Genomic DNA, 42,828 nt, shown 5'->3' with positions numbered 1-42,828 from the left:
TGAGTCTCTCCGGGGTGCCCGTCACCAGCCGGTAGACCTGCTCCCTGGACAACTTCGCACCCCGTTCGGCCAGCGGGGCGATCAGGTCAGTCGTTTGGAACATGCCACGATCGGCCATCTCCCTGCGTAGATGCCACACATACCCGGTCTTGTTCGCCATGCTGGGCATCATCCCCGATCTGTCTCATAGACACGAGCCAGCGCCTGCTTGAGCATCCGGTTACGCGCGTCGGTGCCGACCGTGGTGTATGTCGCGGTCGTCGACGCCCACGAATGTCCCACCTGCTGTTGCACGAACAGCGGGTCGACCCCGTCCTCGATCAGGTGTGAGACGTACGAATGACGCAGCGAATGAACGGAAAGATCATCCGGAAGGTCGGCCAGACGTCGGAACTGGGCGAAGCGGTCATCGATCTGCCGTGTGGAGATCCTCCCGTCACGCTCGGTCAGCCACACCGCCGGATGCCGCTCACACCCGTACCGAGGCCGGACCTGTTCCAGGTACTGCTCCAACGCCTCGCCCGCCCACGGCATCAGCGTGGCCACCGCGCGCCGCCGCGGCGGGCTGCCCTTCATCGCCTTGCCGTAGCGCACATGCACCACACCGAACCGGCCCAGCTCCGGCGCCGCCGGGTTGACCGTGAAATCGGCCACGTCCAGCATCGCCGTCTCCCTGCGACGCAGTCCCCACCCGTAGACGACCTTGAACAACGTCGCGTCCCGAAACGTCGCCAGCCACCCCTTGCGCCGCGCACCTGCCGCCTGCTCCACCCGGTCGTCGGCGGCATCGAAGAACGCCTGCAGCTCAGCACGGGTCAGCGGGCGACGCTCCGCACGGCCCTCGTGATCGGCCACGTGCGACACGGTGTTGTCCTCGTGACACACCTGCACCGGACGGGCCCCGACCTGCTGCTCGCACTCGGCGATCCAGCCATACCGCGGATCACACACATATCCCAGGAACATGCCCAGCGCGCCCTGATACGACCGCACCGTCGAGTGCGCCCACCCACCCGAGGCGATCCACGTCTCCGCCTGCACAGGCGTCCACTGCCACGGCCACGCACCAGTGAACTCGGCGAACCGGCGCACGAGCCGTTCCCGGCCATCGATCAGCGGCCCGCTCAGCCGACGGCTGGACTGCTGCAGCCGCCACCCCGCCAGCATCGAATCGAACAACGCCGGCTCGACCCGCAGCGGCGTCGCACCGTCCACCAGCACCAACGCAGCCGACCCCGCCGTGCGCATCACCGTCATCCACAACCCTCCCAGGCGGCACCGAATGCAACAAATCGACACTCAATGCAACAGAAATGAATGACACATAGTTACATCCAAAGCAACAGCGTGTATGAACACCCAGCTCACGACGCGTGTCGCCACACCATCAAGCCATCCCCACCGATGACCCTCTGGCCTCGCACGCCAGGTCGGCCACATTCACACAAACTGCCGAATGATGCATCAGATGCAATTCCGCTCATTTGCCAGAGGCAGGCCGCAGTGTGCCGAAGATCATGGATACGGCGTCCCCGGTTGACCTTCAACCACAACGAGCGGCGAAAATTCGAGCCGTCGAGCTGGTGCCCGCCCTCGGTGGTGAAGAGCCACGGCATCCCGTTGCTGGCCCGCTCACGGACGATTGGCAACACGCGGTCCGCCACCGGCACTCGCCTTGCACGACGCGACTTGGTGGCCTTCACGTCGACGCCGTCAGGCTGAGCACGGCGTACCAGCAAGGCCGGGTGCGGCTCTTCCACGAAATCGGTCGGCTGGAGCGCTTTCAGCTCCGACCAACGGACCCCCGTCCAACCGAGGACGAGCATGACGTCAGCCAGCCACGGGTCAACGCTCACCGCATCCACATAGACCGCCTCCAACTCGTCTTCATTGAACGGATGCATCCCGTGTGCGGCAGCGGAGGACTTCGGCACCGTCGTGCCAAGGACCGGATTCTGCATGATCATCCTTTCGGTCACACACCACGAGAAGAACGCCGACAGCGATGCCCGGAATCGCTGAACGGACACGTGGGCGTAGCCGTTGTCCAACAACACGACGTACGCTCGCCCGACCTCCCGCGCCGTCACACGGCTAACAGGCAGTGCCAGGAGCCCCGTGGGTATTAGCCGGGGGAGAGCAGCATCAGCGCGGTACGTCTTAGCCGCTACAGTCGCCCAACGAACCTCCAGCCAGGCCGGTAGGAGATCACGCACACGGGAACGGCCAGCTCTCGGATCTACCCCAGATGCGAGCGCAGCGCGCTCCCGCTCCAGCCACCCCCGAGCCGCCTTCCTCGTATCAAATCCACCTGGTTGCGACTGCCGGGCGCTACTGAGACTACGCAGCAGGTAGGGTGACCTCGAATCTGGCGCCGCCTAATGGGCTGCCGGATGCCACCACGGATCCGTTGTGACGTCGGACGACGCGGTCGACGACCGACAGCCCTAGGCCTACGCCGCCACTTTTTCGGCTGCGCGACTGCTCGAGCCTGGTGAACCGCTGGAACACCCGTTCACGATCAATGAGCGGGATACCGGGTCCGTCGTCGTCGACGGTGATGACCACGGTTCCGTCGTGAGCGGTGGCGGTGACGGCGAGTAGTGAGGTCGCGTGCCGTGCGGCGTTGTCGACCAGGTTGCGGAGCACGCTGGCGAGTTCGGAGTCTTGGCCGGTCACGAGCAGCCCGTCAGCGATGTGAACCTCGATGCCGACAGCGTGGATGTGTGCGGTGGCGTCGCGCGCGAGACTGCTGATATCGACTGACGTAGCTGCTGGTGCCGCGCCTTCGTCGAGGCGGGCAAGGAGGAGTAGGTCGTCGACGATGCGCTCGATGCGGCCGGTCTCCCTGAGAACGGTCGCAGCGCTGTCCTGCCAATCCTTGGCGGCTGGGTGGGCGAGTGCCACCTCCAGCTCGAAGCGGATTGAAGCGACTGGGCTTCGAAGCTCGTGCGAGGCGTCGGAGATGAACTCCTGCTGGCGGACGGACGCTGCGTCGAGTCTGGCCAGCATCCCGTTCATGGTCTCGGCGAGCCGTGCCACCTCGTCGCCGCTGCTGGGGACCGGGACTCGTCGGTCGAGGGTCTGCGACGAGAGTTCCTCGACCTCGGTGCGGATGCGCTCGATCGGATGCAGCGTTCGGCCGGTCGCCGTCCAGGTCACCACTCCGACCAGCAGCACCATCAATGGTGCGCCGAGCGTCGACACCCGGATGATCGCCTCGACACTGCGGACGACCTCGGCTAGTGGGCTGGCGGCCACCACATAGAGGAGTTCGCCATCGATCTCGATCGAGCGCTGCGCGACGGTGAGGTTCGTGCCTTCGGCCAGGACTTCGATCGTGGAGTCACCCAACCCGCCCGTGACTGCTACGCCGCCGCCATCTTCCCCGACGCCGGGCATGGTGAAGAAGCCGCTGCCGAAGATGGGGTGCCCTTCTTGGTCCAAGATCGCAACATAGGTCGGCACCTCTCCACGTTCTCCAGCGGCTTCGTCGGCGCGGATCGCGTCGTCCAGCGCCTGTCGCGGCGGCATCCCCTCCTCGAGCTGGCCCACGATGTGGTCAACCTGGGCCTGGCCGCGCGCCTGCAGCTGGTCGGTGAGCGACCGCTGGACGGTGGCAGCCAGCAAAGCGACCGCCACCACTAGCACCACGGCCACAACACCCATGGCGATCAAGGTTGTCTTTGCCCTCACCGAGCGCAACACTCGGAGGCGGTCAAGCAAAACGGTGCCGCTAGGCCGGGTCGGCATCGGACACCTCGTCCACGACGCGATATCCGACTCCTCGGACGGTCTGGATCGAGTTCCGGCCGAACGGCCGGTCGATCTTGCGCCGCAAGTATCCGATGTAGACCTCGACGACGTTGGGGTCATGATCCTGGTCGGCGCCCCATACCCCGTCCAGCAGCTCGTACTTGTCGACCGGATCGCCATCGCGCACCAGCAAGTACTCCAGTAGCGATGCTTCGCGAGCGGACAGGCTGATCGGCGTGTTGTCGCGGCGGCAGCGCCGCGATGCCGGATCGAAGTAGAGGTCGCCGGCGACGAGTATGGCCGGCCGGACTGTCCCTCCGCGCCGTTGCAGGGCGCGCAGCCGCGCGACGAGTACGACGTAGGAACAGGGCTTGCGCAAGTAGTCGTCGGCGCCGAGATCTAGGGCGTCGGCCTCGTCGTATTCACCGTCCTTGGCGGTGAGCATAAGGATCGGTGTGCTCACGCCGTCGGCGCGCAACTTCCGGCACACAACGTAGCCGTTCATGCCCGGCAGCAAGATATCCAGCACGATCGCGCCATAGGGCCGCTCTCGCCCGCGCCAGTAACCCTCGAGTCCGTCACCGACCACCTCGACCTCGAACCCTTCAGCCCGCAGCCCACGGTCGATGGCGGCCGCGAGTGGTGCCTCGTCCTCCACCACGAGTACTCGCATTCAACCAGTGTGCCCCCAACGGTCCAGATCGGGCCTGTGAGCACTCACAGCAGCTCACAGATCTATCTCAGTGCTCTGGGGGGACATTGAGAGCCGTCTTCACCGGACACGAAATAAGACCCGACGAGGGAGGACCATTCATGCGACTCAGATACCGGATTGTCGGCCTGCTGGCCGGGCTCGTCTTGCTGGGTTCAGCATGCTCTCCGGACGCAACCGAGGAGGACGACGACGGCGGCGGGCAGGAGGCGGCGATGCTCGCACACGCGCAATGTATGCGCGACCACGGCTTCGACTGGCCCGACCCCGTCTTCGTCGACGGCGAGTGGGAGACACATTACGAAGGCATCGACCTGGAATCACCCGAATATCACGCGGCCGAGGCGGAGTGCGAGCGAGTGCGGCAAGAGGCACTGCCCGACGGCGGGACACTCGACGATCCGGGGGAGCGGGCACAGATAGAGGCAGAGCTGGAGGTCATGCTCGAGTTCGCCGCTTGTATGCGTGGCGAGGGCATCGATTTTCCGGACCCGCAGCTCGACGAGGACGGTGTCATCAGCGGTCCCGCCGGCCCATCCGACGGCGACTGGGACTCTTTCGAAGCAGCACGAGAATTCTGTGAGGCCGAGCTCAATGAACCGATGCCCTGAACCCCGTATACCTCGTCGAGGGTGGCGGTTGGTGGCAGCGCTGTGTACCGCCGGGGTGCTCGTCTCAGGATGCACCGCCGCGGCAACGCCCAGGCCACAGGAGACCCCGCCGACGGAAAACGTCGTCACCGCGCCGGTGACCCGGCAGGACCTCGCCACCGACGACCAACTGGCCGGGTGGCTCGGGTACGGCGAACCGATCCCACTCTCGGCCAGCCGGGAAGGCATGGTGACGAAGTTGCCAAGGGAGGGCGCGGTGATCCGTCGGGGCGACGTCGTCGCGGAGATCGACGGCAAGGCCACCCGGCTGCTGTATGGCCAGACACCGGCGTGGCGGCGGCTGTCGGCGGGTGTCCCCAAGGGCCCTGACATCAAGCAGCTGAACGATAATCTCGCGGCGCTCGGTTATGCCAAACGCGACGATTTGCCCGACGATCTGTTCGACTGGCGGACCCGTATGGCCGTGTACGCCTGGCAGCACGAGCTGAATCTGCCTCGGACCGGGGTGGTGGAGTTCGGTGACGTGCTGTTCGCTCCGGCCGCGGTTCGGGTCGAGAAGGTGGAGTCGCCCCTGGGCGCGACGGTCGCGCCCGGCCAGGTGTTAGCAGACGTAACTGGCACTGATCAGCTCGTGGCCATCGACCTCGATGCCGCCCTACGTGACACCGTGCACGAAGGCCTGGCGGTGGTGGTGGTGCTGCCGGACCGCACTCGTACCGAGGCCACCGTGGCGTCGGTCGGGCGGACCATCTCCGGTGATCCAGCCTCCGAACAGGAACCGATCGTCAAGGTCGAGGTGGAACTCGCCAGCGAGCTTGATGAACTCGACGCCTCCCCGGTGACCGTGGTGGTCGAACGCGTCCTCGCCGCGGACGCGTTGACCGTTCCCGTCGGGGCATTGGTGGCACGGCCCGGCGGCGGCTACGCGGTGGAGAGAGCCCGGGCCGGCGGGACCGAGCTGGTGACGGTGGAGCCTGGCCAGTTCGCCGACGGGCTGGTCGAGATCACTGGCGGCATAGCCGAGGGGGACGAAGTTGTGGTGCCGTCATGAGGCGCGGGGCCCACACACGTGCCGAGCAGTCGGCAGTTCTTGAGTTCGTGGACGTGGTGAAGGAGTACAAGGGGGTTCCGCCGGTCCGCGCCCTCGACGGGGTGAGTTTGCGGGTGGACTCCGGTGAGCTGTTCGCCGTCATGGGCCAATCTGGGTCGGGAAAGTCCACGTTGCTCAACCTGGCCGGCGCACTTGACCGCCCGACATCTGGTGTGGTCCGAATCGACGGTCATGACGTGTCTCGGCTCAGCGATACCCGGCTGTCGTCCCTGCGCGGCCGCCGTATCGGATTCGTCTTCCAGCAGTTCGTCCTGATCGAAGGACTCACCGCCATGGCCAACGTGGCTACCGCGCTGGTTTATCAGGGCCTCTCGACCAAGAAACGCCGGGCACGTGCCATCGCCGCTCTCGAGCGCGTAGGCCTGGGCGGCAGGATTCACCATCGCCCCGGCCAACTGTCCGGCGGCGAGCAACAGCGGGTGGCAATCGCCCGCGCACTCGTGGGCGAACCAGCGGTTATTTTGGCTGACGAGCCGACCGGAAATCTGGACTCGGGAACCGGCATGCAGACGGTGGATCTCCTCCGTGAGCTCCACCGAGATGGTGCGACGATCGGCGTCGTCACCCACGATTCGACCCTCGCCGACGAACTCCCACGCGTCGTGACCATCCGCGATGGGCATATCGAGTCCGACACGTCTTCAGGAGGGCCGAGATGACCGCGGCCACAACCAGCAGGCTCCGTATCCGAGATGCCTTGGCCGTTGCATTCACCAGCCTGCGGACTCGACGTCTACGCACCGTGCTCACCGCCAGTGGTGTTGCCGTTGGGATCGCGGCGATGGTCGCTGTGCTGGGCGTATCGACCTCGAGCCGGGCAGACCTCGTCGCGACGCTGGATGAGCTCGGCACCAACATGCTCACCGTCCAACCGGGCCAGTCGTTTACCGGCGTCCGAACCGCACTCCCGGACAGCGCGCCCGGCGCTATCCGCCGCGTAGATGACGTCGGACAAGCGGCCGCCACCGCATCGTTCGACGCTACCGTGCGACGCACCGAGCGGGTGCCGGCCGCACAGACCGGCGGCATCCGGGTGGCGGCTACCGAACCGTCGCTGCTCGATACGCTCCAAACCGGACTCGCGGCCGGCCGTTTCTTCGACGCCGCACCTCACGAGTACCCTACGGTCGTTCTGGGGGCGATAGCCGCTGAGCGACTCGGCATCAACAGCATCGACGATCAACCACTCGTGTGGCTCGGAGACACCTGGTTCGTGGTTGTGGGCATCCTCGAACCCGTCGTCCTGGCGCCGGAGATCGATAGCACCGCGCTTGTCGGCTTTCCAGCCGCAGCTCAGGTGCTACACGCCGACCCAGCCGACATCACGCCGACCAGCGTGTACGTTCGCACCCAACCCGACCGGCTCGACGACGTCCGTCAGCTCCTGCCACGAACCGCCAATCCACAGACCCCGGAGGCGGTCCGCGTCAGTCGTCCGTCCGATGCGCTCGCCGCCCGGGCCGCCGTCGACACCACCTTCACCGCACTCCTGCTGGGGCTCGGTGGGGTCGCTCTCCTCGTCGGCGGAATTGGGATCGCGAACGTCATGGTCATCTCGGTGCTGGAGCGGCGTAAGGAGATCGGCCTGCGCCGGTCGCTCGGTGCCACCCGTCGCCACATCCTGATCCAGTTCCTCCTCGAGGCGATCGCCCTGGCCGGTGTCGGCGGACTCATCGGTACGGCCATCGGCGTCGGAATCACCGTCGGCTACGCCGCCAGCCGCGGATGGTCATTCGCGCTTCCACCTGAAGGGTTAGTCGCGGCAACCGTCCTCGCCGTGCTGGTCGGTGCCCTTGCCGGCTTCTACCCCGCGGCCCGCGCTGCCCGGCTCCAGCCCGCGGAAGCCGTCCGGCCCAGATAACCGGTGTCGTCGGAGCTCCACGGGTGAATTCGTCGCTCAACCGTCATGATCCGCGACCAGACGATGAATCGACACACTCAATATGCCTTGCGACGCGACCTCTAAGCCTCGACTGTGCCGAGGATGTAGAGGCGGAGAAAGGGGCTCGCGGTAGGTGTCGACAGTGTTCGGCAAGGGTTCGTCGGGGTCATCGGCGGTACTGGCCACGTCGTCCTAACGACTACACGAGACCGGCCTCGCGGGCCAGGATGGCGGCTTGGACCCGGCTGGTGCAGCCCAGCTTGCCCAGAATGCGTGACACGTGCGTCTTGGCAGTGGCTTCGGTGATGACCAGGCCGTCGGCTATCTGCTGGTTCGATTGTCCGCCGCCCAGCGCGATGAGCACGTCTCGTTCGCGCGGCGTCAGTTCGGCGAGGCGATCGAGCGCCGGCGCGGCCGGGTCAGGTGCGTCGTCGCCTGAGTCGGGCAGCGACACGAAGGTCGCGAGCACTTGGCGGGTCACTTCGGGTGCCACGACGCCATCCCCGGCCGCGACCCTGCGGACCGCGGAGAGGATGTCGCCTGGCTCGGCGGTCTTCAGCAGGAACCCGGCCGCACCGGCACGCAGCGCGCCGAAGACGTACTCGTCGAGATCGAACGTGGTGAGCACGAGCACGTCTGCCAGTTCTTCGCGCACGATCTCCCGGGTGGCGTCGATCCCGCCGGCGCGCGGCATCTGTACATCCATCAGCACGACGTCCGGCCGTAGTGCCCGCGCGTTGGTCACGGCGCTGTCGCCGTCCGCGGCCTCACCCACGACGACGACGTCGGCCGCCGCGTCGAGAACGAAACGCAGCGCGGTCCTGATCGGCTCGTGGTCATCGGCCAGCAGGACTCTGATCGGCGTGGGCCCGGGGTCGTCGGCACTTGGGGCAACAATGGCTGCCGGGTCTGGATCGGTCATGGTGTGGTGCCTGCCCTTTCGCTACTGCCTGCTACCGATACCGGCAGATTCGCCTCGACGCGCCAGACGGACGTCGTCTCGTCCCCACCGGCGCGAAATCGCCCGCCCAACGCCTCGGCCCGTTCCCGCATGGTGACCAGCCCGGTGCCTGCCGACAGCGAGGGGTGGTCGACCGCGGCCGAGGTGGCGAACGAGTTCTCGACGACGACCCGCACCTCGGCGCCGTCGCCGGAGACCGTGATCCGCACCTCAGACTCCGGCGCGTGTTTGATCGCATTGGCGAGGGCCTCTTGCACGATCCGGAAGCAGGCTTGCCCGATAGCCACCGGCAGCACCGACGTGTCCCTCCACTGGCTGGGCACATCGAGATGAACCCGCAGGCCTGCCGCTCGAGCGGCGGTGACCAGCTCATCGAGGTGCTCCAGACCGCCCATCACGACCGCGGATGTGCTCGCCGCGGACCGGTCGAGCTCGGATCGGAGCACGACGATCATGGAGCGCATTTCCTGCAACGCTTCCAGGGCCTGGGCTCGAACGGTGCGCATGATCGCGCTCTGGTCTCGCTCCGGCGTGGCGAGCCCGGCGGCGGACTGGATGGCAATGGTGGACAGCCGCGAGGCGATCGCGTCGTGCAGATCGCGGGCGATGGCGCTGCGTTCGGCCTGCACCGCTTCAGTCCGGCGCAACTCTCCGATGCGCTCCAGGTCGGCAGCCCGGCGGGCCTCCAGATCGGCCAGCTCGGTCTTCTGCCGGACATTGGCCGCCCACCACAGCGGTACGGCAAACAATGCCAGCTGAAGTCCAATCACCATACTCAGCTGCAGGTCCGGTTCGAGGATCAGCGCCGCGACGGTGCCTCCCGCTACGACGGCGGCGACCACTCCGCTCGCTGCCCGTCGAACCCGGACCCTGTCGGACAACCCGACCCGGAATAGCAGCTCCCAGAACACGATCATCACGCCGACGCTGCCGCCCAGGGCTGCGTCGGCGACGATCGCCGCGGCCCCGAGGCCGAACGCGATGGCCAGGTGTGCGCGCTGGAGAAGCACGGCTGACGTCACCGCCGCGAGTGTCACCAGGTGCCATGCGTCCGGGGCCGATTCCGTCCAGCCCCAGCCCGGGCCCGCCCAGATGTTGGTCAGGCCCACGGTCCACGCTGCGACACCGATACCGAACAGGGTCAGCGCACCCTTGACCGTGCCCCGCCCGACGGACAGACCGGAGAGCCCCAACCCGACCAGCTCCGCCGTGCGTTGCCACCACCGTGCACCCGAGGTTCCGGGCCGTGGGCCCGAAACGTCGGTTGCACGGGTCTGCGCCGCGTCGTCAACCACGGAGTCCATTTCACCAGACCGCGGCGGTCTGCGACGTCATTCGAAGGATGTACACGAACCGCCTCGGCCGGTCGCAGGATCACTCGTCCGGCCGACGCCGTACACCACCCGGAACCACGACATTGGGGTTCAGAACCTGTATCTCGACGTGAGAAGAATGACTGGAGTCCTTGTGGCAACCTTCCTTTACCGGCTGGGCCGGTTCGCGTTCCGGCGCAGATGGACGATCGCACTCGGTTGGGTGATGCTTCTCGTCCTGGCGGTGATCGGTGCGGCGTCGACCAACGATGAACCCGTTGAATCTTTCGACATCCCAGGTATGGAGTCGAGCGAGACGATGGACCTGCTCAACGAACGCTTCCCCGGGATGGCCGCGGACGGCGCGACGGGCCGGGTGGTGTTCGCAGCGCCAGACGGTGAGACGCTGACCGATCCCAGCCACGAGCAGGTCGTCCAATCGGTTGTTCGGGAGATCGGCCAGGTCCCCGGGCTGGCTCACGTAACCGACCCTTTCCAGTCCGGGGCGATCTCCCCTTCCGGTGACGTGGCGTATGCCGAGGTGACGTTCGAGGCCTCGGTGCTCAACTCGGAGGAGCAGGAAGCGCTGCTCGAGGTGGCCGAGAACGGTCGCGACGCGGGCTTGACCGTCGAGATCGGCGGCGCCGTGGCGGCACCCGAAATGGACGACGGAGAAATCGGTGAGCTCATCGGCATCGCCATCGCCGCCCTGGTGCTGGTCATCACCTTCGGGTCGTTCGTCGCGGCGGGACTGCCGTTGCTGAACGCCGTGGTCGGGGTCGGAGTCACCCTGTCTCTGATCACCATCGCCACCCGATTCTTCGAACTCTCGGGCGATGCCTCGGTGCTGGCGCTGATGCTAGGACTAGCGCTAGCAATCGACTACTCACTGTTCATCGCGTTCCGGTACCGGCACGAACTCACCGCCGACCGAGGGCTCGAAGAAGCCGCCGGCCGGGCCGTGGGCACCGCCGGAAATGCGGTGGTGTTCGCCGGACTGACCGTCGTGATCGCCCTAGCGGGCCTGACCGTCGTCGGGATTCCAGTGTTGACGCAGATGGGTCTCGCGGCGGCGATGGCGGTGGCGATCGCGGTGATCGCCGCGCTGACACTACTGCCAGCGATGTTCAGCTTTGCCGGACGGCGGATCCTCGGCGGCCGCATCGCACGCCGCCGGGAACGAGCCAGCAATGACAACGGCAAGACGGTCGGCCTGTCCTGGGCTCAGATGGTGACCAGGAACCCACTTCGGGTGTTGCTGGTCGCATTCCTCGCGGTCGGCACGTTGGCCGTCCCGGCGATGAGCACGCAGCTCGGTATACCCGACGACGGCACTTACGCCGAGGACGACACCCGGCGTCAGGCGTACGACCTGTTGGCCGACGGGTTCGGCCCGGGGGTGAACGGCCCGTTGGCGGTCGTCGTCGACGGCGCCGGGGCCGGACCGGTTGACGCGACACTGCCGCACGTCGTGGAGGTGATCAGTGAGCTGGACAACGTCGTGATCGCTGAACCAACCGCCGTCGACGAGGCCGGCGCTACCGGAGTCATCTCGGTCGTCGCGGAGACCGGACCGGGCGCCGAGGAGACTAAGGGTCTCGTTGATGATATCCGCGACGTAGCACCACAGATCGAAGCCGAGACCGGGGCCGTGATCACCGTCACCGGCCCGACGGCGGTCACCATCGACTTCAGCCAGAAAATGAGCGAGGCGCTGACCCCCTATCTCAGCGTGGTCGTCGGGCTGTCGTTCGTACTCATGATCCTCGTCTTCCGCTCCATCCTGGTGCCGCTGAAGGCGGCACTCGGCTTCCTGGTGACGATGGGGGCCACGTTCGGGGCGACGGTCGCGGTGTTCCAGTGGGGATGGCTCGCCGATGTGCTGGGGGTCGAACAGACCGGGCCGATCTTCAGCCTGCTGCCCGTCGTCCTGATAGGCGTGGTGTTCGGGCTGGCCATGGACTATCAGGTGTTCCTCGTCACCCGGATGCGGGAGGAACACGTACACGGCATGGCCGCCACCCCGGCCGTGATCTCCGGGTTCCAGCACAGCGCCAGGGTGGTCACGGCGGCGGCGATCATCATGATCAGCGTCTTCGGTGCGTTCATCTTCGATGAAGGCTTCATCAAACAGATCAGTTTCGCTCTGGCCTTTGCGGTCTTCATCGACGCGTTCGTCGTCCGGATGACGATCGTCCCCGCCGTTCTGGCGCTGCTGGGTGAGCGGGCCTGGTGGATGCCGCGCTGGCTGGACCGGCTCGTTCCGAACGTCGATGTCGAAGGTGAGAAGCTGCGCGACCAGCTCGACTGGACTGACCAGCCTGCTCAGCCCGACGAGACTGCTGTTGCTAGATGACGGCCGAGGGCAGTAAAGACCATGTCGCCTGAAGTCGTACTGCCTGTCTTCGGCCTCGCGCTGCTCGACACGATGAGCCCGGCCGTGATCGGAATCGGTCTCTTCGTGCTGCTGAGCGGCCGGAAGCGGATCGCCAGACCGCTGCTGGTCTTCCTGGCCACGGTCGCGCTGCTGTACTTCGCCGTCGGTGTTGCCCTGATGGTGGGGCTGGACGCCGTGCTGGCCAACGTCGACTCATTCGCGGACAACCGGGGGGTGTTGTGGGGGCAGGCGGGCGTCGGGGCGGCGTTGCTCGGCTACAGCTTCTTGCCAGCGCGTTTCCGGGCGTTCCGGCGCGGCGCGCGGCAGGAACCGAAGGAGCTGCGGACGCCGGTCATGATCAGCCTCGGACTCGGTGCCGTCGCGCTGGAGGTCGGCATGGTCCTGCCGTACATGGCAGCGATCGGCATCATGACGGCTGCCGAACTGACCATGGCGCAGTGGATGCCGCTCGTCGCCGGATACAACCTGATCATGGTGGCGCCGCCGCTGCTCCTGTACGCCGGATACCGGTTGGCGCGGGAGCGGATCGAGCCACGGATGCGGCGCTGGCGGGAGCGGCTGCAAGCGAAATCGGACGAGACCGTCGTATGGATTGTCGGCATCATCGGCGCGCTGCTGCTGGTGAATGCCCTGCAGAAATTGTTCTAAACAGATACGGAAAGGAACCTCGAAAATGCGCATCGTATTCGAGATCGGTGGCATCATTTTGCTGATCAACGGGATCGGTGGCCTGGTCAAGGACGACTTCGGCCTCCTCGCACGCGTCGCCGACGACGGCGCACCCACCGGGCTCAGCCTGGCTGCCATCGTGGTCGGTGCGGTCCTGGTCGGTGCGAGCCTGCTCAGCCGCAAGTCCGAGAAGGCGCCGGACGCGTAGTGACGGACGACGGCGGGCAGCTCAGCCTCGCGGCCCGAAGCCGCGTCAGGGCACAACATGCGGCAGAATCGGCGGCCGTGACCATTCGCGTGCTGATCGCTGACGACCAGGAGATGGTCCGACGGGGTATGCGGCGCATCGTGGAGAGCCAGACCGACATGCAGGTGGTCGGGGAGGCGGACAACGGAGTCGACGCCGTGGAATTGGCTCGCACGCTCAACCCGGACGTGGCCCTGGTGGACGTCCGGATGCCGCGGATGGACGGCTTGGCCGTGACCCGCCTACTGGCCGGACCGGAGGCGCGCAATCCGGTCCGGGTGGTCGTCGTCACTACCTTCGACCTGGACGAGTATGTCTACCCCGCTCTGCGTTTCGGGGCGTCCGGGTTCGTCCTCAAGCGCTCGGGGCCGGCCCTGCTCGTCGAGGCGGTACGAGCGGCGATGACGGGCGACAGTCTGATCAGCCCATCCGTCACCGTGCGGCTGTTGCAACACGTCACCGGCCGCTCAGCAACCGGGCGTAGGCAACGGGACTCGGCCCTGACGGAGCGGGAGGTCGAGATCGCCGGCAAGGTGGCCGAAGGGCTGACGAACTCCGACATCGCGGCTGAGCTGTTCATCTCGGCCGGTACGGTCAAGACCCATGTGGCGAGTATCCAGCGAAAGCTGGGGGTGCCCAATCGGGTGGGGATAGCCGTACGCGCGTGGGAGCTCGGCTACGCCACCGGCCGGACACCGGGCAGCGGGTCCGCCGGCGACGGATCTGCCGTTTGGTAGATGCGCGCAATCCGTACTTGTGCTCGCCGATCGTAGCCCGGAAGTTGGACGTAGCCTCGCCCCCATGACCTACCCAACCACCGTCCGTCGTCGCCGTTCGCGCGTCAGTGCGGTGGCAGCTGCGTTAATGCTGGTCCCCGCCGTCATCGCGCCGCCCAGTGCCTATCCGCTGGCGATTTCGGCGGCGCTGGTTCTCGCCGTCGCGATCCTGGCGTGGCCGGTCGGCCGGGTCACGCTCGGTCTCGCCGCGGGCAGTGCCGCCGCCCTTTCTCTGGCGATGGACCTCGGCTACTTCGGTGAGCCGGGTCTCGCGCTGCTCTGGTCACCGTTCGAACTGGCCGCGCTGCTCGTGCTCCTGGTGCGGGTGATCCGGTGGATGCCGACTCCCGGGGTGGCGCCCATCGGCGCGCTCACCGGTGCAGCCGCGATTCTGTTTCCGCTGCGCTTCACTCTCCACGACCCGGGCTCCGGGCTCAGCGAATCGGTGTTCCTGGTGGCGCTGGCCGTCTTTCCGGCCGTCTGTGCCGCGGGTGTGGGCCTGTACTTGCGTGCGCTGGAGAGCCGTCGGGTCCGCGCCGTTCAGCAGGCCAGGCGGCAGCAGCGGCTCGAGGTCGCGGCCGACCTGCACGATTTCGTCGCCCACGAGGTGACCGGCATCGTCCTAGAGTCGCAGTCGGCTCAGTTGGAGGAACTGGCGCCGAAGGAGTACCGGGAGCTTCTCGTCCGGATCGAGCAGGCCGGGCAACGGGCTCTGGGTTCCATGGACCGGACCGTCGCCGCGCTGCGCACCGCGGAGGAGGAAGGTGGTGTATCGCCCTCCACCCGGCAGCACGGGCTGGCCGACCTGTCCGAGCTGGTCGACCGCTTCGCCGCGACGTCCACTGCCGAAGTGCGCCTGTCCCTGGCGGCGGACACACTCGATGCCGCGTCTCGGGAGACTCAGGATACGGCGTACCGGGTGGTTCTAGAGGCGCTGACCAACATCCGCCGGCATGCCGCACACGCAGGACGGGTGGAGATCGTCGTGCACCGGGTTGAGGACGGAGCGGTCGAGATCATCGTGGTGAACGATGCAGGAAGTGGCCGGGCCGTTACTCGGCGGGGCGGTGGAGCTGGGCTGGCTGGTCTCGCCGCACGGGTGAGCGCTCTGGGCGGCAGCTTGGACGCTGGCCCGCATGACCAGAGCTGGCGGGTCGTCTGCCGGCTTCCGGCAGGTTCTTGAACCGATATCTGCCGATCGGCAGATGTGCGCGGCCGGTCCGACTAGGCATGCTCCTCAGGTAGTGCAAAGACCACACCTCAGGAGGAACCATGGCGTCCTGGACGACGCGCTCGAAGCGGCCCGCGACCATTGCCGTGGTGGCGGTTCTCGCCACCACGATGAGCCTCACCGGCTGCGACGTGGACGCCTCGTCGGCGACTCCGGAGTCGAAGACCTTCGCGTACGAGGGCGACAGCCTGAAGCTCATGACGAACGAAGTCGCCACCAAGGTGATCCGGACGGACCGGGACGACATCAAGGTCACCCGCTGGTTCGACTCCAGGGCTGGTAGTCAGCGCTTGGTCTGGGAACTCGAGGGCGACATCTTGGAGATCGACGCCGGCTGCAGTGGCCTGGCCATCTGTGACGCGAAGTTCGAGGTGGAGATCCCGGAAGGGCTCGCTGTCATCAAGGACGGCGTCGAAGTGGCGGAGAAGTAGTCATGCTGGAATTGCTCGGCATCACCAAGGTCTATCGCGGCGGAAAACGTGCCGTCGATGACCTGACACTCCGCCTGCGGCCCGGCATGCTCGGGCTGCTGGGGCCCAATGGCGCGGGTAAGTCGTCGCTGATGCGTATCATCGCCACTGTCACCCGGCCGACCAGCGGGAAGCTGCTCTTCCACGGAGAGAGCGCGGTGGCCCGGCCGCAGGCGCTCCGGAAGTCGCTGGGCTATCTTCCCCAAGACTTCGGGGTCTATCCCAATCTCACCTCGCGTGAGTTTCTGCTCTATCTCGCCTCGGCCAAGGGGTTGTCGGCCAAGACCGCGAAGCCGCGCATTGACGAACTCCTGGAGCTCGTCAATCTCACGGAGGCGGTGAAGCGCCCGCTGGGTAAGTACTCGGGCGGCATGCTGCGTCGGGTCGGTATCGCCCAGGTGCTGCTCGGCGACCCTCAGGTGATCATCGTCGACGAGCCGACCGCCGGCCTGGACCCGGAGGAACGGGTCCGGTTCCGTAATCTTCTCAGCGACTTGGCCGCGGAGCGGGTCGTTGTGCTCTCCACCCACATCGTCTCCGATGTCGAGTCCGTCGCGTCTGACATCGCGGTGGTCGCGGGCGGTCGGCTGCAGACTCGCGGCACTCCCGAGGAGCTGTTGCGGTCGGCGGCGGGACAGGTGTGGGAGATGCTGGTGGACCCCGGCTCCGTGGCGCTGATCCAGTCGCAGTACACGGTCATCCGGATGGTGCGCACCACCGAGGGCGTACGAATACGTCTCCTTTCCCGGGAGCGCCCGGCGGGCGGGGCGGAGTCGCTGGCTCCCGACCTGGAGGACGCCTATCTAGCAGTTGTCCGGGGTGCGGAGGACATGCAAGAGCTCGGCAGGCAGCGGCGACAGCATCCCGCGCCGAGGGTGTGACCGGCCATGATGCGAATGCTCACCGGGCTCGCCGTCGCGGATTTCCGCGACCGGGTGCGCCGGCCGGCCTATGTGGTGATCCTCCTCGGAGCCGCGCTGCTCGGCTACGTCGCTGTACCCAGCCCGGATGCCAAGTGGGTGATCATGCAGCTCGGAGACCACCGCGGCATCTACAACAGCGCCTACGTCGGTATGGTGACGGCGCTTGCCAGCGGCCTGTGGCCGACCCTCTGCGGCTTCTACATCGTCCGGAACTCCATCGAGCGTGACCGCAGTACCCGGGTGGGGCAGTTGCTCGCCGCCGCACCCCTGCGCACCTCGGCGTACCTGGCGGGCAAGTTCCTGAGCAATCTGATGTTGCTGGGATCGATGCTAGGCGTTCTCGCCCTCACTGCGCTGGTGATGCAACTGGCGCGCGGCGAGTCCCGGCAGATCGACTTGATCGCCCTCTGGCAGCCCTTCGTGCTTATCGCGCTACCCCTGGTGGCCATGACGGCGGCGCTCGCGCTCCTGTTCGAGTCGCTGCCATTGCTGCGCACGGGCCTGGGCAACGTGCTCTGGTTTTGCATCTGGCTCGTCATCGCGACTGCCGGTCAGGGGCCGGGGTTGCCGCTCGACGGCATCGGAGTGAACAGTGTCGTCCGGGCGATGCACCAGGACATGGTCGATCGAGGAGTGGAGCTCAGCGGGGACTTCAGCCTCGGATTGACCTACCTGGACAATCCGCTCGGCCTTTTCACCTGGGAGGGGTTCACACCGACCGTGGGGTATGTGCTGGGCAGGGCGACGATGGTACTGCTCGCCGTCGCCATCGCACTTCTACCGGTCCTGTGGTTCGGCCGCTTCGACCCCGCCCGCTTCACGGAGGGTCCGCGGGGGTTCCGTCCCACGCTGGTCACCCGCCAGGGGGGTGCGCCGGCCGCCGTACCTCAGCCGGTCGTCGTCAACGAACTGTCGTACCCGGCGGACCAGCGGCTGGACGTCGCAGCCGCGGTGCGTACCCGCCCCGAGACCGGCGCGGTATGGCTGCGTATGTGGGTTGGTGAGGTCCGGATCCTGCTGCAGGGCGTGCGCTGGTGGTGGTGGACCGGCGCCTCGATGCTCCTGCTCGCCGGGCTGGCCGCGCCGCTCGACGGCGTCACCCGGGTCATGCTTCCACTCGCCTGGGTATGGCCCATGCTGATCTGGTCGCGCCTCGGCACCCAGAGCCACGAGCACGGTGTGGGAAGCCTGCTCGGTGCCTACCCCGCGGTACGTCGCCGGGTCGCCGCGGAGTGGAGCGCGGGCTTCACGCTGACCGCCCTGGTCGGATCTGGCCCCCTGATACGGCTGGTGATAGCGGCCGAATGGGCCGGGGTGGCCGCCTGGGCCGGTGGTGCCGTGTTCATCCCGTCCCTGGCGTTGTCGCTGGGCATGCTGAGCCGCACGCACCGTCTCTTCCAGGCCATCTATCTACCGCTTTGGTACACGGTGGCCAACGGCTTGCCCGTCTTCGACTACATGGGCGCCATGCGCGCCACCAGCGACTTCGCGGACGTCCAGGTGGTCATGACGCTCTTGGTCTCGGCCGCCCTGCTGGTCGTTGTCTTTATGACGAACGTGCTGCGTCGGTTCGACCGGGACTGAGATCCGTGGCGACCAACGTCAAGTGGGCAGCTGGAAATTCGAGTGGATTAAGAGGCGTGGCCTCTAAAGATGGTAAAGGAAGGCAGTCGAATGCAATGTCCGAAGCCGACGAGTCGGGTCGCGGAACAATGTGAACAAGAACGCCATTCAGGCAGGAAATCGCGTATCGCCGTAGCCGTTTTGTGGCTGGTCGGCACGGTGCAGTTCTTCGTGGCGCAACTCGTGGTGGAGGCTTCATGGGACACGCGGTACAGCTGGGCAGATAACAACATCAGCGATCTTGCCGAGACCGCGTGCCGGCACGCACCCGAAGATGGTCGATGGATCTGTTCTCCACTTCATCCGCTCATGAACGCCTCTTTTATGTTGACTGGCGTGCTCCTTGCCCTCGGTGCCCTTTTGTTCATGAGAGCACTGAACGGCAACCTCATGTCGCGTGTGGCACTTTCGGCGCTGATCGTCACCGGGGCTGCCTGGGTCATGGTGGGCGTATACCCGGCCGACGTCAACGAGAATCTGCATGTCTTAGGTGCGATCGTCATCTTCGTTGTCGGCAATATCGCGCTGGTGTTGTACGGATGGGGTGCACATTCGATGCCGACGATTGTGCGAGTTAGCTCGATTGCGCTGGGTGTGATCGGTTTCGCCGCGGCATTCCTGCATCTGGGCGGAGCCTATCTCGGCCTCGGTATGGGAGGCATGGAGCGAGTGACCGCGTTCACGGTGCCGATCTGGATGCTGATCATTGCTTCCTTGTTACTGGCGGCGGAGCGGCGCATGTTTGATACCGAGTCTCGAGCCCAGCATGATCACGAATCTCAAAAGTCCACGGTCCGGGGCACCGGTGTATCGGGCGGCGGACTTCTCTCTTGATGGTCCGGCCGGCTACTACTGGTGGTCAGCAGTGGCTGTACTCCTTGGTGCGGCTTCACCGTCGAGCGAGGCGTTGGACGTGCTCACCGGCCGGGTCCAGCCCAGTGGCGTGGTGCGCGCTCGGCTACGAAGTGGCGGTCCTCGCGAACAGGAACTCAGCGGCGGGCGACGCCCACTCGAACGACGCGCTCGTCGCCCGGTGTGACGACATGCGGCGCTCCGGTCACCGTGATGGTCGCACGCTGTGGAGCGTCGCCGTCATCGCCGCCGGCCACCGCCGGTTCGGAATCCGCCTGTGTGATGCCGTCAGCGCTCGGGCGGGCCTGGTTGTCGCCTGCGGATCGGCCCACCCACACCTCGACGTCCCCTGGTTCGACGACGCGGACCATCCGGCGGTCGGTGAAGGCCAGCCGGGTGGTGGGGACCTCGAAGTGCACGACGGCCGACTCGCCGGCGTCGAGGACAACCCGGTGGTACCCCAGAAGCTGGACTGTCGGGCGGGTGACACTCGCCACCACGTCGCGTCCGTACAGTTGCACGACCTCAGCACCGGCCCGATCGCCGGTGTTCATGACCCGGACAGACGCGCCGAACGCTCCGCCGGCGACCACAGCGGGATCGACGGTGAGGGCTTCGTACGCGAACGAGGTATACGACATGCCGTACCCGAAGGGCCGGACCGGGGTGGTGTCGGAGGTGGTGACGTCGTTCGGGCCACCGAGCGGCGGGTGCAGATACGTGTACGGCTGTGATCCGGCCGAGCGTGGCATCGAGACGGGAAGCCGCCCGGACGGGTTGACCCGCCCGGAGAGCACGCCGGCGATGGCCGCGCCGCCCTCTTCACCGGGGAAGAACGCCTGGATCACCGCGCCGACCGCGGCCGCTCCCTCCAGCGTCCAGTCGATCGCGTACGGACGTCCGGTGATGAGGACGAGCACGGTCGGGGTGCCGGTCGCCTGCACCGCCTCCACGAGATCTCGCTGGACACCGGGGAGCTCCAGGCTTTCCACGTCGTTGCCCTCGCCCACGGTGCCTCGCCCGAACAGTCCGGCCTGATCTCCGGCGACGACCACCGCGACATCGGCGGTACGCGCGGCCTCGGTCGCTGCGGTGAATCCGGAACGGTCGGTGCCCTCGACGTTACACCCGGGTACGACGACGATCTCCGCCCCGGCAAGCGTGCCTATGGCTGACTCCTGGCGCAGCCCGTCCACGACGGTGGGGATCTCGATCCCGAGTGGGACATCGGGTCGTTGCGCCAGCACGTGGTTGACGAACGAGTAGCACCCCAGCAATGCCTCGGCGCGGTCGGCGTTCGGGCCGATCACCGCGATACGGCGGGGCGCCGTCCGGTCAGGACCGCCCAGCGGAAGCACCCCGTCGTTCGACAGCAGCACGATCGACTCTTCAGCCAGCCGCCGGGCGAGGTCCCGGTGCTCCGGGGAGTCGAGATCGACCGTCGCCGGCGGATCGCCTTCGAAGGTCTCGTCGAGCAGGCCGAGCTCCTCTTTCTGGGCGAGCGCGCGCAGCACCGCGCGGTCGACCAGTTTCTCGTCGACGACGCCGGCGCGCACCCGTTCGGCGAGCGGCGCGAGGTACGCGTCCCCGGTCGGCAGCTCGATGTCGACCCCGGCCGCCACAGCCTGAGCAGCCGCGTCGCCGCGATCCGCGGCCACCGCGTGCAACAGGGTCAGGAACGCGATGGCGAAGTAGTCCGAGACCACCGTCCCGGTGAATCCCCACTGCTCGCGGAGCAGACCGGTCAGCAGGTCGGCGTCGGCCGCGACCGGGACGCCGTCGACCTCCGCGTAGGAGTGCATGACCGAGCGGGCGTCTCCGTCGAACAGGGCCATCTCGAACGGCGGCAGCAGAAGATCAGCCACCTCACGAGGCCCCGCGTGCACCGGAGCGTGGTTGCGCCCGGCCTGCGACGCCGCATAGCCGACGAAATGCTTGAGCGTCGCGTGCACGCCGGCCGACTGCAGCCCACGCACGTACGACGTGCCGAGCGTGCCGACCACGTACGGATCCTCGGCGATGCACTCGTCCACACGCCCCCAGCGTGGGTCCCGGATCACGTCGAGGACCGGCGCAAGACCTTGGTGGATGCCGAGCGTGCGCATGGACGAGCCGATGGCTCTGCCCATCTGCTCGACCAGGTCCGGGTCGAACGACGCACCCCACGCAAGCGGCGTCGGGAATGTCGCTGCCTGCCATGCGGCCAGCCCGGTCAGGCACTCCTCGTGCACCAGCGCCGGGATGCCCAGGCGGGTGTTCGAGCGCAGCCCGCGCTGCTGGCTCCACAGCCATTCAGCGCGCTTGACCGGGTCGACCGGATGGGTCCCGTACACCCTGGTCAGGTGGCCGATGCCGTGCCGGATGACTTCCTCGAAGGATTGCTGTGATGCGGTAGCGGCCATCTCGCCCTGCATCGGTGCGACCTCGCCGGGATGGTCCTGACCGTCGCTCCCGGCACCGCGATCCTGGTCCACCCAGTATCCGACCAGCTGTGCGAGCTTCTCCTCGAGCGTCATCCGGGCGAGCAGATCGTGCACGCGCTGGGACCCACGGGGCCGCGGGGGGAGGGTGGTGTCGAGGTCAGTCACGAAAGTGGGCTCCTTGCTTGGATCGTTCGGTCTCATCCCTTGACCGCGCCTTGCAGGCCGCCGACGATGCGCTTCTGCAAGACCAGGAAGAGCACCAGCGCAGGCAACATCGCTAGCGAGGTGAAAGCGAACACACCGGCGATGTCGGCGGAGTACTCGGACGAGTAGTCCGCGACGCCAAGCGGCAGCGTGCGCGTGTCTCCTTGCAGCAGCAGTAACGGCAAGAGGTAGGCGTTCCATGAGCCGACGAAGGCGACCACGCCGACCGTCACCATCGCCGGCCATGAAAGCGGCACCACGATCCGCCAGAAGAAGCCGATTCGCGATGCACCGTCGACCCACGCGGCGTCCTCGAGCTCGTTCGGCAATGCGGCGATGAACGGGCGCAGGATGACGACGCTCAACGGCAGCGCGAACGCCGCTTGGGGCAGCGCGATACCCCACCAGGTGTTACTGAGCCCCATGTTCTGGCTGACGAGGATGAACAGTGGAATCGCCGCGACGGTGGCGGGAAACAGCAGCCCGGCGACGAAAACGGTGAACAGCGCCTCGCGCCCCCGGAACCGATAGCGCGCCAACGGGTAAGCCGCCATCATGCCGAAGACCACGACGACGACGGTCGTGATGATGCCGATGGCCAGCGAGTTGCCCGTGAACCGCCAGAAAGCCGGGTTGGTGATGGCGTCCCGGTAGTTGAAGAGCACCCACGGGTCGGGCCAGCCTCCAGGGTCCTGAGCCAGCTGGGCGTTCGTCCGGAAGCCTCCGAGCACGGCTATTAGCACCGGCCCGATCGAGACAGCGACGATGACGAGCGCGACCACGTAGACGAGTGGATGGCCACCGGAGTAGGCATTCCAGCGGCTTCGTTTGGGCTCGGGCGTGGGCTCGGCAGGTGGTGCGAGCACGGTCGGGGTGGTCATCGTCCGGCCTCCCTCGTGTCTCGCCGCAGGAAGATCCGCTGGTAGGTGATCGCCATGGTGAGTGCGATGACGAAGAGGATCACCGAGGCCGCTCCCGCGATGCCGTAGTTGCCCCGCTCGGTGCCTTGGTTGATCAGAAACGTGACCATGGTGGTCGTGGAGTTGGCGGGTCCACCGCGGGTGAGGACCCACACCATGTCGAAGAGTTGCAGTGAGCCGATCATCGACAGGAACGCCCAGGTCCGCATCGTCGGACCGAGCAGCGGAATCGTGATCTTGCGCTGGGTCTGCCACCAGCTGGCGCCGTCGAGTTGCGCGGCCTCGTGCAGCTCGTCCGGAATGCTCTGGAGCCCGGCGAGGAAGAGCAGGATCGGCAGGCCGAGGTACTTCCACGTCAGCACGATCATGATCGTCCACAGGGCGAAGTCGCGATCGCCGAGCCAACCCTGCTGTGGCCCCTGGAGGCCGATACTCCCCAGCAACGAGTCGATCACGCCGTACCGCGGCTGTAGGAGCTGGAACCAGATGACGCCCGCGATGACCTCGGAGAGCACGAACGGCACGAACACGATGGTCCGCAGCAGTCCCTGACCTTTCATCTTGCGGTTGAGCAGTAGGGCGATCGCTAGTCCCAGAGGCAACTGGAGAAGGATCGACCCTACGACGATCGTCATGGTGTTGGCCACGGCGCCCTGGAAGACACTGTTGGTCAACACCGATGCGTAGTTGCCGAACCCGACGAAATTCTCCAGTGGCCCGAAACCACGCCATCGGTACATCGACATCTGTACCGCGGTGAGCACCGGCACGATCACAAACGCCCCGAACAGCACGAGCGCGGGCGAGACGAAGAAAAGGATCTCCGCGCTCTTGCGCCAGTCGCGCCGGGACCGGCGGCCCGGTCGGTTAGTGGCTTTCAGTGGAGGTTCCGCTGGCGGCTTCATCGGGTGGCGGCCGCCAGCGGAACCGGCTATTGCGTTGGTCACTGCTCGGCTTCGTACGCTTCTCGGATGGCGTCGACGACGTCCTGCGGCGTGGCGGCACTGGCGAACATCTCGACGATCTCGTCGTTCATCGCGCCACCGATCGACTCGCCGAACTGGGTGTCGAAGTAGAGCATGTTGTACGGAGCGGCGGAGAGCGGCTCGATCAGCGCGGCCAGCGCCGGGTCGGCAACCGAGCCCGATGCCGCCGGGTTGACCGGCAGGCCCATGTTGTTCTCAGCGAAAGTCTGCTGCATCTCGTCGGAAACCAGGTACGAGATGAAGTCAGCCGCCACATCCGGGGCGTTCGCCGACAGCGCCCACGCGTCGCCGCCACCGATCAGGGCTCCAGGCTCGCCTTCCTGGCCCGGGATCTCCGGGAACGGGAACCAGCCGAGCTTGCCGGCCAGGCCTTGGCCGTCCTCGGTCAGACCCTCCATCACGCCGGGCTCCCAGTGGCCGGCCAGTTCCATAGCCACCCGCTCGGTCGCGAGCAGGCCGGAGGCCGACGTCGGGCCTTCCTGCGCTGGTGTTGCCAGGAATCCCGCGTTGAACGGTTCGGCATCGATCATCTCCTGGAGCGTCTCGCCGGCACGCAGGAAACATGGGTCGGGGTCGGAGAAGTCGAGGGTGACGACCGCGTCGGTCAAGACCTCCTCGGAGCACTGCCGCAGCGCGGTGTAGTACCAGTAGTGCGCGGCCGGCCAGCCGTCGCGGGCACCGACGGCGACGGGTTCGATGTCCGCCGCCTTGAGTGCGTCGACCGCGGCGAACCAGTCGTCGAGCGTCTCTGGCGGCTCGCTGATGCCGGCCTCGTCGAAGAGTTCGGTGTTGTACCAGAAGCCGACCGCACCCGCGGTGAACGGCAGTGCGTACGCGCGGCCGTCCACCTCGTAGGTGGAGCCCACGCCCCCGAGATTCGCGATCGCGTCAGCCGCCAGGTCGGTGATGTCTTTGGTCAGGCCCGCGGCAACGTGGTCGGCGAGTTCGCCCCCGCCGCGCTCCATGTAGATGTCGGGCATGTCGCCGCTCTGGAATGCCGCGTTGAGGCGCGTCCCCATGTCCTCGTGTTCCTGCGCGCTGATCTCGATGGTGACGTGGGGATTGGCCGCCATGAAGTCCTCGGCCGCCTGCTCGTACACGCCCCTGCCAGGCTCGTTGTTCGAGTTGTGCCACCACGTGATGGTGACCGGCGTGTCACTGTCACCGTCGTCGTCGGTGCTCTCTTCGCTGCCGCTGTCGTTGCCTTCAGGGGGATCCGCACCGTCGTCGTCGGAGCCACCACCCTGCCCCGCACAGGCGGTGGCGAAGAGTGCACCTGCCACCACGAGTAACAGGGCTTGCTTCCGTGTTCTGCGAATCATCTCGGTGCCCCTCCAGTCGTCCTTGACGAATGTGCGGGAGTCTGGCAGCCGCGCTGAGCGGGTGTCAATCGTTATCGATACCGATATCGACATCGTTATCGAAGGTTGCTCTTCTCGAATATGCCGAGGGCACGCTGGCACGCTAGTGTCTTGGCATGCAGTCCACGGGAAGGGTGACCATCGGCGACGTCGCGAAGACCGCAAAGGTCTCGGTCGCGACCGTGTCGAAGGTGATCAACGGCCGGTACGGCGTCGCGCCGGAGACCGAGGTCCGGGTCCAAGAGGTCATCGAGCAACTCGGATACGAGTCGTCACTCGTGGCTCGGAGCCTCCGCAGCCGCCGCACCAATGTCGTCGGCATCCTCGTCGCGGAGTTCGAGCCGTTCTCCACCGAGTTGCTGAAGGGCATCTCCGAGGCTGTGCATGGGACGGACTACGAGCTGATGGCCTATACCGGTGGACTCGGCCGGCACGAGCGGGTCGGCTGGGAGAAGCGCTATCTGGCCCGCCTGGCCGGCACGCTGATCGACGGTGCCGTGCTCGTCACCCCCACCGTCAGCCTCGAACACGAGAGCATCCCCGTCGTCGCCGTCGACCCGCACACCGGACCATCCGGCGCTCCGACCATCGATTCGGACAGCTTCGCCGGCGCCAGATTGGCGGCTGAGCACCTGATCTCGTTGGGCCACACCCGCATCGGCTTCCTCGGCGGCCGTGTCGACCTCGAATCGGCGAGGCTTCGTGAACAGGGCTACCGCTCGGCGTTGAAGGATGCCGGAATCGAGGTCGACCCAGCCCTGATGCGGATCGGCGGCTACCGCCCCGACCTGGCCGACATCCCCGCCCACGAATTGCTGTCGATGTCCGATCGCCCGACCGCGATCTTCGCCGCCAACGACCTCTCCGCGATCCGCACCATGGAGATCGCCCGCGAGCTGGGGCTCCGCGTCCCGGAGGACATCTCAGTGATCGGCTTCGACAACGTGCCTGAATCGGCGATGAGCGACCCTCCACTCACCACCGTCGCCCAGCCCATCCATGAGATGGGCGCGCAAGCTCTGGGTATGGTCATCGATCTGATCAATGGCGTGTCCCGGGAGCCCCATGTCCGGTTGCCGACAAACCTGGTCACGCGCGCCAGCTGTCGCCCGTTGTGAGCTGCGCGCCAACTTTGCCCTCCGCTGGCGGACAACGATCTGGAGCGCGTGGTCGTCTTTGTCTATGACGGGACGCATCCGGCGACCCGCAGGGCGGTAGGAGCACCGTGGCAGCGGAGGATGCGCTCGTCGTCGTGGCTGGTGAACGCCACCGCGCGCTGGTCGGGTACGCGTATCTGCTTACCGGAGACCTGGCTGAAGCCGAGGATCTGGTGCAGGAAGCGATCGTTCGGACGTTCGTCCGTTCACTGCGCGGCTTGGAACTGCAGGATGCGGAGAGCTATGTGCGACTGGCCGTCTTGCGGCTGTATGTCGACGGGCATCGGCGCTGGGCCCGCTGGCTCGGCATCCGGCACCTGGTGGCGACGGACGGCGACGATCGCGCATCGCAGACCAATCCGGACCTGACTGACACGCAGATCGATGTGCGACGTGCCCTTGCTGATCTCCCTCGCCGGGAACGCGCCAGCGTCGTCCTGCGGTACTTCGACGACCTGACCGTCCCGCAGATCGCCGATCGGATAGGCGTCAGCGACGGAGCGGTGAAGCGATACCTGAGCCAGGGGGTGCGGCGGCTACGGACCGTCCTTGGCTCGGCGGTCCCCGTCGATGACGAGGGAGATCCCGCACCAGGCAGCGTGGGCACGAAGGGGCGATGATGACTGACGAACTGAAGCGGCGGCTCCAGGAGATCGCAACAGCGGCGGGAAACGCCGCTGGCGACGGCGATGTCATCGGGGTCCGGGCGAAGGTGCGCAAGGGCCGCCGGCGCCGGATGGTCGCGGCCACGGGTGTTGGCGTGATGGTTGCCGCGGTGAGCGTCGGGGTGGTCGTGATGTTTGACGGTTCCCCCACGCCCTCCGTTGCTGCAGGATCTTGGGAGGCATGTGGGCAGGACGTCGAGACCGCTGCTGCGGCCACGTTCGGTGATGCCACCGTCTTCACCGACGACGGGCCGGCGACCCTTCGCCTCGATCCGCTCCGCTCGGCAGGTTCCGCGCGGGCGGACGTCGCCGCGGAGATGACCTACGCGGCCAGCGGCGTCGATCGCTTCGCCGTCGTGAACGTGGACGGTGCCCCGATGGTGCTGTGGGTCGTTGATGGCGACGGGCGAGTCGTGGGAACTGGTCGCGCGGCCGGGACCTACCCGGACGACCTGGCGGTCACTCCGGGGGAATCCACCTGGATGGATGTCGGCTTCGAGGTGCGTTCTTGCGGCGACGTCGCTGGAACGGCACGCGGGGATGTGCTGCCGCCGGGAGACTACGACGTCGTGGGGGCAGCAGGTATTGCCCCGGCGCCGGCCGGCCAGCCGGAGCAGCCGGAGCGGGCTGCCGCCGTCGTATTGGCGTGGTCGGTGTTCACCGTGGGCGAGGACGACGGCGGCCCGGTCGTCGACTCTCAGTGCGGTGCCGCGTGGCCGCGGGACGCCGTGGCGTCGACCAGCGGCGAAGAACTCGGCATCCGGCTTGACGGGCCTGCCGACCTCGGTGAAGTGGCCCCCCAGGACCCGGTCGACAGTGACCCGCCCGGCGCCGCTTTCACCGTTACCGCGACCAACACGTCGGGTGTTGAGTTAGAGGGCTGGACCGGGCACCCGTGGGTCGTCGTGGTCCGTGACGGGATCGTCGTCGGCACAACCGGCGGGACGGACGACATGGGGCTGGAGGCCACCATGGCTGCGGGCGCATCCATCGACTACGACGCGTGGGTGCCATTACACGACTGCACGACGGTTGGGGTCGGCCAGCATGCCAATACCAGCGGCGGTGAACCACTGGCTCCGGGCACGTATGAGCTGTATGCGGTGATGGGGTTCTTCTTCACCACCCCGGCCGGCGACGACGGCCCCGGCCAGGACCGTACCGACGTCACTGCCATCGGTGGGCCCTGGACTGTCACCGTTCCCTGACTGTCACCCGCGGGCGCGACATCGCCGCTGTCCGCATGAGCTGACCCGGCCCGCTCCCACGAACGCGCCTTCTAGGAAAGATCTTGACATTTTGATGCGTATTGATGACACTTTGATGTATGCGAACGACGTTCCGGCTGGATGACGAGCTGTTGGCTGAGGTCAAGGCGCTGGCCGCGCGTACCCATCGGAGCATGAACTCAGTGGTGGAGGATGCGTTGAGGGAACTGCTGGCGCGCCAACGGCGCCGGAGTCGTCAAGAGGTGTCTCTGACCACCTTCGGGGGAAACGGGCTTCAGCCGGGTGTCGATCTCGATGACACGGCTGCGCTATACGACCTGATGGACGAGGCCGATGAAGCTTCTTGACGTCAACGTCCTGGTATATGCCCACCGTGAGGACGCACCTGGTCACCGGAACTACGCGGCGTGGTTGAGGGACCTTCTCGGTGGTGAGGAGCCGTTCGCAGTCACCAGCCTGGTGTTCACCGGTTTCATCAGGATCGTCACACATCGGCGTGTCTTCGATCCGCCGAGTCCGTTGGAGATCGCGCTGGCGTTCGCCCGCGAGGTACGCACGCATGACAATTGCGTCGTGTTGGAGCCGGGCCACCGGCATTGGGACATCTTCGAGGAGCAGTGCCGAGGCGCCGATGCCCGTGGCAACCTTGTGACGGACGCGCACCTAGCTGCGCTGGCCGTCGAGACCGCCAGCGACATCATCACCACAGATCGGGATTTCAGCCGGTTCCCGAATCTCCGTTGGAGCCATCCGCTCGGCTAGCCCTGGCGCAGCCCGCCAGGCTCCGCGGGTTCGTTCGGTTTTCTCGTTCGGTGTCGCAGATGGCTTAGCACGGACTGACCGTCGACGTGATCTGCCTCAATGACTCTGGGGCTGACACACTCTGCGCATGACTCACCTTGTTGCGGGCGAGCCCGAGCGCCTCTTCACTGGAGCTGAGTGGACCGAAGGCCCGCTGTGGCTGCCTGACACCGGCCGCGTTCGCTTCAGCGACATCCCGAACGACCGCGTCCTGGAGTACGACGCCGCCACCGGCCGCACTGACGTGCACGCTGAACCGGCGGGCTTTCAGAACGGTCGCATCCTGGACCGCCAGGGACGTGTGGTGCGTTGCTCGCACGGCAATCGGCGCGTCGAGCGCGAGACCGGCAGGACCGTCGAGGTTCTCGTCGACTCCTGGGAGGGGCACCGGCTCAACTCACCGAACGACGTTGTTGTGGCCCGGGACGGAACGGTCTGGTTCACCGACCCGCCGTACGGCATCCAGCCCAGCGGCAGAGAAGGCTATCCGGGCGAGATGGAGTACGGCGGCTGTTATGTCTTCCGATACGACGAGACCACCGGTGTCTTGGACGCCGTCGTCACCGACATGGATCACCCCAACGGCCTGGCCTTCTCCCCGGATGAGAGTGTGCTCTACGTCGCCGACACGGGCGAGAACTCCAAGCTGCGCGCCTACGACGTCGAGGGTGGCGGCTGCGTCAACGGTCGCGACATCCCTACGGTGCCCGTGGGGGCGGTGGACGGATTGCGTGTCGACGGCGTCGGGAACCTGTGGTGCTCGGCCGGCGACGGTGTGTATGTCCTGGACGCACGCGGGAGAGTCCTGGAACACATCGCGGTCCCCGAAGTGGTCTCGAACGTCTGCTTCGGCGGCGAGCAGCGCCAGTGGCTCTACATGACCGCGACCACCAGCCTCTACCGCGTCCGGCTGGGTCGCCGCGTCGGATTGTCGTGAGCGCTAGTTGGCGTGGTCAAGCACTGTGAACGCTGGGCCGCCGCATTAATGGCCTGCATCGAGCCGCTACATCACTGCCCTCGTCCGCTGAGGCTCACATGAGTCCTTCGATTGCATCGGCCAGCTCGTCTGCCGAGCGACCATACGGATTGTTCGTCCGAGTCGCCACGCGCTCGATCAACACGTCGACGGGAGCGCTCAGGAGGACGACGTGTTCGAACCGGTCATAGAAGTGGCCCTGGTTCTCGACTGTTCCCGAGACCACCACGTCAGGGTGACATGCCAACAGCTCACTCATTCGGGGCTCGTCCCACAAACCATCGGTGAGCACCCAGTCGTCGTAGTCGGTGTCAACGGTTCGATGCCCACGCTGGGCGAGTTCCTCGAGCAGCGACGACTTTCCGACGCCGGACATGCCAGTGACGAGGATGCGAGACACGAGTGGAGCCTATCCGGCGCACCGCCCATTGGGTCCGCCAGTGACCGTGACCGAGCGTGCCTGAACAAGCCCCGGTGGGGTTATTCCAGAACAACGGCGAGGTCGTCGAGGTGTGTGGCGTCGCCGATCACATCGATGCGGGAGACCCGGCCGTCGTGGAGGCTGATGACAAAGACGGCCCGGGGAGTTCCACCTGGGGCGTATGTGGCACCGGGGAAGCCGTCGATGAGCGCGATCTGGGTCGCCTCGGCACGGCCCGCGAAGACGCGGGCGACGGCGTCGGCTCCGCGGACCTGGCGCCGCAGCAGCGGGGCACCGTGCTCGGCGTAGGGGGCCGCCGCGGCGACTACTTCGGCATCGGCCTGCAACTCGACATCGGGGTCGAGCAGCTGGAGTAGAGCGCCGAAGTCGCCCTCACGGGAAGCTTTCAGGAACGCGTCAACGGCGTCACGTTGCCGGTCGCGTTCGGCGGGGAGGTCCACGTCGCGGATGCGGCGTCTGGCGCGTGAGGCCAGCTGGCGGGCGTCCCTGGCGCGCAGCTGGTCGACGCAGGTGCGTGAGATGACGACAGTGAGCCAGGCTTCGAGATTGTCGATCTCGTCCGTCTTCGTGCGCTGGAGCCGCAACCACGTTTCCTGGACCGCGTCGTCGGCGTCCCAATACGAGCCGAGCATGCGGTAGGCGATAGCGCGCAGCCGGGGTCGCTGTGCGGCGAACGAAGCGGCGAGATCCGCCGCGGAGCGCGCCGTCTGAGGCAGTGCCATCGCCTGCTGTTCCTCACTTCTCGAGATGTCTTCGCCGGACCCTTGTCACGTTTCGGACGCCCAGTGCGACGTCTTATATGAGGAGTACAACCGGTCCGGATCGGATCGGGACATCGCGGCCGCCGCTGGTCGGTGCCCAACCTCATCTCCCAGGTCAGCTTAACTCTCCACGAAGGAAGGCTCATGACTCTCAACCCCGCACCCTCGCTTTCCCCGCAAACGCCCGACGCGCTTCGTGATGCCGTGCGCGGCCGCGTCTGGTTGCCGGGTGACCCGGACTTCGATGGCGTCCGCAGGCCGTGGAATCTGGCCGTCGAGCAGCCGGTCACGGCTGTCGTAGAAGCAGCGGACGAGGCCGACGTCGCGGCGCTGGTGCGATACGCGGCCGCCGCCGAGGTGGGCATCTCGACGCAGCCCAACGGCCACGGGGCTACCGGCAGAACCGAAGGCACCATCCTGCTTCGCACCGGCCAGCTCGACCGGCTCGAGATCGACCCGGCCGCCCGCCGCGCCAAGATCGGCGCCGGCGTGAGCTCGGGCGCCCTGCAGAGCGCAGGCGCCAAACACGGGTTGACCGGTTTGCCGGGAAGTTCTCCTGTGGTCAGCGTCACGGGAGTCGCGCTCGGGGGTGGGCTGAGCTGGTTCGGCCGTGCCCACGGCTGGGTGGCCGACAGTGTCGTCGCTTTCGACATCGTCGACGCCGGCGGCAGGCCGCGGCGAGTGACTGCCAGCACGGATCCGGAGCTGTTCTGGGCGATGCGTGGAGGCGGCGGGGATTTCGCCATCGTCACCGGACTCGAGCTAGCGCTACACAATGCACCTTCCCTGTTCGGCGGCCGGATGCTGTGGGCCGGCGCGGATGCGGGGGCGGTCGCCGAGGCCTACCTGGCGATCACCAATGAAGCGCCGGTGGAGCTCACCGCTTGGCTGGAGCTGCTGCATTTCCCCGGTGCGGATCCGATGATCGCGATCGACACCACCTTTCTCGGCGACGAGACCGCGGCCCGGGCGCTGGTCGCCGAACTCGACCGGCTCCCCACGCCTCTGTCGGACACCCGCGGACCTATGTCCGTCGCAGAGCTGGGTGGCATTACCGCCGAACCCACTGATCCCGGCGCCGGCCAATCCCGCGGCGAGCTTCTCCAGGAGCTTGGTAGTGACACGATCGCCTCGTTGCTCGACGAGCCGATCTTCCCGCTGATGGCCGTCCAGGTCCGGCACCTCGAGGGCGCGTTCAGCCAGCCCAGCGATAGCCCGCACGGTCCATTGACCGAGCCGTACGCGCTGTACCTGTTCGGCCTGCCGACGGACCCGGCTACGGCCGAGGCGATCACCGCCAAGCAGCAGTTCTTTGCGGATCGGCTCCCGGTCAGCGGCCGGAAGCCGGTGACCTTCCTCAACCCCGCCGAGACGCTCGCCGACGCGCTCTCGCCGACTTCGATCGAACGGCTCCGGCGTATCAAGGCCGACCGCGATCCGGCGGGGGTGTTCCGTAGCAATTTCGGCGTCCAGCTCTGACAAGGCTGGACGCCGACCTCCAGTGGCGGGGATCAGTGGCCGGATAGCCGCCCTGTCAACGCTCGCCCGGCGGGACGAAGGACAAGCGATCGAAGACCAGCACGCTCTCCACGATGGCGCCGTCGCGGACGGTGAAGTACTCGGCGGCTGGCGCGGTGGTGGTGGCCGCGGTGTGCGGGTAGTAGAACAGCGCGACGTGGCCCGCGTCGGCGAAGCTCGCTACGTCGGTCAGGCCGGCCAGGTTCGGCAGGAACTCGGCCAGGTAGCCGCGGTAGGCATCCTTGCCACTGAGGTCGACCCCCGGGGCACGGCACACGATGTCCTCGGCCACTCGGGTCATGGCCCGCTCGAGGTCGCCGCTGGTCCAAGCCCGGTGGTAGTCCAGGACGGTCTCTAGGGCGGTGGAGGTGGTTGTCTGCGTCATGGTCAGCTCCGTCGTGTTGGTGGGTTGGGGGTGGCGCGGTCTTCGAGCGGCACCCAGTTGTCCTGACCGGCGTCGCCACCTGATGCGACGATGCTCAGCCGAGGCAAGAAATGTGCCCAGCCGTCGGCGTGACCGTCGAGCTGGGGATCCGGCAGGCCGGAGTGCACCAGGTCGACACGTGTGCCGCGAGCGGTCGGGGTGAGTGTGAACGCCACCGTAGAGGCGCCTGGTGGCAGATCGGGGCTTCCTGACACTCCCCAGGAGACGACGACTCGCCGTGCCCGCTCGACCTCCAAATACTGGCCCCGGATGGCGTGTCCGGCGATGTCGACGGCGAATCCGCCGCCGGCACGTGGGTCGAGGGTGGCGTGCTGTCCCATCCAAGCCGTCATCCCCGCTTCGGTCACGAGATAGTCGAAAACCTCCGCGGGCGAGGCGTCGATGTCGATCGACGTCGTGTACTCAGCCATTGTCGCCGCCGGTGCGGGACTCGATGGCGGCCTTGAGCGAGGCGAGTTTGGCCGGCCAGAACTCGTCCAGGTAGGCGCGCACGGCGGCTAGCCCGTCGGTGTTCACGGCGAACAGGTGGCGAGTGCCGACGCGGGTGCCACTGGCGAGCCCGGCCGTGCGCAGGACGCCCAGGTGGTGTGAGGTCGTCTGTTGGGACAACCCGACCTCTTCGGCGATCTGTCCGACCGACCGTGGCTCGGAGCGGACGGCTGCCAGGATCGCGCGGCGATTCGCGTCCGCTAGCGCACGTAGTGCCTGGTCGAGATCGGGAACGGATTCGGCTGCCATGAGACTCCTATGGTGGCGAGGCTGAAACGCAGCATAACACAAATGACCATTTGTACTCATGTGTATGTGTGGTGGTCTCGTCCGTCTGCGAAACCACCACAGTCCGGTAGCTCGAAAGTGCTGCCGATCGGCGATAGTTTCTGTGTATGACGCAGCCTGGCGCCGTAGTCGACTGGCTTCTTGACTCTGATCCATCGATCCGCTGGCAGGTGATGCGTGACCTGCTCGACGCCCCCGAGCCGGAATGGAGCCTGGAACGGGCCGCTGTTGAGATGCAAGGGTGGGGAGCCCGGCTACTCGCCTGCGAAGACGCAGACGGCCAATGGGCGGGCGGTGCCTTTCTCCCCCGCGGGTTCGAGTATCACGAGTGGCAACAGGTCGGCCAGCCGTGGACGGCTACCACGTTCTCGTTGTCTCAGCTCAGGGAGTTCGGTCTGGACCCCGCTTCGGAGCGGGCGAGGCGAGCCGTCGAGCTGATCGGCGCCAACTCACGGTGGGAACACGACGGCCAGCCGTACTGGGAGGGCGAGGTCGAAGAGTGCATCAACGGCCGGACGGTTGCCGACGGCGCATATTTCGGGGTGGACGTCTCGGCCATTGTCGGCAGGCTGGTTGGTGAACGTCTCGCCGACGGCGGCTGGAACTGTGAACGGGCGAACGGATCGGCCCGATCGTCGTTCGCCAGCACCATCAATGTGCTGGAAGGGCTCTTGGAGTACGAGGCGGCCACCGGAGGCACGCCCGAGTCTCGGGAGGCGCGCATGTCAGGCGAGGAATATCTCCTGGAGCGCAGCCTCTTCCGTCGTCTCAGCACCGGTGAGCCGGCTGACGAGCGTTTTCTGTCGTTTCTGCATCCGAACCGATGGCGCTACGACGTTCTGCGGGCCTTGGACTACTTCCGCGCTGCCGCAGCGCTGACTGGCGCCGCTCCCGATCCGAGGCTGGATGAAGCTGTCGAGCACGTCCGCTCCAGGCGGCAGGCGGATGGCACCTGGCCACTCGACTGGAGGCTCCCCGGCCGGGTGTGGTTCGAGATGGACGGCGAGGTGGGAGAACCGTCGCGCTGGATCACGTTGCGCGCGGCGCGGGTGCTCCGATGGTTCCGAACGCCCGCCTAGTGCCCTGCGTGGGACGCAGGGCACTAGCCTCACCGGGCACGAGCAGATCCGAACGGCCGGCGACGTCGAGGAGCTCGGTGTCGACGAGACCGGAGTTGATGGCGGAATAACCAAGCCTCCCTGCCGGTTCCAGGTATATGCAAACGCATGGACCTGGCGAATGAGGCAGAACATAGAGGAGGCGTGGCATGCAGTTCGGCGTGTTTTCGGTCAGTGACATCACCCGGGATCCCGTGTCGGGTGAGACCCCGAGCGAGGCCGAGCGGATCGACGCGGTGGTGCGGATCGCGCAGAAGACCGAGGAGGTCGGGCTGGATGTGTTCGCCATTGGTGAGCACCACAATCCGCCGTTCTTCTCGTCCTCGCCGACGACGCTGTTGGCTTCTGTCGCGGCGACCACCAAGCGGCTGATCGTGAGTACGGCTACGACGCTGATCACGACGAACGACCCGGTGCGCATCGCTGAGGAATACGCGTTGCTGCAACACCTCGCCAAGGGCCGGGTGGACCTCATGCTGGGCCGCGGCAACACGGGGCCCGTGTACCCGTGGTTCGGGCAGGACATTCGAGAGAGCCTTCCGCTGGCGCTGGAGAACTACAACCTGCTGCACCGGTTGTGGCGTGAGGATGTCGTGGACTGGCAGGGCAAATACCGGACACCACTGCAGGGCTTCACCTCGGTGCCGCGCCCGCTGGACGACGTGCCGCCGTTCGTGTGGCACGGGTCCATCCGCACCCCGGAGATCGCGGAGCAGGCCGCCTACTACGGCGACGGCTTCTTCGCCAACCACATCTTCTGGCCCAAAGAGCACTTCATGCGCCTGGTGCGGTTCTATCGCCAGCGCTACGCGCACCATGGTCACGGCAGCGAGAAGCAAGCCATCGTCGGGCTCGGCGGGCAGGCCTACATCGCACAAAGATCGCAGGACGCCATCCGGGAGTTCCGTCCCTACTTCAACGAGGCTCCCGTCTACGGGCACGGGCCGTCGCTCGAGGACTTCATGGAGGGCACGCCGCTGTCGGTGGGCAGCCCGCAAGAGGTCATCGACAAGACTCTGACCTTCCGCGAGCATTTCGGGGACTACCAGCGTCAACTGTTCCTCATCGACCATGCCGGATTGCCGCTGAAGACCGTGCTGAACCAGTTGGAGCTGCTCGGCGGCGAGGTTGTGCCGGTGCTGCGCAAAGAGCTAGCAGCTAAGCGCGAGGCCAGGGTGCCGGACGCCCCCACGCATGCCGACCGCGTCGAGGCGAAGTACGGCGACCAGCCGCCGCGCCAGCCCCGCCCGAACGCCAACCGAGGAGACAACGTGACCGGCGGGTCGCCGTACCAGGACAGCGACAGCCAAGCCGCGTATCCGGCCCTGTGATGCCCGGCAATACGCGATTGGCCAACGACGCCTGGGAGTCGCTGCTGTCAGCGCACGCCACCCTCATGAAGCGGTTCGCTGCCGAGGACATCTGGCACGAGGTGACCATGCGGGAGTACGACGTGCTCTACACCTTGTCGAAATGCGACGGGCCGGTGCGCATCGGCGAGTTGCACCGGCACGTCCTGCTGAGCCAGCCGGCGTTGTCCCGCCTGGTAGACCGGCTTGTTGAGCGTGGGCTGGTCGAGCGCTGTCCGGATCCGGCGGACGGGCGCGGCATCCGGTTGTCCCTGACCGAGCCTGGTCGCGAGATCCAGCGCCGGATCGGGCGCCGGCATGCCCGCGACGTAGCCCGTGCCGTCTCGGCCGCCCTCACCCTCCAGGAGCTGGAGCAACTCCAGACGCTGTGCCAGAAGCTGACAGCCCACTCCTCTGACCGACCGGGAGGCACCCACCATGAGCACCAATGAGCAGAAGTCGTTCACACTCGTGGTTGTCACCGCGGGCACCAGCGATCCGTCGTCGACCCGGATGCTGGCCGACCGTACCGCCCAGCGTGTCGTCGCGGTGGCGGACGGTCGTGGACACGCGGTGACGACCCGCGTCATCGACCTGCGGGAGCTGGCCACGGAGATCACGAGCGCCGTCGTGTCGCAGTTGATCGGGCCGAAGCTACGCGAGGCGATCGCGGCGTTGGCCGCGGCCGACGGCATCATTGCGAGCACTCCGGTCTACAAGGCTGGGCCCAGCGGCTTGTTCACCTCATTCTTCCAGGTGCTGGACGACGATCTGCTCATCGCCAAGCCGGTTGTGCTCGCGGCTACCGCCGGAACGGCCCGGCACGCGCTTGTCGTCGACGACCAGGTGCGCTCCCTGTTCGGCTACCTGCGCACCACGACGGCGCCGACATCGCTGTTCGCCTCGACCGAGGACTGGGGTGAGCCGGCGCTGAACACCCGCATCGACCGGGCGGCACGGGAACTTGTGCTCTTTATGGAGAGCGGGCTGGCGGACCTGATCCGGGACGAATCCTGGAACAACTACCGGCATCAGTTCGGCGGTAACGGCGGCGCCGAAACCGAGATCGATCTGGACTCCGATCTCATGCGGCTCGCCACCGGGGGTTCCGCTATCTGATCCCCCGGCCGCCGGTGCGGCCCCGGGTTCGCGTGACCGAACCTCACCTCGGGTTCCGGCGCGGCGGTGGTGCTGTCAAAGAGCTCCAGTCGACAGTGACCGGACGGTCGGCCGAGATATCTACGACACGGCTGAGTCCAGCGTGCCGGACCAGCCGCGGACCCGCCTGCCGCTGCGAGAGCGCCTGCAGCGAGACGGTGACCGGGACCCCGTTCCGCCAGCTGAGGTAGACCGTGATGCCGGGCTCGGCGACCAGGCCGCGGACCACGCCGGCATCGAGCATCGGCGGCCAGGCGGGCAATAGATCCACGACGCCGTTGTGGCCTTGGACGAGCGCTTCACAGATGGCGGCGGTGTAGCCGAGGTTGCCGTCGATCTGGAACGGGGGGTGCGCTGCGAACAGATTGGCGTAGAGCCCGCCCGCATGTGCGACGCCGGTGACGGCTGGGCGGACCAGGTAACGAAGCAGCTCGGCGACACGGTCGGCGTCGCCCAGGCGGGCGCGAAGCGCGAGCTTCCACGCCAGCGACCAGCCGGTCGAATCGTCACCGCGAGCGTCCAGCGTCTGGGTGAGCGCAGCTGCGAGGCCGTCGTCGAGGGCGTAACCCGGATAGGCGAAGACGAGATGGGACAGGTGACGGTGGTCCGGTTCGACGGACCGGGCGCCCGGATGCCACTCCCGGATGGTGCCGTCGGCCTCGATGCCGGGCGGGCGGATTCGCTGCCGGGCAGCGGCCGCTTCCACGACGACGGGGTCGCCGGAACGTCCAAGGTGGGCCGCGACTTCGGCCAGAACTGCGAAGAGCTCGGTCGCGAGGGCACGGTCCATCCCACTTCCGACGGTCAACGCGGCTGGGCCGTCCGCCGTCGCATAGCGGTTCTCCGGCGACGTCGAGGGGAAACTGACGAGGAATCCGTCAGCATCCTCTTCGAGCAGGTCGAGGACGAACGCCGCGGCGCCTTGGACCAACGGCCAGAAGCGCTCCAGCCAAGCCTCGTCCGCGGCGCCGAAGCGGCGGTGGCGGTCGATCTGACAGATCAGCCAGACGCCGCCCATGGCCCACTGCGACCACGACGCGTCGCCGGAGGTTGGAGAGGTGAATGCCCAGGCGTCGGTGTTGTGGTGTGCGGTCCAGCCCCGAGCACCGTACAGCCGCCTCGCGGTCTCGGTGCCGCTGGCGGCGAGCGCCTCGACCAGATCGAACAGTGGTTGCCCGGTCTCGGCAAGCCCGAGCGGACCGGCGGGCCAATAGTTCATCTCGGTGTTGATGTTCAAGGTATAGGCCGAGGACCACGGCGGCTGCATCTGTTCGTTCCACAGCCCTTGCAGTGTCGCAGGTAGCCCGCCTGGCCGGGACGCGCTGATCAGCAGATAGCGGCCGTAGTCGAACAGTGTCTCCAGGAGTTCGGGATCGGTGGCGGCGGCTGGGCCGAGTTCCGCGATCCTCCGGTCCGGGTCCACGAGTGTGTCGGTGGCCTGCTCGGCGTCGCCGAGACGGAGCGAAACGCGACTGTACAGCGATTGGTGTGCGGCGACATGGCGTGCCCGGACCTCCTCGGGCCCGGCGTCAAGCGCATCCGTGACCCGCTGCTGTGCCGTCGCGGCGGCCTGCCGGGCGTCGCCACACGGTGCCCGGCCGATGCCGGTGAAGGTCGTCTGAGTGGCCAGGACCAGTCGCAGTGTGCGGACATCGCGCAGCCGGGTCAGCGGACCGCCGGTCGCGGCGTCGGCGACGCCGTCGTGGACGATCCGGGCGACGACGGCGCCCTCGACCGGTTCGACTCCGGCGAGGTTCCAGCGCAGCGGGGGCTCGGCCGGCTCATGGCTGGGCGCGACGTCGGCAGGTAGGGCGAGCAGGAGCTGGAAGCCGTCGCCGGGCCATGTGCTGCCGAGATCGCGAAGTGGACTGTGGGCGGTGACGGTCACCTCGATCGGTTGCATCGAGGTCAGTTCGTGGACGACGACCCCGTCGGGTGCGCTGACGAACGTCGTGTGCCGGACCTGGCCGGCCGCCGCGGAGTGCACCGCTTCGCTGAGGTCGAGGCTGCGCTCGACCTCAGCGGCTGGGACGTGGCGTATCTCCACATCCGCGAACGGAAGGTAGGCCTGGGCGTACCGGGCCTGTAAAGCTGTGAGCGCCCGCTCGGCCTCAACGGCGCGGCCGTCGTCCAGCAGGTGGCGCGCCGCAGCTCTCGCCTCCGCGGCGGCTGCTGCATCCACCGGGCCGTGCCGGTGCTCGCTGGCCGGTGATCCCGACCATGCGGTGCCGTCGTTGAGCTGCAGGCGAACGCCGTCGGTAGCAGCTAGAACCATGACGCCGGTCCGCCCGTCGCCGAGGGGCAGGCCGTCCAGCCAGTCGCCCGCCGGCCGGCGGTAGGTGATCCTGCGCATCTCGGGTCAGAGCTTCAATCCGCCGGCGGCCAGCCCGGCGCGCCAGTATCGCTGCAGCGACACGAAGACGATGACGATCGGGATGATCGAGACCAGAGCGCCGACGATGACCAGCGTCTGCAAGCCGGGGACAGTGATGGCGGCCTGGCTCCAGCCGGACAGGCCCACCGTGACCGGCTGTAGTCGAGTGTCGTTGAGCACCAGCAGCGGCAGCATGAAGTTGTTCCAGCTGCCGATGAACGCGAACAGCAAGATAGTCACCGCCCCCGGGCTCAGTAGTTTGAGGGCGATGGAGAAAAACGCCCGCCACTCACTCGCTCCGTCCATCCGGGCGGCTTCCAGCAGCTCCTGGGGCACACTGGATTGGGCGTAGATATAGCCCAGCATGACACCGAACGGATAGACCAGGCTCGGTAGCAGGACGCCGAGCATCGTGTTGTTGAGCCCGATGTTGACCAGCAGTGTGTAGGTGGGCTGAGCCAGCACCGTCTGCGGTACGAGCATGCTGCCGATCACCGCGGCGAGTACGACGTTACGGCCCCGGAACCGGTACATCGCCAGTGCGTATCCGGAAATGACGCTGATGAACGTCATCAGCACGCTGCCGAGACCGGAGTAGATCAGCGAGTTGAACATCCATCGCCAGAAGATGCCGTTCTCGCGCTGACTCAGCTCGACCAGGTTCTGCCAGAGGTTGAACTCGGCGAACAGAAACCCTGGCGTGGAGAACAAGTCACCCGTGGATTTCGTCGATGCGACGATCAGCCAGTACACCGGCGCCAGGAAATAGAGCCCGACGGCGATCATGAAGATCCATCCGAGTAGCCGGGCGCGCCGGCTGGGCCGCTCGCCCTGCGGGTGGACCTTCGGCCGGGCTTGGCGCAGCCGCGCTCCGCGCGCGCCGGACAGATGCCCGGCCGGACGCGAGGTGGATGTTGTCGTGTGACTCACGCTGCGGCCCCCTTCCTGCGGTTCGAGGCCACCGAGACGATGATCGACAGCGCGAAGGTCACCAGTCCGAGGATGATCGCCATGGCGGAGCCGAGGTTGAGGTTTCCACCCAGGGTGGTGGCGGAGAAGACGGCCATGTTCGGGGTGTAATCGCCGGTGACGTTCGATGTCACCGACCGGAGCGTCATCGGCTCGTTGAAGAGCTGCAGCGTTCCGATGATGGAGAACAGCGTGGTCAGGAACACCGCTGGGAGCACCATCGGCAGTTTGATCTGCAGCGCCATCCGGAGCTCACTCGCACCGTCGATCCGGGCCGCCTCGTACACATCGCGTTGCACTGTCTGGAGAGCGGCGAAGATGATGATCATGTTGACGCCGGTCACTGACCAGATGCTGACGTTGGCGATCGCCCACAGCACCGTGCCCGGCGCGAGGAAATCGACGCTCACCCCGATCGACTGGAGCAGCTCCACGATCGGGCTCACCCGGGGCTGATAGAGAAACCCCCAGAGCAGTGTGGCGACGACCGCCGGCACCGCGTACGGAATGAACACACTCAGCTGAAAGAACCGCTTCCAGCGCACCGTGGCGGAGTCGAAGAGCAGCGCCAACGCGATCGCCAGCGTCAACATGACCGGGACCTGAACGATCCCGAAGAGCAGCACCCGGCCGAAACTGGTGATGAATCCGGTGTGGGAGAAGGCCCGGACATAATTGTCGAAGCCGACGAAGACACTTTCGTTCGCGTTGCCGAATCCCAGGCCGCTTCGCTCCACCGAGAAGAAGCTGGTGTACAGCGCAGTGACGATCGGGGCGACGAGGAACACCAGGAACAACGTCACGAACGGCGCGAGAAACACGTACGGCGCCCAGCGGACCCCGCTGCGCCATGCGCGGCGGGATCCGGCCGGGGTCGTGGAGGTGCTGATGCTCATTCGTGAACGCTCAGACCCATGTCCGTGAGGTCTGCGACGGTCCGCGCGTGGAGGTCCTCCAGAGCTTCGGCGAATGTCTTGCGTCCGTTCGCCACCTGCGCGAACTCGTCCCTGAAGGCGTCCTGGATGAGATCGTATGTGGGGCCGTCGACCCAGGTGGCGGGGACTGTGAGCGCGGCTTCGGCGAAGACCTCGTTGATGACCTGACCACCGAAGAACTCTTCTTCGGTCAGCAGGTTCTCGTGCTCGAGACCTGCCACCGCGGATGGGAAGATGCCGCCGTTGATCAGGTGCTCCAGGCCGTCCTCACTCGTGTTCAGCCACTCGACGAAGGCGGCCGCCTGCTCGACGTGTTCGGTGCCCGTCGGGATGACGTTCACGCTGCCGCCGGTGTCACCGGCGGCGTCCGACCCTTCGAAGGTGGGACTCGGCGCGACCGCCCAGTTGCCGGCGGTCGACTCGGCGCTGTCTTCGAGCAGCACCGGGAACCATGCCGCGTAGTTCACGGTGGCGATGGTGCCCGCGTTGATCTCCGCCCAGTACTCCGGCGTCCACATCTCGACCGTGGTGACCAGGTCCTCGTCGAGCAGTGTCTGCCACACCTCCGCTACCTCGAGGCTTTCCGGATCGGCGACATTGACGGTCCACGCGTCGCCCTCGATACCGTTCCAGCTGCCGCCGTTCTGCCACACGCTCTGAACCCAGAAGCCGATCTCGTTGGGGGAGAACTGGGCGATGGTGATGTCGGGATCGGCGTCCTTCAG

43 protein-coding genes and 1 pseudogene (1 of these 44 running past the window's edge) are annotated in these 42,828 nt (G+C 66.8%); 24 read left to right on the top strand and 20 right to left on the bottom strand.

Annotated elements, in window-relative coordinates:
- From F7O44_RS32125 to F7O44_RS26145, 5 genes are all read right to left on the bottom strand, one after another.
- Nucleotides 1-160, bottom strand: a 160-nt coding sequence (locus tag F7O44_RS32125; protein ID WP_162453261.1) for a helix-turn-helix domain-containing protein, incomplete at its 3' end; no start/stop codon positions are given.
- An 8-nt stretch (nt 161-168) separates the two neighbouring features.
- Nucleotides 169-1,257 carry a tyrosine-type recombinase/integrase gene (locus tag F7O44_RS26160; protein WP_162453260.1) on the bottom strand — a complete coding sequence of 363 codons (1,089 nt, stop codon included), beginning with the start codon at nt 1,255-1,257 and terminating at the stop codon, nt 169-171.
- 107 nt (nt 1,258-1,364) lie between these two features.
- Nucleotides 1,365-2,090 carry a tyrosine-type recombinase/integrase gene (locus F7O44_RS26155; protein WP_162453259.1) on the bottom strand — a complete coding sequence of 242 codons (726 nt, stop codon included), beginning with the start codon at nt 2,088-2,090 and terminating at the stop codon, nt 1,365-1,367.
- Between the two features lie 250 nt (nt 2,091-2,340).
- Nucleotides 2,341-3,696: an ATP-binding protein gene (locus F7O44_RS32120; protein ID WP_162453258.1), complete on the bottom strand. Its 1,356-nt coding sequence runs from the start codon at nt 3,694-3,696 to the stop codon at nt 2,341-2,343.
- A 40-nt stretch (nt 3,697-3,736) separates the two neighbouring features.
- Entirely contained in the window at nt 3,737-4,429 is a 693-nt protein-coding gene (locus tag F7O44_RS26145) for a response regulator transcription factor (RefSeq protein WP_162453257.1), read from the bottom strand.
- Nucleotides 4,430-4,569: 140 nt separating this feature from the next.
- Here F7O44_RS26145 and F7O44_RS26140 point away from each other — a divergent pair, with 140 nt between their 5' ends.
- Genes F7O44_RS26140 through F7O44_RS26125 form a run of 4 tightly spaced genes read left to right on the top strand, consistent with a single transcriptional unit; the run spans nt 4,570 to nt 8,051 of the window.
- On the top strand, nt 4,570-5,079 hold the full coding sequence (locus F7O44_RS26140; RefSeq protein ID WP_162453256.1) for a hypothetical protein: 510 nt from the start codon (nt 4,570-4,572) through the stop codon (nt 5,077-5,079).
- 31 nt (nt 5,080-5,110) lie between these two features.
- A complete protein-coding gene (locus tag F7O44_RS26135) occupies nt 5,111-6,130 on the top strand; it encodes a peptidoglycan-binding protein (protein WP_162453255.1) in 1,020 nt (339 codons plus the stop codon).
- Nucleotides 6,127-6,849, top strand: a complete 723-nt coding sequence (locus F7O44_RS26130; protein WP_162453254.1) for an ABC transporter ATP-binding protein — start codon at nt 6,127-6,129, stop codon at nt 6,847-6,849. The genes F7O44_RS26135 and F7O44_RS26130 overlap by 4 nt, the downstream gene beginning before the upstream one ends.
- Nucleotides 6,846-8,051 (top strand): ABC transporter permease, encoded by a 1,206-nt coding sequence (locus F7O44_RS26125; RefSeq protein ID WP_162453253.1) that lies wholly within the window; start codon nt 6,846-6,848, stop codon nt 8,049-8,051. Before F7O44_RS26130 ends, F7O44_RS26125 begins: the two co-directional genes overlap by 4 nt.
- 220 nt (nt 8,052-8,271) lie before the next feature.
- Here the strand turns inward: F7O44_RS26125 and F7O44_RS26120 are convergent, their stop codons facing one another.
- Nucleotides 8,272-8,994 carry a response regulator gene (locus F7O44_RS26120; protein WP_162453252.1) on the bottom strand — a complete coding sequence of 241 codons (723 nt, stop codon included), beginning with the start codon at nt 8,992-8,994 and terminating at the stop codon, nt 8,272-8,274.
- Nucleotides 8,991-10,337, bottom strand: a complete 1,347-nt coding sequence (locus F7O44_RS26115; RefSeq protein ID WP_162453251.1) for a sensor histidine kinase — start codon at nt 10,335-10,337, stop codon at nt 8,991-8,993. Before F7O44_RS26115 ends, F7O44_RS26120 begins: the two co-directional genes overlap by 4 nt.
- Nucleotides 10,338-10,485: 148 nt before the next feature.
- Between F7O44_RS26115 and F7O44_RS26110 the strand changes: the two genes are divergently transcribed.
- The 9 genes from F7O44_RS26110 (at nt 10,486) to F7O44_RS26070 (ending at nt 19,517) form a co-directional block, all read left to right on the top strand.
- Nucleotides 10,486-12,702, top strand: a complete 2,217-nt coding sequence (locus F7O44_RS26110) for an MMPL family transporter (protein WP_187361638.1) — start codon at nt 10,486-10,488, stop codon at nt 12,700-12,702.
- Between the two features lie 21 nt (nt 12,703-12,723).
- On the top strand, nt 12,724-13,392 hold the full coding sequence (locus tag F7O44_RS26105; RefSeq protein WP_162453250.1) for a GAP family protein: 669 nt from the start codon (nt 12,724-12,726) through the stop codon (nt 13,390-13,392).
- Between the two features lie 25 nt (nt 13,393-13,417).
- On the top strand, nt 13,418-13,621 hold the full coding sequence (locus F7O44_RS26100) for a hypothetical protein (RefSeq protein WP_162453249.1): 204 nt from the start codon (nt 13,418-13,420) through the stop codon (nt 13,619-13,621).
- Nucleotides 13,622-13,698: 77 nt separating this feature from the next.
- Nucleotides 13,699-14,397 carry a response regulator gene (locus tag F7O44_RS26095; protein ID WP_162453248.1) on the top strand — a complete coding sequence of 233 codons (699 nt, stop codon included), beginning with the start codon at nt 13,699-13,701 and terminating at the stop codon, nt 14,395-14,397.
- A 64-nt stretch (nt 14,398-14,461) separates the two neighbouring features.
- Nucleotides 14,462-15,619 (top strand): sensor histidine kinase, encoded by a 1,158-nt coding sequence (locus tag F7O44_RS26090; protein ID WP_222851712.1) that lies wholly within the window; start codon nt 14,462-14,464, stop codon nt 15,617-15,619.
- A gap of 89 nt (nt 15,620-15,708) precedes the next feature.
- Nucleotides 15,709-16,098, top strand: a complete 390-nt coding sequence (locus F7O44_RS26085; RefSeq protein WP_162453247.1) for a hypothetical protein — start codon at nt 15,709-15,711, stop codon at nt 16,096-16,098.
- 2 nt (nt 16,099-16,100) lie between these two features.
- Complete coding sequence (locus F7O44_RS26080; protein ID WP_162453246.1) at nt 16,101-17,018, top strand: ABC transporter ATP-binding protein; 918 nt, start codon at nt 16,101-16,103, stop codon at nt 17,016-17,018.
- A 6-nt stretch (nt 17,019-17,024) separates the two neighbouring features.
- Complete coding sequence (locus F7O44_RS26075; RefSeq protein WP_162453245.1) at nt 17,025-18,644, top strand: ABC transporter permease; 1,620 nt, start codon at nt 17,025-17,027, stop codon at nt 18,642-18,644.
- A gap of 69 nt (nt 18,645-18,713) precedes the next feature.
- The gene (locus F7O44_RS26070) at nt 18,714-19,517 is read left to right on the top strand and encodes a DUF998 domain-containing protein (protein WP_162453244.1); all 804 of its coding nucleotides are present in this window, start codon (nt 18,714-18,716) and stop codon (nt 19,515-19,517) included.
- Nucleotides 19,518-19,672: 155 nt separating this feature from the next.
- Here the strand turns inward: F7O44_RS26070 and F7O44_RS26065 are convergent, their stop codons facing one another.
- Genes F7O44_RS26065 through F7O44_RS26050 form a run of 4 tightly spaced genes read right to left on the bottom strand, consistent with a single transcriptional unit; the run spans nt 19,673 to nt 25,390 of the window.
- Nucleotides 19,673-22,159, bottom strand: coding sequence for a beta-xylosidase/alpha-l-arabinosidase (locus tag F7O44_RS26065; protein WP_162453243.1), 2,487 nt, complete (start codon nt 22,157-22,159; stop codon nt 19,673-19,675).
- Nucleotides 22,156-23,043, bottom strand: a complete 888-nt coding sequence (locus tag F7O44_RS26060) for a carbohydrate ABC transporter permease (protein ID WP_162453242.1) — start codon at nt 23,041-23,043, stop codon at nt 22,156-22,158. The genes F7O44_RS26065 and F7O44_RS26060 overlap by 4 nt, the downstream gene beginning before the upstream one ends.
- Nucleotides 23,040-23,987, bottom strand: coding sequence for a carbohydrate ABC transporter permease (locus tag F7O44_RS30700; protein WP_162453281.1), 948 nt, complete (start codon nt 23,985-23,987; stop codon nt 23,040-23,042). Before F7O44_RS30700 ends, F7O44_RS26060 begins: the two co-directional genes overlap by 4 nt.
- A 38-nt stretch (nt 23,988-24,025) precedes the next feature.
- Entirely contained in the window at nt 24,026-25,390 is a 1,365-nt protein-coding gene (locus tag F7O44_RS26050; RefSeq protein ID WP_162453241.1) for an extracellular solute-binding protein, read from the bottom strand.
- Nucleotides 25,391-25,545: 155 nt separating this feature from the next.
- Here F7O44_RS26050 and F7O44_RS26045 point away from each other — a divergent pair, with 155 nt between their 5' ends.
- From F7O44_RS26045 to F7O44_RS26020, 6 genes are all read left to right on the top strand, one after another.
- Entirely contained in the window at nt 25,546-26,547 is a 1,002-nt protein-coding gene (locus F7O44_RS26045; protein WP_162453240.1) for a LacI family DNA-binding transcriptional regulator, read from the top strand.
- A 107-nt stretch (nt 26,548-26,654) separates the two neighbouring features.
- The gene (locus F7O44_RS26040) at nt 26,655-27,206 is read left to right on the top strand and encodes a sigma-70 family RNA polymerase sigma factor (protein ID WP_162453239.1); all 552 of its coding nucleotides are present in this window, start codon (nt 26,655-26,657) and stop codon (nt 27,204-27,206) included.
- Nucleotides 27,206-28,459 (top strand): hypothetical protein, encoded by a 1,254-nt coding sequence (locus tag F7O44_RS26035; RefSeq protein ID WP_162453238.1) that lies wholly within the window; start codon nt 27,206-27,208, stop codon nt 28,457-28,459. The genes F7O44_RS26040 and F7O44_RS26035 overlap by 1 nt, the downstream gene beginning before the upstream one ends.
- 119 nt (nt 28,460-28,578) lie before the next feature.
- Nucleotides 28,579-28,827, top strand: a complete 249-nt coding sequence (locus F7O44_RS26030; RefSeq protein WP_162453237.1) for a CopG family ribbon-helix-helix protein — start codon at nt 28,579-28,581, stop codon at nt 28,825-28,827.
- Nucleotides 28,814-29,242, top strand: coding sequence for a type II toxin-antitoxin system VapC family toxin (locus F7O44_RS26025; protein ID WP_162453236.1), 429 nt, complete (start codon nt 28,814-28,816; stop codon nt 29,240-29,242). The genes F7O44_RS26030 and F7O44_RS26025 overlap by 14 nt, the downstream gene beginning before the upstream one ends.
- A gap of 127 nt (nt 29,243-29,369) precedes the next feature.
- Entirely contained in the window at nt 29,370-30,218 is an 849-nt protein-coding gene (locus F7O44_RS26020; protein WP_162453235.1) for an SMP-30/gluconolactonase/LRE family protein, read from the top strand.
- A gap of 124 nt (nt 30,219-30,342) precedes the next feature.
- On the opposite strand, the pseudogene F7O44_RS26015 reads toward F7O44_RS26020, so the two are convergent.
- Together F7O44_RS26015 and F7O44_RS26010 are read right to left on the bottom strand one after the other, a co-directional pair.
- Nucleotides 30,343-30,657 (bottom strand): annotated as a pseudogene (locus F7O44_RS26015) (AAA family ATPase); the annotation flags it as partial.
- An 80-nt stretch (nt 30,658-30,737) separates the two neighbouring features.
- Nucleotides 30,738-31,421 (bottom strand): sigma factor, encoded by a 684-nt coding sequence (locus tag F7O44_RS26010; protein ID WP_162453233.1) that lies wholly within the window; start codon nt 31,419-31,421, stop codon nt 30,738-30,740.
- Between the two features lie 183 nt (nt 31,422-31,604).
- Between F7O44_RS26010 and F7O44_RS26005 the strand changes: the two genes are divergently transcribed.
- Nucleotides 31,605-32,939, top strand: coding sequence for an FAD-binding oxidoreductase (locus F7O44_RS26005; protein ID WP_162453232.1), 1,335 nt, complete (start codon nt 31,605-31,607; stop codon nt 32,937-32,939).
- A gap of 55 nt (nt 32,940-32,994) precedes the next feature.
- Here F7O44_RS26005 and F7O44_RS26000 read toward each other — a convergent pair whose 3' ends face one another.
- Genes F7O44_RS26000 through F7O44_RS25990 form a run of 3 tightly spaced genes read right to left on the bottom strand, consistent with a single transcriptional unit; the run spans nt 32,995 to nt 34,161 of the window.
- Entirely contained in the window at nt 32,995-33,363 is a 369-nt protein-coding gene (locus F7O44_RS26000; protein WP_162453231.1) for a nuclear transport factor 2 family protein, read from the bottom strand.
- 2 nt (nt 33,364-33,365) lie between these two features.
- Entirely contained in the window at nt 33,366-33,833 is a 468-nt protein-coding gene (locus F7O44_RS25995) for an SRPBCC family protein (protein ID WP_162453230.1), read from the bottom strand.
- On the bottom strand, nt 33,826-34,161 hold the full coding sequence (locus F7O44_RS25990) for an ArsR/SmtB family transcription factor (protein WP_162453229.1): 336 nt from the start codon (nt 34,159-34,161) through the stop codon (nt 33,826-33,828). The genes F7O44_RS25995 and F7O44_RS25990 overlap by 8 nt, the downstream gene beginning before the upstream one ends.
- Before the next feature lie 146 nt (nt 34,162-34,307).
- Between F7O44_RS25990 and F7O44_RS25985 the strand changes: the two genes are divergently transcribed.
- From F7O44_RS25985 to F7O44_RS25970, 4 genes are all read left to right on the top strand, one after another.
- Nucleotides 34,308-35,279 carry a squalene cyclase gene (locus tag F7O44_RS25985; protein WP_162453228.1) on the top strand — a complete coding sequence of 324 codons (972 nt, stop codon included), beginning with the start codon at nt 34,308-34,310 and terminating at the stop codon, nt 35,277-35,279.
- Between the two features lie 188 nt (nt 35,280-35,467).
- Nucleotides 35,468-36,649 (top strand): LLM class flavin-dependent oxidoreductase, encoded by a 1,182-nt coding sequence (locus F7O44_RS25980; protein WP_162453227.1) that lies wholly within the window; start codon nt 35,468-35,470, stop codon nt 36,647-36,649.
- Nucleotides 36,649-37,119 carry a MarR family winged helix-turn-helix transcriptional regulator gene (locus F7O44_RS25975; protein WP_162453226.1) on the top strand — a complete coding sequence of 157 codons (471 nt, stop codon included), beginning with the start codon at nt 36,649-36,651 and terminating at the stop codon, nt 37,117-37,119. The genes F7O44_RS25980 and F7O44_RS25975 overlap by 1 nt, the downstream gene beginning before the upstream one ends.
- The gene (locus F7O44_RS25970) at nt 37,106-37,786 is read left to right on the top strand and encodes a CE1759 family FMN reductase (RefSeq protein WP_162453225.1); all 681 of its coding nucleotides are present in this window, start codon (nt 37,106-37,108) and stop codon (nt 37,784-37,786) included. The genes F7O44_RS25975 and F7O44_RS25970 overlap by 14 nt, the downstream gene beginning before the upstream one ends.
- A gap of 43 nt (nt 37,787-37,829) precedes the next feature.
- Here F7O44_RS25970 and F7O44_RS25965 read toward each other — a convergent pair whose 3' ends face one another.
- The 4 genes in view from F7O44_RS25965 to F7O44_RS25950 are tightly spaced (at most 6 nt apart) and all read right to left on the bottom strand, a layout consistent with a single transcriptional unit that may run on beyond the window.
- Nucleotides 37,830-40,178 (bottom strand): glycosyl hydrolase family 95 catalytic domain-containing protein, encoded by a 2,349-nt coding sequence (locus F7O44_RS25965; protein ID WP_162453224.1) that lies wholly within the window; start codon nt 40,176-40,178, stop codon nt 37,830-37,832.
- A gap of 6 nt (nt 40,179-40,184) precedes the next feature.
- Nucleotides 40,185-41,129, bottom strand: coding sequence for a carbohydrate ABC transporter permease (locus F7O44_RS32115; protein WP_222851709.1), 945 nt, complete (start codon nt 41,127-41,129; stop codon nt 40,185-40,187).
- Nucleotides 41,126-42,064, bottom strand: coding sequence for a carbohydrate ABC transporter permease (locus tag F7O44_RS25955; protein WP_162453223.1), 939 nt, complete (start codon nt 42,062-42,064; stop codon nt 41,126-41,128). The genes F7O44_RS32115 and F7O44_RS25955 overlap by 4 nt, the downstream gene beginning before the upstream one ends.
- Nucleotides 42,061-42,828, bottom strand: partial view of an ABC transporter substrate-binding protein gene (locus F7O44_RS25950; protein WP_162453222.1) — the 3' portion only. It continues 543 nt past the right edge of the window; 768 of the gene's 1,311 nt are visible here — the last part of the coding sequence; the start codon falls outside the window, past its right edge; its stop codon occupies nt 42,061-42,063. Before F7O44_RS25950 ends, F7O44_RS25955 begins: the two co-directional genes overlap by 4 nt.

Source organism: Phytoactinopolyspora mesophila (assembly GCF_010122465.1).
GTDB classification, from domain to species: domain Bacteria; phylum Actinomycetota; class Actinomycetes; order Jiangellales; family Jiangellaceae; genus Phytoactinopolyspora; species Phytoactinopolyspora mesophila.
The sequence above is the reverse complement of the archived record's forward strand: the minus strand, read 5'-3'. Positions and strand labels throughout refer to the sequence as shown.

What these genes read in the sequence shown, in the direction of transcription:
- F7O44_RS26160 (WP_162453260.1), bottom strand. Translation starts at nt 1,257, where the DNA reads ATGACGGTGATGCGCACGGCGGGGTCGGCTGCGTTGGTGCTGGTGGAC.
- F7O44_RS26145 (WP_162453257.1), bottom strand. Translation starts at nt 4,429, where the DNA reads ATGCGAGTACTCGTGGTGGAGGACGAGGCACCACTCGCGGCCGCCATC.
- F7O44_RS26140 (WP_162453256.1), top strand. Translation starts at nt 4,570, where the DNA reads ATGCGACTCAGATACCGGATTGTCGGCCTGCTGGCCGGGCTCGTCTTG.
- F7O44_RS26130 (WP_162453254.1), top strand. Translation starts at nt 6,127, where the DNA reads ATGAGGCGCGGGGCCCACACACGTGCCGAGCAGTCGGCAGTTCTTGAG.
- F7O44_RS26125 (WP_162453253.1), top strand. Translation starts at nt 6,846, where the DNA reads ATGACCGCGGCCACAACCAGCAGGCTCCGTATCCGAGATGCCTTGGCC.
- F7O44_RS26120 (WP_162453252.1), bottom strand. Translation starts at nt 8,994, where the DNA reads ATGACCGATCCAGACCCGGCAGCCATTGTTGCCCCAAGTGCCGACGAC.
- F7O44_RS26115 (WP_162453251.1), bottom strand. Translation starts at nt 10,337, where the DNA reads ATGGACTCCGTGGTTGACGACGCGGCGCAGACCCGTGCAACCGACGTT.
- F7O44_RS26110 (WP_187361638.1), top strand. Translation starts at nt 10,486, where the DNA reads ATGACTGGAGTCCTTGTGGCAACCTTCCTTTACCGGCTGGGCCGGTTC.
- F7O44_RS26105 (WP_162453250.1), top strand. Translation starts at nt 12,724, where the DNA reads ATGTCGCCTGAAGTCGTACTGCCTGTCTTCGGCCTCGCGCTGCTCGAC.
- F7O44_RS26100 (WP_162453249.1), top strand. Translation starts at nt 13,418, where the DNA reads ATGCGCATCGTATTCGAGATCGGTGGCATCATTTTGCTGATCAACGGG.
- F7O44_RS26090 (WP_222851712.1), top strand. Translation starts at nt 14,462, where the DNA reads ATGACCTACCCAACCACCGTCCGTCGTCGCCGTTCGCGCGTCAGTGCG.
- F7O44_RS26085 (WP_162453247.1), top strand. Translation starts at nt 15,709, where the DNA reads ATGGCGTCCTGGACGACGCGCTCGAAGCGGCCCGCGACCATTGCCGTG.
- F7O44_RS26080 (WP_162453246.1), top strand. Translation starts at nt 16,101, where the DNA reads ATGCTGGAATTGCTCGGCATCACCAAGGTCTATCGCGGCGGAAAACGT.
- F7O44_RS26075 (WP_162453245.1), top strand. Translation starts at nt 17,025, where the DNA reads ATGATGCGAATGCTCACCGGGCTCGCCGTCGCGGATTTCCGCGACCGG.
- F7O44_RS26070 (WP_162453244.1), top strand. Translation starts at nt 18,714, where the DNA reads ATGGTAAAGGAAGGCAGTCGAATGCAATGTCCGAAGCCGACGAGTCGG.
- F7O44_RS26065 (WP_162453243.1), bottom strand. Translation starts at nt 22,159, where the DNA reads ATGAGACCGAACGATCCAAGCAAGGAGCCCACTTTCGTGACTGACCTC.
- F7O44_RS26060 (WP_162453242.1), bottom strand. Translation starts at nt 23,043, where the DNA reads ATGACCACCCCGACCGTGCTCGCACCACCTGCCGAGCCCACGCCCGAG.
- F7O44_RS30700 (WP_162453281.1), bottom strand. Translation starts at nt 23,987, where the DNA reads ATGAAGCCGCCAGCGGAACCTCCACTGAAAGCCACTAACCGACCGGGC.
- F7O44_RS26050 (WP_162453241.1), bottom strand. Translation starts at nt 25,390, where the DNA reads ATGATTCGCAGAACACGGAAGCAAGCCCTGTTACTCGTGGTGGCAGGT.
- F7O44_RS26045 (WP_162453240.1), top strand. Translation starts at nt 25,546, where the DNA reads ATGCAGTCCACGGGAAGGGTGACCATCGGCGACGTCGCGAAGACCGCA.
- F7O44_RS26035 (WP_162453238.1), top strand. Translation starts at nt 27,206, where the DNA reads ATGACTGACGAACTGAAGCGGCGGCTCCAGGAGATCGCAACAGCGGCG.
- F7O44_RS26030 (WP_162453237.1), top strand. Translation starts at nt 28,579, where the DNA reads ATGCGAACGACGTTCCGGCTGGATGACGAGCTGTTGGCTGAGGTCAAG.
- F7O44_RS26025 (WP_162453236.1), top strand. Translation starts at nt 28,814, where the DNA reads ATGAAGCTTCTTGACGTCAACGTCCTGGTATATGCCCACCGTGAGGAC.
- F7O44_RS26020 (WP_162453235.1), top strand. Translation starts at nt 29,370, where the DNA reads ATGACTCACCTTGTTGCGGGCGAGCCCGAGCGCCTCTTCACTGGAGCT.
- F7O44_RS26010 (WP_162453233.1), bottom strand. Translation starts at nt 31,421, where the DNA reads ATGGCACTGCCTCAGACGGCGCGCTCCGCGGCGGATCTCGCCGCTTCG.
- F7O44_RS26005 (WP_162453232.1), top strand. Translation starts at nt 31,605, where the DNA reads ATGACTCTCAACCCCGCACCCTCGCTTTCCCCGCAAACGCCCGACGCG.
- F7O44_RS26000 (WP_162453231.1), bottom strand. Translation starts at nt 33,363, where the DNA reads ATGACGCAGACAACCACCTCCACCGCCCTAGAGACCGTCCTGGACTAC.
- F7O44_RS25995 (WP_162453230.1), bottom strand. Translation starts at nt 33,833, where the DNA reads ATGGCTGAGTACACGACGTCGATCGACATCGACGCCTCGCCCGCGGAG.
- F7O44_RS25990 (WP_162453229.1), bottom strand. Translation starts at nt 34,161, where the DNA reads ATGGCAGCCGAATCCGTTCCCGATCTCGACCAGGCACTACGTGCGCTA.
- F7O44_RS25985 (WP_162453228.1), top strand. Translation starts at nt 34,308, where the DNA reads ATGACGCAGCCTGGCGCCGTAGTCGACTGGCTTCTTGACTCTGATCCA.
- F7O44_RS25980 (WP_162453227.1), top strand. Translation starts at nt 35,468, where the DNA reads ATGCAGTTCGGCGTGTTTTCGGTCAGTGACATCACCCGGGATCCCGTG.
- F7O44_RS25975 (WP_162453226.1), top strand. Translation starts at nt 36,649, where the DNA reads ATGCCCGGCAATACGCGATTGGCCAACGACGCCTGGGAGTCGCTGCTG.
- F7O44_RS25970 (WP_162453225.1), top strand. Translation starts at nt 37,106, where the DNA reads ATGAGCACCAATGAGCAGAAGTCGTTCACACTCGTGGTTGTCACCGCG.
- F7O44_RS25965 (WP_162453224.1), bottom strand. Translation starts at nt 40,178, where the DNA reads ATGCGCAGGATCACCTACCGCCGGCCGGCGGGCGACTGGCTGGACGGC.
- F7O44_RS25955 (WP_162453223.1), bottom strand. Translation starts at nt 42,064, where the DNA reads ATGAGCATCAGCACCTCCACGACCCCGGCCGGATCCCGCCGCGCATGG.